Below are 57,671 nucleotides of genomic sequence, written 5' to 3'. Positions count from 1 at the left end.
CCGCTCGAGGTCGTAGACCTCCCGCAGCCGGTCGTGGAGCCGCTCGCGGGTCCGGACCGCGCTCGTGAGTTCCTCGACGGCGTCGAGACGCGCCTCGATCCGATCGGGTTCGAGCAGCGGTCGCCGGAGCCAGTCTCTGAGTTTGCGGCCGCCGAGCGCGCTGGCGGTCTCGTCTAGGACGCCGACCAGCGTGGCGTCGTCCCGGCCATGGACCGCGCGGGGTTCGAACAGCTCGAGGCTGCGCAGCGCCACCGCATCGAGCAGCAGGTACTCGCGGGGATCGTATCGCGTGAGGTGTGTGAGGTACTCGAGGCGGTTGTCGCCGTCCGGAGCGCCGGAATCGTCGGCGGTCTCGTCTCCGGTGCCGTCTGGGTTCGCGTCGTTGTCGTCCGTCTCGCCGCGCTCGCCCTCGTGTGCGCCGCCGCGGACGTACTCGGCGTAAGAAAGGAGCGCGCCGCAGGCCCGGATTTCGGCGTCGCCCGCGAGCAGGGCGTCGGGGTTGCGGAAGTACGCCGAGAGCGTTTCTGCCGCCCGATCGCGGTCGAACGCCGCCCCGTCGTAGGGCGTGACCATGCAGTCGTCGGGGAACAGATCGACGGGCGCATCGGGACCGACGACGGCCTCGGCGGGAGCGAACCGGCTCACCTCGTCGGCGATCGACTCTCGCGACGTGGAACTCGTCGCAAGAAAGTCGCCGGTCGAGACGTCGAGCAGGGCGAGCGCGACCTCGCGGTCGTCGTGGCCTGAGCCGGAGTCACAGGCGACCGCGGCGACGAAATTGTTGTCGTCGCCGGCGAGCAGTTCGTCCTCGGTGAGCGTCCCTGGGGTGATGACACGGGTTACTGCGCGCTCGACGACGCCCGAGGTTTCGCCGGGTTCTTCGACCTGATCGGCGACGGCGACCCGGTAGCCGGCCTCGAGTAACTCCTCGATGTACGATTCGGCGTTGTCGATCGGAATGCCGGCCATCGGGTACTCGCCGGTGGAATCCTCCCGGCTGGTCAGGGCGATCTCGAGCAGGCGGGCGGTGCGTTCGGCCGCACCACAGAACGTCTCGTAGAAGTCCCCCACCTGAAAGAGGACGATCGCGTCGTCGTAGCGCGCACAGAGGTCGTGGTACTGCGCCATCATCGGCGTCAGCTCGTCGCGTTTCTCGGCCATCGCCTCGGGCGGGCCAAGCGCCGGATCCATACCCGAAATCGGCCGCCCGACGCGGAAATACCTTGCTGGATCGCCCCCTGTCGCGGTGCCACCGATCCGATTTCTTGACTGTCACGAAACGGAAAACACGTATTACGCTCGATCACACATGGCCGGACGAGCAGTATGGAATCGATCTCGTCGAGCGCGGCGCGAACGCTCGCCCTGGTCCTCGTCGTCGCGCTGCTGAGCGGCGGCGTCGCGGGGATCGCTGCGGGGACCTCGAGCGGCGCCTCGGCGCTTTCGGATTCGACCGCCCGCACGATCGACGGCACTCTCACTACCAACGAGACGACGAGTTCCATCGAAAACGGCTCCGACGGGACGACGGGCACCGTCGAAAACACCTCCGACGGGACGACCGACGCGCTCGAGAACACCACCGACGAGGTGGTCGGATCGAACGGATCGGTCGGAACGGCCGTCGACGAGACGACCACTGCCGTCGACGGCACCGTCTCGACCACGACCGATACCATCGACGCGACGGTCGGCGAGACGATGGGCACCGTCAACGAGACGGCGATCAACGCCTCGGTAGGGGCCGACATCGGAGCCGACGGGCGAAACGCGAGCGGGGGCAGCGATGGCTCGAGCGGCGGCGAGCCGGCGACGGGTCGCGACGGAAGCGACGGCGGCGGGGACGCGGCCCCGTCCGAGACGCCAAGTCCGACGGAGACAGCCGCCGACGCCGCGCTCGTCGGGGCGCTGGGCGCGATCACTGCCTCCGGCGCGGCGGCTGGCGCTACCGGCGGTTCGGGGGCGGCCGGCGGCGCGAGTACCGCAACGGCGAGTTGGCTGAGCCAGTCCCGTCCCGTCCGCGCGCTCCAGCGGGCCGGCTCGAGTCTCCCGTGGAAGATCCTCCCGCTGTTTCGATACAGCAAGTACGATGACTCGGACCCGCTCGAGCACGACCGCCGCCGGGCGGTCTACGAGGTCATCGAGCGCGAGCCGGGCTGTTACCTCTCTCGGGTCAGCGACCGGGCCGACATCCCCCTCTCGACGGTCCGCCATCACGTCCGAATTCTGGAGGACGAGGGCCTGGTGACAGGGATCAAGGTCAACGGCAAGCGCCGGTACTTCCGCGACGCGGACGACGCCGAACTGCGGGCCGCCCTCGCGGAGCCGGCAAAGCGGGCGGTCCTCGAGACGCTCGCCGACCTCGGTCGCGTCCCAAACGGTCGGCTCGCGGACGAACTCGAGCGCGATCCGAGCACGGTCTCTCACCACCTCTCGGCGCTCGCCGAGGACGACCTGGTGGTCCGGGAGAAGGACGGCCGCTCGGTCGTCAACGAACTCCCGCCGCGGGTCGAGGCGACGCTGGTCGACGACCCCGCGTCGGATACCGGCTCGCGTCCGGCGCCGGCCGACGACTGACGCCGGCGCTCGCGCTCCGGGCGAATTCGGTGGTTACGAGTCGGCCTCCGTCTCGAAGTACAGCTCCGCGTGGTTCGCACAGCCGGGATTGAAGGCGGCGTCACAGGCCGGACAGCGGTAGTCGCCCTCGAGATAGTCGGGGACGGTGAGTTCGGTCCCGCAGACGCCACACAGTACCGAGGATTCGTCGAAGCGATCGCGGGGCCACGGGACGGCCTCGTGATCGGAACGCTCCCCGTGGCACCGAAAACACGGATAATACCGCTCGCAGCAGGCGAATTTGAACGCAACTACGTCGCGGTCGGTGTGATAGTGAGCGCACCGCGTCTCGGGATCGACGTCGACGCCGTAGACTGGTCGGTCGGTCATTGGAACGTGCTCGCTCGAGTCGACGGCCGATGTCGACTTCGGCGTTGCGGTCGCCGTGACGGTGAGCGAGAAGGCGACGCCGTCACGCCAGTATCAGTGGCCTACCACACTAAATACGGCGGTACTGGCCGGCCGGCTGCTTAAGTGTTTCATAGCATTCGATTATGTTGCGATAGGCACTCCGAAGGCGTTAGAACGCGTCCGGACGGCCTTTCGTTATTTCAACAGTATGAGCATCTCTGATGGGTTCGACAACCTGCGAAGCTGGGTTCCAGTTCCGAGCAGGAAACGCGGCGTCAGACTTAGCCGATGGCTGCTTTTGGAAGGGAATCGATACGCCGTCACCGGCGCACTGCTGACGATGACGTTCGCCACGTTTCTCCTGATCGGGACGCTCTGGACGTTCGAGATGCAGCGGCTACTCACCGAGACGCAGGCCGTCCAGACGGTGTTGAATACGTTTCTGAGCGGCATCATTCTGCTGGTCTCGATCGTCGTCTCGATCAACTCGACGGTCCTTTCCTACGACATCACTCACATCAGCGCTCAAAAGGACCGGATCGAGGGAATGCGGCAGTTTCGTCGCGAACTGAATCGGATCGTCGCGACGGAACAGAATCCGACGAACCCGAATATGTTCATCCAGGTCATGGCCGAGACGATCAAACAACGGGCCGACACCCTGGAAGACGTCGCCCAAAAGGGCGATGAGGAGTTCGCCAAGGATGTCAAGGAGTACGTCGATTCGATCTCGAATACCGCAGATCACCTCGAGAACTCGCTCAAAGAGGCCGGCGGTGCCGAGTTCGGCGTGCTCTGGCTCGGCCTCGAGACCGACTATGGGCCGATGATGGACCAGACGCGCGAGTTCACCCTCCGGTTCGAAGACGACGAGTCCGAGGTGACCGACGATCCGTTCGAGGAACTGCTGGAGGCCCTGGAACTGTTCGCGACCGGCCGGGAGTATTTCAAGACGCTCTACTACAGCCGGGAAATCTCCGAACTCTCGCGGACGCTCCTCGTCTCCTCGTTCCCCTCGATTATCGTGACCGTCCTGACGATACTCGCGATCGACGCGCAGCTCCTGCCGGGTGTGTGGGTGTTCGGCCTTCCGCCGCTGTTGACGTTCGTCTCCGTCTCGTTCACTATCGCGCTGGCACCGTTTATCGTGCTGACGGCCTTCACGCTCCGAATCGCGACCGTTGCCCGGCGAACCGCGGGCGCAGGGCCGTTCGTCCTCCAGCAGTAACGGACAGCCGAAGACCGGGGAAAGCGAAAAGCAAAGCGAGGCGGGGACGACGGGAGACCGACGCAGTTCGGCTCGAGACCGAGTTAGAACTCGGCCGATCGCGCCCCCTGACGGGGGCCGACGGTCAGGCGTATTTCGGGCGTTCGGTGGTGTGCTCGACCTCGCCGGTGACGCTCTCCTCGTCGGAGTCGTCGTCGTAGATGTACTTGCCGGTCGCTCCACAGAGCGTGCACTCGTAGGTCTCGGAGATCTCGTTGATCATCTCCCCGTCTTCGAAGTAGACACGGCTCTGCGTGATCTGCAGGAACTGGGCGGTCTCGCAGTTGGTGCAGGTGATCATATCGGTTCGATAGCCAGCACCGACCGTAGTTATCCGGCTTGTAACCGAAAGGGATGAGAGACTATGCGACTCTTACCCGGCGGGCGGTCGTCGGGGGAGACGCGCGATTCGTTCCCCGTCGTTCCCGGCCGTTCGAACGGTGTAGCACGTGAGTAATTCCCTTGTAATCCGGGGAAGGCGTCGGTTTCGGCTGCGGCCGCTCGCAGCCCGTGACGAACGGCGAAAACACGTCTTTTCCGACAGCGTAAACCGAGAAACGTGACGATTATCGCCTCCAGCCACCGGGAACGAAACCGCGTGACCGGTGCTCGAGCGCCACCGATGCGTCGGTGGCCGTTCGCGATCAACCGGCGTCGAGTCACGTCTCGACCGCGATTCGATCGCCCGTTCGCGCCGCCTCGTAGGCTGCTTCAGTCAGCGCCGTTACCCGCAGCGCGTCCGCGACCGTCGCCGGCGGCTCCGTTCCTTCGAGGACACTCTCGAGGAAGGCGTCGGCGCGCGACTGCTCGCGTCGCGGGTCGATGTACGGCGCGTACTCCCCGGCCTCGGAGTCGATCTCGACCACGTCGCGGGAGCCCCACTGGGTGCCCTCCAGGTAGATCGCCCCCTCGTCGTCCCACAGGTGGAGGTGTTCGCGGACCGACGGTGCGTCGCCGTGAAAGGAGAACGTCCCGGTCGCGCCGTTCTCGAACTGTACGTCGAGGTGGGCGCGACGGTCGATCCGCCTCGCCTCGTCGTAAAAGTCCATGCTCGCTGCGACAGAGACCGGCTCGAGGCCGGTCGTCCAGCAGACGCCGTCGAGGACGTGGCTACCCGTATCGTACAGGAACCCGCCGCCAGACAGTTCGGGATCGAGCCGCCACGTCCCGCGCGAGTCGTCGATCCAGTCCTGGGTCATCGTGGCGGTCAGCCAGGTCGCCTCCCGGCCGGCGAACCGCTCGCGAGCCGTCCGAAACGCGGTCTGGAGGTGACGCTGGTAGCCGACCATCACGGTCCGGTCGCTTCGCCGGGCTCGCGTCGCGAGATCCCGCGCCCGCTCTAAGTCGGTCGTCAGCGGTTTGTCACAGTAGACGTCGCAGTCCCGGTCGAGAGCGGCGAGGACCTGCTCGTAGTGGAGCGTGTGGGGCGTGCCGACGAGGACCGCGTCGATGGCCGAATCCTCGAGCATCGTCGCGTAGTCGGCGTACTGTCGGTCTAGGGGAACGTCGAAGTCACGGCCCACGGCCTCGCGCCGATCGGCATCGAGATCGCAGATCGCGCGAACGGTCGCGTCAGGATGGCGGTGGAACTCCCCGCCGACGGTGGTGCCGATGTATCCCAGGCCGACGATACCGATCCGAGTCGGGCGTGACGGAGCGTCGTCGCTCATACCCGCTCCAACGGGCGCCAGCCTCATCCCTCTGGACGTGTCGGGAGCAAGCATCGCCGACGGCCGTTCCGGTTCGCTATCGTCCGATGCCCATAGCGCTTTCAGCCTGCGTCGGTAACTATGGGCATGGCAACTGAACCCACAGTGTACGTACTCGAGGGCTGTCCGTACTGCGAGACCGTCACCGATCGGCTCGACGCCGAAGGAATCGACTACGAGCGCGAGGAGGTCCCGGCACTGCACTCGGGCCGCGACCAGGTCAAGCGCGTCTCGGGCCAGCGGGCGGTCCCGGTCCTCGTCGACGACGACCACGGCGTGACGATGGCGGAGTCCGAAAACATCCTCGAGTACGTCGACCGCACGCTCGCCTGAGCGCGGTGAGCGCCGTGCACCGTCGGTAGCGGGTGTCTACCCGCGCGTTATACGCCGCCTGCGATCGGTTCGGGGTCGCTACCGGCGACCAAGCTGCTGCATAACAATAGGCAGCTCTTGCATTAGCCGACCTGCGGGGAGGAAACACCCCGCCGGGTACGCGCTTGGCCCAACCCATACGCCGATTGCGTGCGTTCGTGCCCGGATCGCTCGGACGTGGACTCGCCCCCGCTTCGAGTACGCTCATGTCTCTCACGCCCAGGGCGGTTCCCGCCCGCCCGGGTTTCCGACGCGACACCGAACAGCCGTGCGCCGGCTCCGTCTTCATCGGTGAGCTCGTCCGACCGTTCCGTTCTCCGTAGCGCGCCGGCTCGAAGCCGACGCGCCGCTCGCTCGTGTGTCACAGCGAGCCCGTGATGGACAACTCGCGTACCACGGCCCCACCGACTGCTCGAGCGTCGGATTCGGATCGAAACGCGACGGAAGACGAGTCGTCGTCCGGGCCGTGGGGGCAGCCCTGTCGGAGGCACGGTCGCCGGTATCCGAACTGGATACAATATACGATAGCTTATTAGGATGGAAAATCGTCTGTACTCCATATGTCTGAACAGAAGCCTAATTCGGCCGTCGGGCGCGCGTCGAACGCGTCCGTCGAATCGGCGTACGACGATCACGTGATGGGGATCTGGAAGTCACTCGACGTGCCGGTACGGCGAGCGTCGGGCTGTACGCTCGAGGATTTCGACGGTACCGAGTACCTCGATCTGTTCTCCGGAATCTCGGTGACGAACGTGGGCCACGGGAACGCGGCCGTCGTCGACGCCGCGAAGGAGCAACTCGACGAGTTCGTCCACGGCTGCTCGTACGTCCATCCGAACGAGCCGGTCGCCGACCTCGCCGAACGGATCGCCGACGTGACCCCGGGAGACCTCCGGAAGAGCTTCTTCTGTAACTCCGGCACCGAGGCGGTCGAGGGCGCCGTCAAACTCGCGCGGAAGTACACCGGCTCGAAGGAGGTCATCGCCCTCGAGATGGGGTTTCACGGCCGCACCCTCGGTAGTCTCGCCCTGACGGGGAACAAGTCCTACAAGCAGGGAATGGCACCCACCCTCAACGACGTGGCCCACACCGCCCCGCCGTATGGCTACCGCTGTCCGCGCTGTGACGGCGATCAGTGCGACGCCGGTTGCGCCGACGACCTCGAGCGCGTCATCGGCTCGCACACGAGCGGCGACCTCGCCGCGGTCGTCGTCGAACCGGTCATGGGCGAAGCCGGAATCGTCGTTCCGCCAGCGGGCTGGCTCGAGCGCGTTCAGGAGATCGCCCACGACCACGACGCGCTGCTCATCGCCGACGAGGTCCAGACCGGCTACGGCCGCACCGGCGAACTGTTCGCGAGCGAGCACTTCGACGTCGAACCCGACATCCTGACGCAGGCCAAGGGGATCGCGAACGGGCTGCCGCTTGGCGCGTTTACCGCACCCGCGGAGATCGCGGACGCATTCGACTCGGGCGATCACCTCTCGACGTTCGGCGGCAACCCCGTCGCCTGCGCCGCCGCGCTGGCGACCATCGACGAACTGCAGGACGGCATCGTCGACAACGCCCGCGAGCAGGGCGAGTGGCTCGAGGGCGAACTCGCCGCGCTCGAGGACGAGTACGATGTCGTCGGCCAGACGCGCGGCCTCGGCCTGATGTGGGGCGTCGAACTCGTCGACCCGGACGCGACGGGACCGCAGAACGTCGCGCCGCGACCAGACAGCGAGCTCGCGGCAGCCGTCAGCGACCACCTCCGCGAGGAGTCGAACGTCGTGTTGGGCGTCGGCGGCTACTACAAGAACGTCATGCGCGTCCAGCCGCCGCTTTCGATCTCGCGCGAGCAACTCGAGACCGGCCTCGACGGGCTCCGTTCCGCACTCGAGGACGTGGCGTAACCGGCGGGGTAGCGGCTCCTTCTCCGATTCGCACAATCTGCGAGAATACGCTTCCTCCTCAGTCTCGAGCAATCGAAATTTCGACGTGACCGGTCGTCAGATGGCGGTCACCGTCTTGAGAATGGGGCCGAGATCACCGCGTTCCCGAGATCACCGCTCGAGCGACGATTCGACGTCCGCGAGCGTCGCGTGCATCCGGTCGACGACCTCGTCGGCGAGGGACTCGTCGATGGTCAGTGGCGGCGTGATCAGTGTGTAGTCGCCGTTCTCTCCGCCGACGTGGCCACCACCCGGATAGGTGATGATCCCGTTGTCTAGCCCCGCCTCGAACAGGAGCGACTGGAACTCCGCGCCGGTTTCGGGCAGCGGCTCCTTCGTCTCCCGGTCGCCGACGAACTCCACGCCGATCATCAGTCCCTTCCCGCGGACGTCGCCGACGAACTCGTACTCGTAGAACTCCTCGCAGCGTTCTCGGAGGTGTGCGCCGACCTCGCGGGCGTTGTCCACGAGGTCGTGGTCATCCATGTACTCGAGGACGGCCGTGCCGATCGCGGCCGAGGCCGGGTTGAAACAGAAGGTGTGGCCGTGCTGGAACCCGTCTTCGACGTCCTCGAAGACCGCCGCAACGCGGCGGTGGGGCATCGTGCCGCCGATCGGGGAGTAGCCGCCGCTCATCCCCTTTGCGCCGGTGATGATGTCGGGCGTGACGTCCCAGTGTTCGATCGCGAAGTTCTCGCCGGTCCGTCCGAATCCGGCCATAACCTCGTCGACGATGAACAGCACGTCGTACTCGTCGCAGATCTCGCGGACCCGCTCGAAGTAGCCGTCGTGGGGAGACGCGCCGGCGTTCGCGGCACCCGTGACCGGCTCCGTGATGAACGCCGACACCGTCTCCGGCCCCTCGTCCTGAATGAGCCGCTCGAGGTCGTTCGCACACTCGACGCCGCAGGCGTGCCCGCCGTCACCGTCGCAGCGCTCACAGCGGTACGGCGTGGCGCTCGGCGCTTTCGGGAAATTCGCGAACAGCGGCTCCATCTTCGTCTTTCGGGCCGGAAAGCCGGAGACCGCCATCGCCCCGGCGGTGTTGCCGTGGTAGCTCCGGCGGCGCGAGATTACCTTGTACTTGCCCTCGTTGCCCCGCTCGTAGTGGTACTGGCGGGCCATCTTGATCGCGCTCTCGTTCGCTTCCGAGCCGCTCGAGACGAGCCACGTCTTCTCGAAGCCCTCGGGCGTGAACTCCGCGATCTTCTCGGTGTACTCCATCGCGGGCTCGTTCGTAAACAGCATGCTCGAGACGTACTCGAGGCGGTCGATCTGTTCGCGCGCGGCCTCGGCTACCTCCTCGCGGCCGTGGCCGATGTTGACGTTCTGGTTCCCCGAGATGGCATCGAGGTAGCGGTTGCCGTCCGCGTCCCAGACCCACGGCCCGTCGCCGCGGACGATGGTGACGTACTCGTCGGCGAACGCGCGGGGGAACATCCCGCCGAGGTCGGTGCCGGCTCTCGTCTGTCGGTGTGGTTTCTCGTGTGTCGTCATCGTGAATCGTCAGTGTCGTTCTGAACCGTTCGCAGTTGCTCCCAGTGCTCGAGGACGGTGTCGCTCCACTCCTCGAAGCCGACTTCGTAGACGTAGTCGGTGCCGCGTAGGACGACGTCGGCGGGGTCGATGGCGCGCAACATTGCGACTTCGCCCCGCGTCGGCTCCGGCGTCGTCTCGACGTCGTCGGCGACGCGGAGGTCCCACTGGACTTCGTCGCGAACGTCGTCGACGCTGACGCCGGGATGGGTCGTCTCGAGGACCATCTCGCCGTCGTCGTCGAAGCCGAACACCGCCATGTCGGTGACGACGGCGGCCGGGCCGCCGCCGACGAAGCCGAGTTCCTCGCGCCGGTCGGAGTGCTCTAAGTGGCCCGGCGCGGTCACGTAGTCGACCTCGGTGGTGAACGCGCGGCGCTGTTGGCGCATCATGACGACGGTCCGGCCACAGGAGGTCATGATGTCGTTGCTCCCGCCGGAGCCGGGCAGGCGCACTTTCGGTCGGTCGTACGTCGCGTCGCCGATCACGGCCGTCGAGTTCGTGTTGCCGCGGCTGTCGATCTGGCCCGCGCCGATGATGCCGACGTCGAAGGCCCCGCGCTGGTTGTCGACGAAGATCTCGCACTGGTCGGTCGCGACGAGCGCGTCGACCCCGAGGATGGTGTCGGAGATCGACTGGACCACGCCCGGCGGGACGGAGCCGATGTACCCCGACTCGGTCACGAGCTGGCAGTCCGGCGCGTGCGTGTACTTCGCGAGGATGCCCGACATCAGCGACATGCCGACGCCGATGAACGCGGTCTCGCCGTCGTCGATCTGGCGCGCGGCGGCGACGGCCAGCAGTTCGGTCGTCGTGTAATCGTCGGCCGTCTCCGCCGGCCGATCGACGCGGATCGGGGTCGTCGGCTCCGCGGGCAAGTCAGCGGTCTCGCCCGCCGTCGATCGGTCACTCATCGGTCTCCTCCGCGGGCAAGTCAGCGGTCTCGCCCGCCGTCGATCGGTCACTCATCGGTCTCCCCCGCGGAGTCGGCACCGTTGATCGTTTGCTCCATGTGCTCGAGCGTCGCCAACCGATCGGCGCCCACTTTCTCGAGGTATTCCTCGTGTGGACAGATCCACTCGTCGAGCCACTCGAGGAACTCCTCGCGGTCTCGCGACCGGAGGCCGTACTCCCGGTAGAAGGGCAGGTCGGCGTAGTACTTCCCGTAGCAGTGCCACGGGTGCGAGCCGAAGGGGACCTCGACGACCGCGTCGACCGTGTAGAACGGGATGCGGGTGAGTTCGGGCCGTCGTCTGATCTCCTCGGTCGGGACGAGTTCCTCACAGGTGACGATCGTGTGTTCGGCGGCCCGCGCCTTGAGGTGATCGTTGACGACGTTGCCCAGTATCTGTGCGTTGCCCATCGGATCGCACCGCTGGACGTGGATGATCGCCACGTCGGGTCGCGCCGGAGGAACGAGCACGAGCGGATCGCCCGACCCGAGCGGATCCTCGATCACCGCGAGGTCGTCGTTGTGCGTCGGGATGTCCGTATCGAGCATCGACCGCGTCGGTACGAACGGGAGGTCCATCGCCCCCGCGAGAAACATCAGCGAGGAGCCGAAGTTCGAGACGTCGCGCATCTCGAGGTGGTGGGGAACGTCGTTCTCGACGGCGCTTCGAACGTTGTGGCCCTGGGAGATGAGGCTCGTTCCGACCCAGGAGCCGACGTACTCGTCGACGCAACCGGCGCCGACCATGATGTCGAACAGGGTCGTTCTGGCGTCGTCGAGGACGGTCAGTCCCGTCGTTCCCTGGCGGACGATCTCGCGGGCCGCCGCCTCCGGGTCGCGGCCGCCCATCCCGCCGAAAGCGATGCTCGAGCCGTCAGTGACGTACTCCTCGATCGCGGAGACGAGGTCCGTGACTTTCTCGTGGTCGGCCGCATCGTCGCCGACTTCGGCCAGTCGAGTGGCTGTATCTGTGGCGTCTATGGCGTGTGTCATCGTGGTCTGAAAGCGTCGTATTCGCGGTTGGATACGGTCCGTGCGTGGTGGTCGTCGATCGACCGGATCGGGTACTCGGCGAACTCCTCGAGCACGGAGCCGAGGCCGTCGATCGCGGCCTCGAGGAGGAGTTCGCCGGTCTCGGCGCTGGCGACCGTCGCGTCGCCGAGGATGCCGGTCTCCGAAATCGTCGACCACCATCCCAGCATCGTCACCGGCGTCGAGTCCTCCGGACGGGTCTGACCCGCGAGATCGAGATTGTTGAAGTGCCGGCTCTCGGGGTAGTCGGCGTCGCGGGCGGCGGCCTCCATGTCGACGCGCTCGGGGAACAGGTGCATGTAGATCGATGTCTCCATCTCGCCCGCGTGGGCCGACCCCTGCGGGCCGGCTTCGCGAACCGCGCTCGCGGTGTCGCGGACCTCGTCGATCTCCCACCACGAGAGCATCGCGCAGTGGACGTCGGGGTACTGCAGCATCACCTGCCGGCTGGCCAGCTCGAGGAGGTGGTGGTTGGAGCCGTGGCCGTTCACGAGCAGGATCCGCTCGAATCCGTGGTGGGCGAGCGAGACGCAGACGTCGACGACGTAGTCGACGAACGTGCGCCAGCCGATCGTGATCCCGCCCGGAAAGTCCATGTGGTGGGGGAGATAGCCGTGATCGATCGTCGGAAACAGGAGCGCGTCGTCCCTCGCGGCGACGGCCGGTTCGCAGACCGCCTCGACGATCCGACGGTCGACGTCGAGCGGGAGGTGCGGGCCGTGGTCTTCGGTCGCGCCGACGGGGACGACGACCGTTGCGCCCTCCTCGGCTGCCTCGTCGATCTCGGGCCACGTGAGTTCGTCGTAGCGGCGAGGTTCCGAGCCGCCGTCACTGCTCATCCGGCGTCACCCTATAGCCACACCACGACATGGCGGTCAACGCGAGCGCGAGCGTGATTTCCTCGAGTTCCGCTACGGGGAGGTACTCGTCGGTGCCGTGGATGTTGTACGCGCCCGGCCCGAAGCAGACCGCAGGCGTCCCGGTTTCGTTGACGAAGAACCGGGAGTCGATCCCGCCGGGGAACCCTTTGGCGTGACTCTCCCGGTCCAGCGCCGTTTCGGCGACGGCTTCGACGGTCTGAACGATCGGTTCGTCGGGGTCGATCTTCGCGGACCGGCCGCGCCAGCCGAACCACTCGATCTCGGGCGGGTGCTCCGCGAGCCACGAGTCTCCGTCGGCGGCCCGTTCGACCGTTCGTTCGACCGTCTCGCGGAGCTCCTCGCGCGTCTCCTCGGGGGCGTGGGAGATCCGCGCCTCGAGCACTGCCTCGTCGGGGACGCTCGAGACCCAGTCGCCGCCGCGCAGCGTGCCGAGGTTCAGCGAAACCGTGTGCTCGTGCCACTCCTCGAAGAGCTCGTCGTGGACCGTCGTCTTGCGCTCGTCGTGGAGATCCTCGAGTGCGTGATAGATCGGCAACAGCTTCGAGATCGCGTTCACGCCGGCGTCGGTCTCCGCCGCGTGAGCGCTCTTTCCGTCGACGGTCACGCGGAAGTAGGAGACGCCGTCGTTCGCGATCCACGAGTCGAAGCCCGTCGGTTCCGGAATCACGACGGCGTCCGCGTCGGCGTCGACGCCCGCGAGGACGCTCGCGAGTGTCCCGCCCGAGCCGCCGTACTCCTCCTCGATGACGGTGTTGAACGACAGATCGCCAAGCAGTTCGATCCCCGCGCGATCGAGCGCCTCGAGCGCGTAAATCATCGCGGCGACGCCGCCTTTCATGTCCGACGCGCCCCGGCCGAGGAGTCGGCCGTCCTCGACGGTTCCGGCGAACGGGTCGAACGACCACGCGTCGCGGTCGCCCTCGGGGACGACGTCGACGTGACCGTTGAAGAGCAGCGACGACCCGTCGCCGGCTCCCTCGCGGGTCGCAAAGAGGTTCGGGCGCCCCTCGTAGGACGCGTCGCGTTCGACGTACTCGTCGTGGTCTTCGATGTCGGGGACCTCGTCGGCGCGGATCGCTTCGACCTCGAGGTCGAGCGCCTCGAGGCGCTCTCGGACGAGGTCCTGGGCGGGCGCTTCTTCGGTGAGAACGCTTCGAACCCGGACGAGCTCGGCGGCGAAATCGACGAGGTCGTCGCTGAGTTCGTCGACGGCGGCCTCGACGCGCTCGCCCGCGGCGTCCTCGACGCGTTCACGCGGTTCCATGTTCAACCTCCAGTGATTGACGTTCTGGTAAATCGTACGGTGCCATTGCCCACCAATTGGCCCAAATGTTGTTAAGCCTTGCGCCCTATTTCTCGAATCCTGATTTAGAAAGTGGCACTCAGGTACATCGTCATTTCCATATATCTGGCGAACAGGTAGCAAGTTTTATTATGTGGTTGTTCCATGCTAGTCCCGTACAATGAGGAAATCCTACACTGATTCGACTTCCAACGTCGGCAGTCGTGCAGAGAGCAATCGAAGCCGCCGGCGGGTGTTACAATCGATCGGCGGCGTCAGTGCTGCCGGCATCGCCGGACTGGCGGGGTGTCTCGGCGGCGGCTCGAGCGATCCGTTCGTCGTGCAGGTCACCGGCGGAAACTACATCGACTCGTACGAGAGCGAGGTGTTCTCGGCGTTCGAAGAGGAACAGGGTGTCGACGTCGCAGTCAACCAGATCAGCGACCAGTTCGACGGATACAATCAGATCCAGTCCGGGCAGTCCGACGCCCACGTGACGATCACCTCCGCGAACACGCTGTATATGGGCGCGAGCGAGGGCGTCTGGGAGCCGATCAATACGGACGACCTCGACAACTACGATAGCCTCGCCGAGACGTTCAAGAATCCGGTGTACGACGCCGGTGACGACGTCCACGGTATTCCGACGGTGTACGGGACCATCGGGATGGCGTACAACCGCGACGAGATGGGTGAACTCGACTCGTGGGAAGCGTGCTGGGACCAGGCGAACGCCGGCAACGTCACCATGCAGGGGACCGACTTCGTGCGCGTCTTCACGACCGCGCTGCACCTCGGCATGGACCCGAACGATATCGGCGCCGAGAGCTCGTACGAGGACGGTATTCAGCAGATCTGGGATTCGGTTCGCGAGCAGAAAGAACTGATCTCGAGTTACTGGTCGACGGGCGACGAACACGTCCGAATGTACGCCCAAAACGAGGCGTACGTCGGCGAAGCGTGGGGCGGCCGGATCAAGGCCGCCGTCGACGATGGCCACGATCACCTCGACTACGTCATTCCGAAGGAGGGCGCGTACGGCTGGTCCGACAACTGGGCGATGGTGTCCGGAATCGACGACGACAAGCGCAGCACCGCGATGGACTTCTTCGACTTCCTCCTCACCGAAGACGTGTTGGTGCCGCTCGCTGAGGCGCTCGGTTACCCGCCGGCGACCGGCGCGACCTCCGACGTGATCGAAAACCTCGGCGACTACGATCCGACGGGCGGTGAGCGGCTCACCTTCATGGATCCCGGCTACCAGGAGGATCACTCCGACGAGTGGTCCCAGGAGTGGGAGCGCATCCAATCGTCGTAGTTATCTCGCTGACTAACGACATACATACAACTATCACATGGCATTTCTCGATATTGACAACTTGCGGAAGGAGTTCGGCGAGACCGTCGCCGTCGACGGCATCTCGTTTTCCGTCGAGGAAGGAGAGTTCGTCACGGTCGTCGGTCCGAGCGGCTGTGGGAAGACGACGACGCTCCTCAACGTCGCCGGTCTCCAGACGCCGACGTCCGGCTCGATCCGACTGCAGGGGGCCGATCTCACGGACCTCCCGCCGTACGAACGCGATATCGGCGTCGTCTTCCAAGACTACGCGCTCTTTCCCCACAAGACCGTCGCGGAGAACATCGCCTTCGGACTGAAGATGCGCGGCGCCGACGAACGCGAGCGCGAGGCGAAAGTCTCCGAGATGCTCTCGATGATCAACCTCGAGGGCTACGAGGACGAGTATCCACACGAGTGCAGCGGGGGACAGCAACAGCGAGTCGCCGTCGCTCGAGCGCTCGCGTTCGATCCCGACCTCGTGTTGATGGACGAGCCGCTGTCCAACCTCGACAAGAAGCTCCGGGGGGAGATGCGAACCGAACTCAAGCGCATCCAGCGCGAGACCGGCATCACGACCATCTACGTCACCCACAACCAGACGGAGGCGCTCTCGATGGGCGATCGGATCGCGGTGCTCAACGACGGCACCCTAGAGCAGTACGACGATCCGAAGACGGCGTACGAACGGCCGACGTCGCCGTTCGTCGCGGACTTCCTCGGCACCTCGAGCAGGATCGACGGTACCCTCCGGCTGGAGTCGGACCCCGTAGTTCGGTTCGGCGACTCGACGATGACCGTCGAGGCCCGCGACGGGATCGACGACGGCGACGACGTGGCGGTCTTCGTTCGGACCGAACTCGCGTCGCTCAGTACGGATCGCCCCGCGGGCGAGAACGCCTTCCGGGGAACTATCGAGAGCGTGGATTACCAGGGACAGGGAGCCGTCTACTTCGTGTCCGTCCCCGCGTTCGGGACGACGGTACAGGTGAACCACCACGCGAACGCCAGCATGCTCGAGCCCGGCAACGAGGTTTGGGTAAGCATCGATCCGTCGGATGTCATCTACACCACGTCGCAGTCCTCGGCCGACGGCTCGGAGCAACCGGCGATTTCCGCGGAGGGTCGATGACCGGCACACGGTGCCAGCACGGCGATACGGCCCACCTGGACTACGAGCGCCAGGAACTGTTTCGTGTCCTCGAGCCGGTCGCGCGAGAGAATCTCGAACTTGTACAGGAGCGGATGGCCGATGCGGACGTCGACGCTCTGCTCGTCAACCGATCCGACAACCTCCGATATCTCACCGGCTACGGCCCCTACGACAGCTTTTCGCTATCGGCCGAACACGGTGCGGTCGTGACGCGGACGGGCGAGCCGACGATCGTCGCCGCTCCCCGACTGGCCGCGGACTTAGACGACCGCCACTGGCTCGCGGACGTCGTCCCGTTCTCGACGACTGACGACGAGGCCGCGTCGACGTTCGCGTCGGTGCTCGAGGAGCGCGGCGTCGCGGACGGTGTCGTCGCTCTCGATCCGCACATGGAGTACCGGTTCGCCCGGAAACTCGAGGGGGCGCTGCCGCGTTGTGACCTGCGTGACGCGGGCGAGTTGCTCTTCGAGGCGCGGGCGATCAAGACGGACGCGGAGATCGCGCTCATCGAGGAGGGGCTCTCGGTCGCCGAACTCGCGATCGAGGCCGGCATCGAGGCGGTCGACGTCGGCGTCCGCGAGTGCGAGGTCTCCGGCGCGATCATGGACGCCATGCTCTCGGCCGGCGCGGCCGGCGCCTACGCCCTCCCGGCGATCGTCAGCTCCGGCGTCCGCTGGTCGCGCTGTCAGGAGTATCCCTCCAGAAAGCGCATCCGGCGGGGCGAGTTCGTCCAACTCGACGAGGGCCCGATGTGGAAGGGCTACTACAGCGAACTGGCCCGAATGGCGTTCCCCGGTACGCCCTCCGACGAACAGCGATCGATGTACCAGGCGACGTTCGCGGCCCACGAGGCGGCGATCGACGCCATCGAACCCGGCGCAACCGGCCGCGAAGTGTACGATGCCGCACGCGACGTCTTCGTCGAGTTCGGCTACGAGGAGTGGCTGACCGATGGCATCATCGGCCACGGCATCGGCGTCGTCGCCCACGAACCCCCATACGTGGGCCCGACCGGCGATGTCACGCTCGAGGAGAACATGATCGTCATGATCGAGCCGGGCCTGTTCCGACGCGGCGTGGCCGGTGTCCGTTTCGAAGACATGGTACTCGTAACCGAACGCGGCAGCGAAGTGCTCTCGCGAACCCCCCATCCCGATCATGAGAAGTTCATCTGAGGTGACCAAATGAGCAGCGAAACCGCATCGACGACGACAGAGACACCCAACCGAATCGAATCGATCCGACAGCGGCTGATGGAGAGCGAGCGGGTCGGCTACGTGCTCTCGCCGGGATCTGGCCTGCTGTGGGTACTACTGTTTCTGTTTCTCCCGCTGACGGTCATCGTCGCGTTCAGTTTCTTCCGCTCCGGCGAGTTCGGTACCATCATCTACGAACCGACGCTCGAGAACTACCGACGGTTCGTCAACGGCTCCGTCTACCACCAGGTGATCGTTCGATCGCTGGTGGTCGGCGTCGTGACGACGCTGATCGTCTTACCCTTCGGCTACACGCTCGGGTACTTCCTGGGACGGTCGAAGAGCCGCTGGACGCCGGTCCTGCTGGGACTGGTCGTCGTCCAGTTTTGGGTCCCGCTCGTGATCCGCACGTACGCGTGGATCCCGATCCTGGGCCGGCAGGGAATCGTCAACGACTTCCTGCTGTGGGTCGGCATCATCGGGCAACCGGTCGAGATACTCTACTCGACCCGCGGGATGATGCTCGGACTGTCCGTGAGCATCATGCCGTTCATGGTGTTGCCCGTGTACTCGATCGTCAGCACGATCGACGAGGAGATCATCCAGGCGGCGAAGACGCTGGGTGCGAGCGACGCCCGGGCGTTCTGGGAGGTGACGCTCCCCCTCTCCTGGCCCGGCGTCGTCTCCGGAATCCTGTTCACGTTCATCCTCTCGGCGGGGTCCTTCCTGGCACCGCAACTGCTCGGCGGGACCAGCGACCGACTGATCGCTCCCGTCATCGAGACCGTGTTCAGCCAGGACTTCAACTGGCCGTTCGCGGCGACACTCTCGCTCGTCTACGTGGCGCTGATCGTCGCGATACTCTACCTGTTCAGTCGAAAGGCAGACATCGAAGAAGCGCTCGAGGGGACCCAGATATGAGCGTTCGAGACTACGCAGCCGACGTCAGGACGAACTGGAACTGGCACGGAATCAGGCTCGTCTCCGCGCTGGTCTACCTGAGCATGATCCTGCCGCTCGTCGTGGTCGTCGTCAACTCCTTTAGCGCACAGCGGATCGCGACCTTCCCGCCGAGCGGACTGACCCTCGACTGGTACGTCGCGTTCTTCAGCGACGAGATGTTCCTCAGCGCCGTCTGGGTGAGCACGCAAGTCGGTATCGCCGCCGCGATACTCGCCGGCGCTATCGGGACGCTCACCGCCATGGGATTCGTGCGAAAGCCGTTTCCCGCGAAGAAGGCGCTCTCGATCGCGCTCCTGACACCGATGATCGTCCCGCCGGTGATCGTCGGCGTCGCGGCGACGAGCTTCTTCACCGAGATCGGTCTGGACCGGAACATCTGGTGGCTGATCGTCATGCACACCCTGCTCGCGTTGCCCTACGCGTTCCTGATCGTCCGCAGTCGCCTCTACCTCTTCGACGAAACGCTCGAGGACGCGGCGATGACCCTCGGCGCCGATCGAGTGGTGACCTTCCGGGAGATCACGCTGCCACAGATCGCGCCGGCGATCGTGACAGCGATGGTGCTCTCGTTTGTCATCTCCTTCGGAGAGTTCACCGCCTCACAGTTCTGGGTACAGCGGGAGACGACCACGGTTCCGGTCGTCATCTACTCGATGGTGCGGACGACGATCACGCCGAAGGTGAACGTGCTCGCGACGCTCGTGCTCGTGATCACGATGGTCGTCCCGGTTGTCGGCTTCGCGATCCAGCGGTGGCTGGCCGGCGACACCAACTGAGGGGCTTACGGCTCGTCGAGTAGCTCGAAAATTTCCGGGTCGGTTCTGAATTTCAACATGTTATGGGCGACGTGGTTGCGAACGTTCAGGACGACGTCGCCGTACTCCCGATAGAAGTCGTGAATCCACTTCGATTCCGCCTCGCGCGTCCGAAACATCATAATCGTCTTCCACTGGTACTCCCCGTTCGAGATGAAGTACATCATGGTGTGTTCGTCCTCGATGATGTACTCCATCGCCTCCTTCCAGTTGTCGCTGAATCCCCACGGGAAGAATTTGAACTCGAACAGCGCGAAGTTGTAGAACTCCTCGTTGGGAAGGATGGCCTCGTGGAAGATTCGCGACTCACGCATCTTGCGGATCGTTTCGCTCACCGTGACGTTCGAGATGTCGATGTCGTATTTCTCATCGAGGAGGTCCGCCAGATCCCGGCTCGAGATCTGTGGATTGGCTGCAAGTTCACGAAGGATCTTGATATCACGCTCCTTGAACTCCCAGTCGATATCGTCCGGCGTCGGCTCCTTGGCCATAGATAGCAGTTAGCGAGGAAATCATATTTACGTTCCGTGTTCGGCCGGACGCCGTGAAGCGATGACCGAGCGTTTCGGTTACGTTGATCGGTGTGACAGGTACTGGACTCTCTGGTGAAAGCAGTGGACGCGCTGTGAGATACTACCGACCGAGTGACACGTTCGAGCCAACGATCCGGAACGAAAACGCAGATTTGTGGAAGATTCGCTCGATCGTCCGCGTTCAGAACTCGGTGATGACGGGGATGCCGACCGTCTCGTAGTCGTCCATGGAGGCCAGCATCTCGGGTGCCTCCTCGAGCGAGAGCGTCTCGCCGATGATCTTATCGGGCTCTAAGGTGCCCTGTGCGATCAGGTTGAACAGTTCCTCGTAGCGGACCAGCGGCATGCCAAAGGAGCCGTGGAAGTCGATCTCCTGCATCGTCATGATGTCGACGGGGAGTTCGATCTGGCCCTCTTCCTCGCCGGTCGTCAGGCCGACCTGCACGTGGCTGCCCCGCGTACCCAGGCTGTTGACCGAGTTCTTACAGGTGTCGGCGACACCCAGCGCGTCGATGGAGACGTCGGCACCGCCGTCGGTGATGGCCTGGACCGCTTGAGCCGAGCTGTCGACCTCGGTCACGTTGACCGTTTCGCGGGCGCCGAGTTCCTTCGCGCGCTCGAGTTTGTCGTCGACGAGGTCGATCGCGATCGGGTGGGCGCCCAGCGCATCCGCGATGTGGATCGCCGAGAGGCCGACGCCGCCACAGCCGTGGACGGCGACCCAGTCGCCGGGTCGGAGATTGGCGCGGTCGGCTAACGCGTGATACGCCGTCATGAACCGGCAGCCCAGACCGGCCATCTCGGTGAACCCGACATCGTCGGGCAGCTTGACGCAGTTGAAGTCCGCTTCGCGAACGGGGAACGCCTCGGCGAACGCACCCTGCGCGAACTCGGAGAGGCCCAGCGGGAGCACCGTCTCGCAGTTGTTCGCCCGCCCCTCACGGCAGTGGGGACAGGTGCCGTCGCCGAGGTGGAAGGGGACCGCGACGCGGTCGCCCTCCTCGAGCGTCTCGACGTCGCTTCCCACCGCCGAGACGATGCCGGCAGGCTCGTGACCGAGGATCTGGCCCTCGGGAACGCCCGCGCCGATCCAGCTCCAGTCGCCCTGCCAGGCGTGCCAGTCGCTGCGACAGATGCCACACGCTTCGGTCTCGACGATGACCTGATCGGCACCCGGTTCCGGATAGTCGACGTCTTTGACCGCCAGCGGTTCCCCATGTTCTTCGACTACGGCTGCTCGCATATTCCCACGGTAGGGTCAGCGAGTATAAAAGTGTAGGCGGTCCGCTCACGACGTATCAGAAACTATCTGTGAGTTGTATCGTGTTGTGTTCGTCTCGAATTCCGTACTGTGGCCCCTGCCTCCTTCTCGCTCGGAATACGCGATCGGAGCCGGAAACGGACGGACGATGTATCGAGTCGGCAGAACATCAGCTACCGTGAACGACTGGACGACGCGAGTCGGTCCTCGATCGACGCTCGGTTCTCGGGATCGGAATGTATGACCACCAGATATGTCGAATTTCACCACTAGTAGTGAAATATATCGGCGGCCGGAGACGATAGCGATCGAGGATCGGAGAACTGTTTCCCAATACGATCTGGGTCAAGGGCTGAAATCACCGCTAAGACGCGCGGTAGTCGTGAGAAGCAGCGGATCTCTCCCGATCACGTTCGTCGCTAGTTCGAATGCCGTGCCGAGACCGACGCCAACGAACGAGGCACGTAGAACGTATTTGAGGGCCGATCTGTGCCGGACAGCCGCTGCTCTGGTCGTCGTCGGATTACCGGCCGAGCCGGCTGCGAACGTGTCTCATCACATACCAGATATCGTAGTGTATCTCGAAGTGCTCAGAAGTATTATAACCGACCGGGGGTCAGACGTTGTCGCCGTTGTCGACCCGTTCGTAGACTCGCACGTCGTCCACGAGGTCCGAGCGATCGCGCCCTCGTTTCTCGAGGTGGGCGAGCGAGCCGACGATTTCGGGGAGCACTCGCGCCCGCTCGTACGGGTCGTCGGTCTCTGCGTCCGCAACATCGACGGGGGTGCTCCCGGTCGGCTCGAGCGCCTCGAAACTGCGTCGAATCCGCTCTTCGAGGTCGGCGAGCGATCGCTCGACGGCTGCGTCGAATCGATCGTGGACCGGGCCGTGACCGGGATAGACACGGTCGAACGAGTACTCCTGCAGGCGCTCGAGGGCGTCGCGGAAGGCGTCGATGCTCTCGGTGACGCCGTCGTCGAAGTTCACGTGGATCGCCGCCGCGCGGAACGGATCGATCGCCACGTCGCCCGAGAGGAGGACACGCTCGTCGGCGACGGTCGTCCCGTAGCAGAAGTGGGTGACGTGGTGGCCGGGCGCGTATATCGGTTCGATCTCGAAGTCGCCGATCGCGAGCCGGTCTCCTCGTTCGATCCAGACATCGACCGCCTCGAGCGGCAGTGCCTCCCGAACGGAGCGATGGGCCTCGACGAGGCGGTCGACCGACGGCTCGAGCCGGTCAGGTGCGACGCCGGCCTCGCGCAGGTTCGCCCGCGTCGCGTCGCGGACCGCCTCGAGGCTGCGATCCCAGCGCTGCTTGATCAGCTCCGGCGCGTAGACCGTGACGTCGCCGGCTTCGCGGATTGTCCGCACCTGCCCGACGTGGTCCGAGTGGGCGTGGGTCACCAGCAGGTGGTCGATATCGCTCGGCTCGCAGTCGACGGCCGCCAGGTCGTTGCGAAGTTCGCGTTCGGCCTCGTCGCCGATCGCACCCGCGTCGACGAGCACGCGCTCGTCGCCGGGCAGGAGATACGACGCGGCGTGGCCGGGCGGCCAGTCGACCGAACACTCGAGGCGATGGATCGGTGGCTGGGAGCCGTCTCCGGCCGCCGCCGATCGGTTCGTCCGTGACACGGTCTCGAGTCGAACACCGCGGGTGATAAAGGTTGACGTACCGACCGATCGCGGTCAGTCGGCTTCGACGGCGGTCGTCGAGACGGCTGGGTTTCGGAGCAAGGGGAGCGAGACGGCCGCCAGACAGCTCGCGACGAGGGCGGCACAGCCGACGTAGGTCCACTGGTAGCCGAGGCCGCTGTCGACGGCCGGAATCGCGACCAGCGGGCCGAGACTGAGTCCGATGTCGCCCATTACGTTGTAGACGCCGCCCATTCGACCGAGCTCGTCGCCGGGCGTGAGATCGCCCAGAATCGCCATCAGCGCGGGCGCGGCGACGCCCACGCCGCCGCCGGCGAGCGCGATCGCGACGAGCAACGCTTCGATCGTCGGTACGGTTGCGATGAGGAAGAAGCCCGCCCCTATCGCCAGAAACGCGGGCACCGTCAGCAGCGTCCGGTCGTCCATCCGATCCGAGATTCGACTGGTCGCGAGCGTCGTCGCGCCCGACATGAGCACGCCCAGTGCCATGACGACGCCGCTGACGCCCGCCGCGCCGAGAAGCGCGAGCTCGAGGCCGTGGTCGCTCGCGTAGCGGGCGAGCGTCGAGAGGAGGATGCCGCCCCAGAGAAACTGGACGGTAAAGTTTCCGAAGCCGATCACGAGGACGGTGGGGCGACCCGCGAGCAGCGACGGCAGTTGGCGGACGCTCGCCGATCGGGTTTCGGCACCGCCGTGGACGTCCGGGAGGACGAGCGTCGCGATCGTCCCGGCGATCAACGCGAGCGCGCCGGCGACGAGAAAGGCGGTCTGCATATCGGCGAGATCGGTCAGGAGACCGCCGAGAACGAGTCCGGTCGGGAAGCCGAGCGACTGGCCGCCGCGCATGTAGCCGATCCACCGGCCCCGATTGGCAGCGGTGGTGACGGAGGTGATCGTCGCGAACGCGCCGATGAAGACGAACGCGCTACCGACGCCCCAGAACAGTCGCGAGCAGACGAAGACGATCCCCGGCAGCGACACCTCGCCGAAGACGGGGAACGAACCGAGGATGGTCGGCGGCGCGTTCAGCCCGAGGACGTAACCGAACGGAGCAAGCGCCTGCGTGAACAGCCCGAAGATCATCGGTTTGCGCGCACCGACGCGGTCGATGATCGTCCCCGCGGGCGTATTCATCACTAACCGAGCGATCCGATTCGCCGAGAGGATCACGCTCAGCATCAATGCGCTGATCACCAGCCGCTCGTCTAACAGCGGGAGCGTCGGAAAGGCGACGCCCGTCGCGACGCCGCCGAAGAAAATCCCAGAGATGATCGCGAGCGCGATCGTTCGGATCTCGCCGGACGTGTACGACCGAGCGTCCGTCGTTGCCGGTCCGCTCATCGTTCCCGCCGGCCGCGCCGTTCGTCCATACTGCGTCCCGGTTTTTCCCATGCGGACTTCAACTCACCGTTCGCGTTCTCGAGTGCGTTCCCTCCCCATGGTTCACAGACCGTGATGACCGTAGCCGGCTTCGGCTGGCACATATGAAACAAAAAGGACTGCTTTTGAATAGTGACAACATATGAATATATGATGCAGGGGGTAGGGATCATTGTCTCGCACTACAGACTAACTGAAAATAGTTTCAGTTACTGGTGTATTGTATAGGGAATGCACTAAATGACCACTATAGCGAGGTAAGTGTATAACTCTACCCTCGATTATATCACTACGTTCGGGCAACGGGATTTGCTTTGGCTCGAGCCTCGACTATCGTATCTAAAATAATTATATGACAAGTATATGTTTGTACCATCGTAGTGCAATTCACCTTCGTCCGCGTTCGGGTCTACTGCTCAAGCTTGGAGTTACCGGCTCGTCCGAGCGCCAGCACGCAAATCGGCGCGTGTCTCTCGGTCTCACGACTCCATGGTTGACAGACATATGCTTGTAATTCTGGTTGCGTGCGGCCTCCGTACTTGTCGTCGCGTTCCGATCGGTCACCCATCATTACCGAGTGAACGACGGCTGTATGGCCCCGGGACGAGCCGGCAGCGGACACTCGCCCGTTCGACGGACCGACTGTTATGTAATGGCGAACGCATCGAATTCGGTCGCCATCGCGGTGATCGCCTGAGCGCGCCTCGAGACGGCCGATTCGAGCGATTGCGATATCGACGGTACCGCTGGAGACGCGTATCGCTCGTGATGAGGGCAATGTCGCCGGCAATTACCGTGAGAGTGGTGAGCAATCACGATAGCGAATGTGGGTTCGGCATTGGTGAACGGAGTGGCGACTCGAACTTGGTGCTTGACAACGAATCACGCACCGATTCGCCGGATAGCAGTCGCCGATCGACGATCACCGACCCGAACGCGCTATCCACATATCGACCGAACCGTTCGTGATTGGTGAACACACAGATATTTATACTAAACACTGACTAGGCAGTGTATGGGCAAACGAGCGAACAATCCCGTCAAATCGGTCGTCACGACGTTCGACATTCTCCAGACGTTGCGTCGGCTCGACGGAGCGGGCGTCACGGAGTTGTCGAACGAACTCGAGTTGCCGAAAAGCAGCGTCTACAACTATCTCAGTACGCTCGAGCAGGAGGAGTACGTCGTCAAGGAAGACGGGACGTACTATCTCGGACTCCGGTTTCTCGATCTCGGTCGATACGTGAGACAGCGCAACGATCTCTACGAGACGGCGCGTCCCGAAATGGAGTCGATCGCGGACGAAACCGGCGAACTGGTGAATCTACTGGTCGAAGAACACGGCCAGGGGGTTTACGTCTGCCGAGTACGGGGCGATCAAGCCGTCAACGTCGCGGCGAGCACCGGGCACCGCGTGTCGCTTCACAACACCGGACTCGGAAAGGCGATTCTGGCGCATTTACCGGAAGACCGCGTCGACGAGATCATCGACGAGCACGGGATGGCGGCCGACACGGAGCACTCGATCACCGATCGCGACGACCTCAAAGCCGAGTTCGAGACGATTCGGGACCGCGGCGTGGCGTTCGATCGCGAGGAACGCATCGGCGGGCTCTGCTGTGTCGCCGTTCCGATCCTGGATCGCGACGGTCGACCGATCGGTGCGCTCAGCGTCGCCGGGCCGACGAGTCGCATGAAGGGCGACCGGTTCGAGTCCGAACTCCCCGAACTGCTCGAGAGCGCCGCGAACGTGATCGAGTTGAACATGACCTATTCCTGACCGCCAGGTGGGGGCACCTCGCTAGCTGACCTCACGAATCTTCGTTCAGCAATGACGAACGACCGTCTCACGACCGACGCCACGCGACGACGCCGTCCGCCGTCGTTCGCTCGAGGGTCCCGTGCTCGACGTGGGCGTCGAAGTGGCCGGAGAGCGAGTACGCGAGGTCGACGTCGAGTCCGTAGCTGCCGCGTCGCTCGACGACGGCATCGATGGCCTCCCGCAGCGTGATCGGCCCACGCTTGTCGACGAGCTCGAGCGCCAGCGCGTCGAGTTCGGACGCGAACGCCAGCGATTCGTCGAGGAAGTCCTCGACGCCGTCGCCCTCGAAGACCTCGTAGTGGGTCAGCGACAGCGCGTCGGGCTCGAGGGTTCGGAGCAGTTCGATCGTGTCCTCGTACTCGGGATACCGGTAGTACGGCGGCGGCTGAATGTAGTCGCCGTCGACGGTGAACACGCCGCGACCGAAGACCCCATCCCCGCCGATCACGACGTCGTGAGTCGGGTCGTACAGCGCCAGGTGACCGCGCGTGTGTCCGGGCGTGTGGAAGAGCCGGAGTTCCCGATCCGCGAGCGCCAGTCGCTCTCCGCCTCGAAGCCGGAGGTCGATCCGTTCGCCGGGTCCCATCATCCCTTCGAGCCAGTCGGTCGTGTCGTCGTCGTACGTGATACCGTGCTCGTCGGCGAACATCGCGTAGCGCTCGTCCATAATCCGATCGGTGCGCTCCATCAGGTCCGCGTCGGCGTCGTGGGCCGCCAACGTGACCGACGGGGCGTGCTCGCGAAGTTCGTGGTTGCCGCCGTGGTGGTCGGCATCCGCGTGGGTGATGACGGCGAGCGAAACGTCCGCAAGCGACCAGCCGCGCTCCTCGAGAAACGGCCGATAGACCGTCGTCGGCGCGTCGACGACGCCGGGGTCGACGACGATCGGGCCGTCGGCCCCCTCGAGGACGTGGTAGCCGTGCAGTTTGTCGTCGATGACGGTCTCAATCCGGTGGATTCCGGGCGCTAACGTCCGTGTCGCTATCTCTCGCATGGGTCAACTCGAACGTCGGCGCGGCGGCTACAAAAACGTTGGTCCGGTCAGAACGCGCTGTCCGCGAAGCCGCCGTCGACCGTGACGATCTCGCCGGTGACGAATGAGGCGGCGTCGCTGCCGAGGTAGATCGCCGCGCCGACGATCTCCTCGCGCTCGGCGACGCGGCCGAGCGGGGTGCGATCGTCGATGCGCGTTCGCTTCTCCGTTCCCTCGGCGTAGGTCTCGGCGTTCTGCGGCGTGATGACGAATCCGGGTGCGATCGCGTTGACCCGGACATCGGGAGCAAGTTCCTTCGCGGACGCACGCGTGAACGCTTCGACGCCGCCTTTGGCCGCGGTGTACGCCGGTAGGTTCGCCATCGAGAGCCGAGCCGACAGCGAGGAGATGTTGACGATCGAACCGCCCTCGTCCATCGCGGGGGCGAACGTCTGGGTGACGCGACGGACGCCGTCGAGCGCAACGTCGGTGACGAAGTCCCACTCCTCGTCGGCGATGTCCTGCACCGTCGCTCGAGAGATCGCCCCCTGAGATGCGACGACGATATCGATACCGCCGAACTCGTCGACGGCCGTCTCGCGAACGCGCTCGAGCGATTCGGGGTCGGTCACGTCGCAGGTGACCCGCGCCGTCTCGACGCCCCGCTCCTCGATCGCGGCCGCGGTCTCGTCGACTTTCGTTTCGTCTCTACTCGTCGCGATAACGTCTGCTCCCTCTTCGGCGAAGCCGAGGGCGATCGCCTGTCCGATACCGCTGGTGCCGCCGACGACGACGGCCCGCTTGTCGCTGACGGTCACTGGACTGTGTTCGTAGTCGACCATACGGCTACCGTAACTGTCCGTCCCTATTACGTTTACCGTCCCGAGGCGTCCCGGACTCGGAAACCCCACAGAATTATAACTGCCCGCGAACGACCCGGAAGCATGCGCGGACTAGCCAAGACCAGTCGAAGCCACGGAGCCATGGAACTCGTCGACCTCGAGCGCCCCGAACCCGGACCGGACGAGGCGCTGATCGAAGTCGACTACGCGGGGCTATGCGGGAGCGACGCGGGGATCTACGAATTCGAGTCGGCGTTCGAGCGGATGGAGTTACCGACCGTCATCGGCCACGAGTACACCGGTCGCATCGTCGAGACCGGCGACGACGTATCGAAGTTCTCGGTCGGCGATCGGGTCGTCGAGCGTCCCATTCGGGGCTGTGGTGACTGCTACCAGTGCGAGATGGGCCAGGAGAACGTCTGCCAGAACGCCGTGATCACCGGCGTCGACCACGACGGCGCGTACGAGGGGTACGTCGCCGTCCCAGAGACAGCGCTTCACCCCGTCCCCGAGGGCATGGATCCGAAACACGCCGCGCTCGTCGAACCGACGAGCATCGGCGCTCGAGCGGTCATCCAGAACTCGCGCGTGAAACCCGGCGACCGCGTCATGGTCGCCGGCCCCGGTCCCATCGGCCAGCTGACGGCCCAGATCGCGCGAGCACAGGGCGGCGAGGTCGTCGTCGCCGGCGTCGGCCAAGACGCCGACTACCGGCTGCCGCTCGCCGAGGAGCTCGGCTTCCCGACGATCAACGTCGCGGGCGACGACCTCGAGGCGCGTCGCGACGAACTGACCGACGGCGTGGGCTACGACGTGGTCTTCGATACGACCGGCCATCCCTCCGGGCTGACGATGGCGGTCGACGAAGTTCGGAAGGGGGGCCAGATCGTCCTCGTCGGCCAGACCGGCGAGACGACGATGCCCTACTCGCCGCTCGTGCGCGCGGAGATCGACCTCCAGTGTTCGTACGCCTCGATGTACGAGGACTTCGAGCGCTCGCTGCGGTTGATCGACTCGGGCGACGTGGATCACGCGACCTTCCTCGACGACCGGTTCAGTCTGCTCGAGGCCGACGACGCGTTCGAGACCTTCCTCGCTGGCGGGACCTGCAAGCCGGTGTTCGACGTGTCGGTCCTTCGGGAGTAGGTCGTTCGACCGGATTCGTGACGCGGGACCGTTTCAGACGGAAGTTTTAGTAGCACTTGCGGTAATTCACCACCGTCGATGGACTACAGACAGCTGTCCGACCCGAACGCAGAGTATACGATGCGCGACCTCTCCGCGGAGACGATGGGCGTCTCCGCCGACCGCGGCCCGCGCGACGTCGAGATCACGGACGTTCAGACGACCATCGTCGACGGCAACTACCCGTGGACGCTGGTACGCGTCTACACCGACGCGGGGCTCGTCGGCAACGGCGAGTCCTACTGGGGCGCAGGCGAACAGGAGATCATCGAGCGGATGGCCCCCTTCATCGAGGGCGAGAATCCGCTCGACATCGATCGGCTCTACGAACACCTCGTCCAGAAGCTCTCGGGTGAAGGCTCGATCTCCGGGAAAGCCATCTCGGCGATCTCCGGCATCGAACTCGCCTTGCACGACGTCGCCGGGAAGATTCTCGAGGTGCCGGCCTACCAGCTCATCGGGGGCAAGTACCGCGACGAGATGCGGGTCTACTGTGACTGCCACACCGAGGAGGAAGCCGACCCTGACGCCTGCGCGGACGAGGCCGAGCGCGTCGTCGAGGACCTGGGCTACGACGCCCTCAAATTCGACCTCGACGTTCCCAGCGGCCACGAGAAAGACCGCGCGAACCGTCATCTCCGAAACCCCGAGATCGAACACAAAGCAGAGATCGTCGAGAAAGTCACCGAGCGCGTCGGCGACCGCGCTGACGTAGCCTTCGACTGCCACTGGTCGTTCAGCGCCGGCAGCGCACACCGACTCGCGAAGCGACTCGAGGAGTACGATGTCTGGTGGCTCGAGGACCCGATCCCGCCGGAGAACCACGACGTGCAGGCGGAGGTCACCAAGCGGACGGCGACGCCGATCACCGTCGGCGAGAACGTCTACCGCAACCACGGCAACCGGCGACTGCTCGAGGAGCAGGCCCTCGACATCGTCGCGCCGGACGTGCCACGCGTCGGCGGGATGCGCCAGACGCGGAAGATCGCGGATCTGGCGGATCTGTACTACGTGCCGGTCGCGATGCACAACGTCTCCTCGCCGATTGGAACGATGGCGAGCATTCAGGTCGGCGCGGCGATTCCGAACGCACTGGCCGTCGAGTACCACTCCTACGAACTCGGCTGGTGGTCGGACCTGGTCGAGGAGGACATCATCCACGAGGGGTACGCCGAGGTGCCGGAGAAGCCGGGCCTGGGCGTGACGCTGGACCTCGACGCGGTCGAGGACCACTTGGCTGACGGTGCGGAGATGTTCGATGAAGCATAGCCCGACCGCGAGCGCGAAACGCGTCTGTTCGCATCGCTAGTCTCGAGCACTGATTCTCGGGGAGTTTGTCCCACCATCCCCTTGTCGAGCGCCGGTGAAGCACTCGAAGTATCGACCGGCGATGGCCAAACGGTTCGGAATCGATCGAGATCGACCAGCTAGACCGTCGAATCGATCGTCAGTCTCTACATCGGGGTCGCCGAAGTGGTGTGCCATCGGTAGCTTTATAAATATGTGGGGATATTTGCCAATCCGTATGGTTGACAATGACAAACCGGAGAAGGGTATAGACAGACGAACGTATCTCGGTGGCGTCGCGGCTGGCGCTGCACTCGGGATCGCAGGCTGTGTCGGCGGTAGCAGCAGCGAATCGGGTGAACTCGAGGTACTGCACGGCTGGACGGGCGGCGACGGCGCGGCCGCCGTCGACGCGCTGACGAGCGCGTTCGAGGAGACGCACTCGGACGTGCCGGCGGACTTTCAGGCGGTTGGCGGTGACGGGAACGTCGAGTTGAACACCACCGTACTCCGTCGGTTGTCCAACTCGAACCCGATGAGCTCCTTCGCGAACTGGCCGGGGAAGAACCTGAACCGGTACGACGGCGCGCTGATGGACCTCGAGGAGGACGTCTGGGAGGCCGAGGGATACAAAGACAGCATGCAGGACCGAGTCGTCGACATCTGTACGTACAACGACAAGATGCCGGCGGTGCCGATCGGGTCCCACCGGATGAACAACCTGTTCTACAACACGGCGGCCTTCGACGCGGCGGGCATCGACGCCGAGAGCCTCGGGAGCGTCCCCGACCTCCTCGACGCGCTCGAGACGATCGATCAGAACACCGAGTACACACCGTTCGCACACGGGATGCGGGCGCCGTTCCTCGGACTCCAGACGTGGGCCCAGATCCTCACGAGTCAGAGCGGCGTCGACGCCTACATGAACTTCATCGAGGGCAACGGCGACCGCGGGAAGATCATCGACGCGCTCGAGACGCTCCGCGAGATCCAGCAAAACTACATCACCGAGGACGCCTCGTCGATCGGCTACACGGAGGCCGCTCAGAAGCTGATCGGTGACAAGGCCGCCTGTATTCACGGCGGGAACTGGCTCTACGGGATGTTCCGGGCGGACGACGATTTCAACTTTGGCGAGGAGTGGGACTGGGTCCCGTTCCCGGGCACCGAAGGGCTGTACTTCTACCACGTCGACGCGTTCGTCACGCCGTCGAACAACCCGAGCCGCGAGGAGACGGTCACGTGGCAGAAGTTCGTCGGGACGAAAGAGGCCCAGATCGCGTTCAACAACCTCAAGGGCTCGGTCCCGCTCCGGACCGACATCGATCCGAGCGAGTTGACGGACTTCCTGGCGCTGACCTACGAGGACCTCACCGACTCCGAGGCGTATCCGCCGACGATCGCTCACGGCCTCGCCCTCGACCCCGAATCGATGAACGCCTGCAAGAGCGCTATTGGGAACAACTTCTCGAACCCGTACGACGCCGAAGCAACCGCGGACGGCTTGCTCGAGGCGGCCTCCCAGTAGTCCGGTCACGCGGTCGCTCGGCGGACGACGAACCACGTCGTAACATAACTCAATTTTTATTACGGTGGCGAGTATTGGCTAGTTCGATGGCAACAGGAGACACGACCGAATCGACTTCAGTACCGACAGAGGAGGTGGTCGGTTGGGAGACGAAGCTCAGGTACTTCCTGAACAGCGACTTCGTCCGGTCGTCACCGTATTGGGGGATTCCGTTTGTTCTGATGGGAATCGCCGTCTACGGTGGCATCGGCTACAACGTCGTGATTTCGCTCACCGACTACGCCGGCCTCGGCCGGCCGTCGTTTTCGAACCTCGACCTCGAGATGTACACGACCGCCCTCTCGAACGACGCGTTCCGAGAGGCTGCGATAAACAACCTCGTCTTGCTCGTCGCCTTTACGACGATTTCGCTCGCCTTGGGGCTCTTCCTCGCGATCCTCCTGGATCACGGGATCCGATACAAGGACAAGATCCAGACGATCTATCTCCTCCCGATGGCGCTGTCGTTCGTCGTGACCGCCCAGCTCTGGTTGTGGATGTACAACCAGGAGAGCGGGGTACTGACGGTCATCATGGAGACGTTCGGATTCGAACCGATCAACTGGCTCGGAAACCCAGAGATCGCGCTCGCCTCGGTCATCTTCGCACTGGTCTGGCAGTTCAGCGGGTACGCGATGGTCGTCTATCTGGCGGGGCTCCAATCGATCCCGACCGACCAGTTCGAGGCGGCGAAAGTCGACGGGGCGAGCACGATCAGGACGTATCTGCGGATCATCATCCCGCAGCTAAAGGAGTCGTCGGTCAGCGCCGCCGTCGTCCTGATGGTGTTCGCCCTCAAGGCGTTTACCTTCCTCTATGCCCTCGTCGGCCAGTACCGGCCGCCCAACGGCACTGACATCCTCGCCACGCTGATGGTCCGCCAAGCGTTCAAGTTCGGGAAGTGGGCCTACGCGGCCTCGATCGCGACGATGTTGCTCTTGCTGGCCCTGGGGGTCATCGCACCGTATCTCGCCTATCAGCACCGACAGGGGAGTCTCTAATCATGTCACGATCGACTACAGATTCGAATTTCGATGTCGCATCGCTCGTCGAAGACATTAATCTCAGACGCGTCGGCCAATACACGTTGGTCGTCATCTTCTTGGGGTTCTTCCTCGTCCCGCTCGAGACGGGGATCATGACGGCACTGAAGACGAACGAGGCCGTCGCCCGCTCGCTGCCGTTCGCGCCGCCGATCGGGGACGGATTCACGCTCGAGAACCTCCAGTACGCGTTTAGCCAGCTCTCGCGGTCGTTCGTGAACTCGCTGCTCATGGCGATTCCGGCGACGATCCTCAACGTGTTGCTGGCGAGCATGGCCGCCTACGGCCTCACGATGGTCAACTGGCGCGGCCAGTTGGCGGTCCTCTCGCTGTTCCTGGTTGGGGTCTTCGTGCCCTATCAGGCCGTGCTGGTGCCGCTGGCACGGTTCTGGAACAACCTCTTCCCGCTCGCGCGGATGCTCGAGCCGCTGTTCGCGGCCGCGCCGCTCTTCCAGAGCCACCACTCGGAGCTCGTCCCGCTGATCATCACCCACGTCGCGTACGGGATTCCGATCTGTACGATCCTGTTTCGGTCGTACTACAAGAGCCTCCCCAACTCGCTGGTGGAGGCGGCCAAGATCGACGGGGCGAGCATCACGAAGATCTACCGCCGCATCGTGTTACCGATCTCGAAGCCGATGTTCGCCGTGGTGTTCATCTACCAGTTCACCCAGATCTACAACGAGTTCCTGTTCTCCTTTACCCTCATCACGGGGGCGAATCACCCGGCGGCACCGGTGACGTTGATCCTGCCGGCGATCGGCGCGTCGACCTCCGGCGTCGACTTCGGCATCCGGATGTCGGCCGCGTTCCTCGCCGCCCTGCCGACGATCATCCTGTACGTCGCGTTCGCCGAACAGTTCGCGGAAGGACTGCGCACGGAGAGTGGATAACCGATGGGACGAATTCAACTCGATCACCTGACGAAGCGGTTCGGAGACACGGTCGCCGTCGAGGACGTCACTCTCGACATCGAGGACAGCGAGTTCCTCGTGTTAGTCGGCCCCTCGGGCTGTGGCAAATCGACGACGCTGCGCATGATCGCCGGTCTCGAGACGCCCAGCGACGGGAATCTCTACATCGACGGCGACCACATGAACTACCGCGTGCCACAGAACCGGGACATCGCGATGGTGTTTCAGGACTATGCCCTCTATCCGCACATGACCGTTCGCGAGAACGTTCGGTTCGGGCTGGAAGAAGAATCGGGGTACACCGCCGCCGAGATGGACGAGCGGGTCGAGGAGGTCGCCGCCGACCTCGGCATCGAGGACCTGTTGGATCGCAAGCCGGGTGAACTCTCCGGCGGGCAGCAACAGCGGGTCGCGCTGGGCCGGGCGATCGTTCGCGATCCCGAGGCGTTCCTGATGGACGAGCCCCTCGCGAACCTCGACGCGAAGCTCCGGTCGCAGATGCGGGCGGAACTCCAGAACCTGCAGGCCGACCTCGACGTGACGACAGTGTACGTCACCCACAATCAGACCGAAGCGATGACGATGGGCGATCGGATCGCCGTGCTCAACGACGGGCAGCTGCAGCAAGTCGGCGAACCGCTCGAGCTCTATCACGAGCCCGCAAACCAGTTCGTCGCGGGCTTCATCGGCGAGCCGATGATGAACTTCCTCCGCGGGCGACGCTCCGAGACCGGCTTCGTGGGCGAGTTTCTCGAGTATCCGTTCGACGACCGACTCTCCGACGCCGTCGGCGACGCCGAGGAACTCGTCATCGGGATCCGTCCCGAAGCCGTCGACGTTCGGCGGGCCGAGGACGTGTCGACGCCGCTCGGCGACCACGAGTTCCGGATGACGGTGACGGTCACGGAGACCCACGGCGACCAGAACGTGGTCCATCTCACGCACGCCGACGCGGGTGACGATCACGACGTCATCCAGGCGGTGACCGACGGGATGCACGTCGTGGAAGCGGGCGAATCGGTCGTGGTGACGCTCGATCCCGAGCGGCTCCACGTCTTCGATGGAACCAGCGGCGACGCGCTCTGTAATCGTCGTCTCGAAACCGAACGCGAACTCACGCAGGTGTAACATGGCGGGCTTAGAACTCGACGACGTAACCAAGGTGTACGGTGACGGAAACGCCGGTGTCGTTGCGGTCAACGATGTCTCGGTCGAGGTTCCCGACGGTGACTTCCTCGTGCTGGTCGGTCCCTCGGGCTGTGGCAAATCGACGACGCTGCGCATGATCGCCGGCCTCGAGGAAGTGACGGACGGCGAGATCAGACTCGGCGAGCGGACGATCAACGACGTCTCCGCCCAGGATCGCGACATCGCCATGGTCTTCCAGTCGTACGCGCTGTACCCTCACAAGACCGTCCGCGCGAACATATCGTTCGGGCTCGAGGAGTCGACGGACCGCTCGGACGCCCAGATCGACGAGACGGTAGAAGAGACGGCGGCGCTGATGGGGATCGACGACCTGCTGGACCGCAAGCCCGGCGAGCTTTCCGGCGGGCAGCAACAGCGAGTCGCGCTGGGCCGGGCGATCGTCCGCGATCCGGACGTGTTCCTGATGGACGAGCCGCTCTCGAACCTCGACGCGAAGCTGCGAGCGGAGATGCGGACGGAGCTCCAGCACCTGCAGGAACGGCTGGGCGTGACGACGGTCTACGTCACCCACGATCAGACCGAGGCGATGACGATGGGCGATCGGATCGCCGTGTTGAACGAGGGGGAACTCCAACAGGTCGGCACGCCGCTTGAGTGTTACCACGAGCCGAACAACCTGTTCGTCGCGGGCTTCATCGGCGAGCCGTCGATGAACGTCTTCGACGGCCACTTCGACGGGGAGCGGATCGAGACCGACGCGTTCGACTATCCGCTCGGCTCGGAGGCGAGCGCCGACCTCGAGGACGGGCAGTCGATCGTGCTCGGAATCCGTCCTGAAGATGTCCGGATCGGCGAGCGCGGGACGGACGACAGCGGGCTCGAGGCGGTGGTGTCCGTCGTCGAGCCGATGGGTAACGAGAACATCGTCCACCTACGGTTCGACGACGCGACCGACGGCGAGGAGTTCGTCGCGACGACCGAGGGCGTGCCCACCGTCAGCGACGGCGATCGCGTGCGCGTCTCGTTCCCCGAACGGGCGATCCACCTCTTCGACGGCGAGACGGGCGAGGCGGTGACGAACCGTCAGCTGGCGTTTACCGGCGCCGACGACGGAACGCTGCCGTAGACCGTCGCGTCGCGCTGTTTTTCGCGGTACGCTCCGTTCCGACGAGACGATCGGCAGCGAACGTCGCTCGAGTGACTCTAGAAAGGGATTCAGTTCGCCGCTGCGGGCTCAGACTTCGACGACCGGATTCGCGAGTTCGCCGATCTCGTCGATCGCGATGCGGACCTCGTCGTCGGGACGGAGGGTGAAGCCGTCGTCCGGGACCAGCGAAGTGCCGGTGAGCAGGACACCGAGTTCGGGGACGACGTCGTGGTCTCGCCAGTACTCGACCAGTTCGTCACAGGTGCGAGCCATGTTGCCGATCGATGTCTCGCCGTCGTATAGGGTCTCGCCGTCTCGCGTGATCTCCATCGACATCGTCAGTTCGTGTGGGTCGCCGACCTCGGCGGCGGAGGCGATACAGGGGCCGATCGAGCAACACCGCTCGTACATCTTCGCCTGGGGCAGATACAGCGGGTTCTCGCCCTCGATCTCGCGGCTGCTCATGTCGTTGCCGATCGTGTAGCCGACGACCGAGCCGTCGTAGAGGACGATGCCGAGTTCCGGTTCGGGAACGTCCCACGAGGAATCGGCTCGGATCCCGACCGCCTCGCCGGGACCGACCGTCCGGCTCGGCGTCGCTTTGAAGAATATCTCCGGCCGCTCGGCCTCGTAGGCGTGGAGGTACATTTCCGGCATCCCGCTTTCGGCCTCGCGGGCCTCTTCGCTGATCTCGTAGGTGACTCCCGCCGCCCAGACTTCCTCCGGCACGACCGGCAGCGTTCCGTCGGTGAGCGAATCCCGCGGGATCGTCGGTGCCTCGGCCGTGAGTTCGCTCGCCACGTCGTCGATCCCGACCCCCGCGAGGTCCGCCGCTGCGGCGAGTTCTCCGAACTCGTCCAGTCGTGGTTTGACGGCCGTCAGGTCGTACGCTGTGTCGTCATCGACAGCGATCAGTCTATACTGGTCGCCAGTGGATAGGCGCTGATACCGCATGCACCCATCAACTACCCGATTCATTATAAATGTCTCGTCCCCGGACGGTCCACTGGCGGGAAGCGTCGGAACGGCAAGAATTATGAGCGAACGGAACGACCTCCGTACGTATGCCAGACCAGCGGCTGAACTACGTTAGCGGCGAGTGGCGCGAATCGCATACCGGCGACACCTTCGAGACGACCGACCCCGCGAACCCCGCGGAGGTCGTTGCGACCTATCCCCAGTCCGACGCGGACGACGCCGAGCGGGCGATCGAGGCGGCCCGCGACGCGAGCGACGAGTGGGGGGCGACGCCGGGTCCCGAGCGCGGTCGGATCCTCACGACCGCGGGCTCGCTGTTAGACCAGCGAAAGGACGACCTGACCGAACTGCTCGTCCGCGAGGAGGGGAAGACCCGAAGCGAGGCCGGCGGCGAAGTACAGCGCGCGATCGACATCTTCCACTACTACGGTGCGAAGGCCAGCGACCTCGGCGGCACGGTCAAGAGCTCGAGCGCACGCGATACGAACCTCTACACGAAAAACGAGCCCCTCGGCGTCGCGGGCCTGATCACGCCGTGGAACTACCCCATCGCCATCCCGGCCTGGAAGATTGCCCCCGCGCTCGCGGCGGGCAACGCCGTCGTCATCAAGCCCGCCTCGCTCGCGCCCGGCGTCGTCCACGAGATGGCCGCAGCGCTCGCTGAAGCCGGCCTCCCCGACGGCGTGCTCAACGTCGTCACCGGGCCCGGCAATGCGGTCGGCAGCACGATCGCGAGCCACGAGGCCGTCGACGCCGTCTCCTTTACCGGTAGCACCAAGGTCGGTAACACCGTCTACGACACCGCGACCGAGGACGGCAAGCGCGTGCAACTCGAGATGGGCGGCAAGAACCCGACGGTCGTCAGCGACAGCGCGGATGTCGAGGAAGCGGCGGAGATCGTCGCCGGCGGCGCGTTCGGCGTGACCGGCCAGGCGTGTACCGCGGCCTCGCGTGCGATCGTCCACGAGGACGTCTACGACGAGTTCGTCGACGCCGTCGTCGACCGCGCCGCGGCGATCGACCACGGTCACGGCCTCGATGATCCCGGTATGGGCCCTCACGTCAGCGAATCCGAACTCGCGAGTACGCTCGGGTACATCGACATCGCGCAGGAGGAGGGGGCGACCCTCGCGTACGGCGGGTCGACGCTCGACCGCGAGGGCTACTTCGTCGAGCCCGCAGTCTTCTCGGACGTCGACGCCGAGATGCGCATCGCCCAGGAGGAGGTCTTCGGCCCGGTGCTCGCGGTCATTCCGGTGAGCGACTTCGACGAGGCGCTGGCCGTCGCCAACGACGTCGACTTCGGGCTCTCCGCGAGCGTCGTCACCGACGACCACACTGAGGCCAACCGCTTCGTCGACGAGATCGAGGCCGGCGTCGTCAAGGTCAACGAGAAGACCACCGGCCTCGAGCTCCACGTCCCCTTCGGCGGGATGAAAGACTCCTCGAGCGAGACCTACCGCGAGCAGGGCGACGCCGGACTGGACTTCTACACGATCAGCAAGACGGTCTACGACAACTACTGAAGCCCGAACCGGAACGGCTCGAGCCGTCTTCGAAAGCGACGCTTTTCTCGCGGACCCCGTCCGATCGACCGCCGACGTGATACGGCGGAGTCGCAACTCTCTCCGCCCCCACGCGACGGCGGATAGCGGTGCTGCGAGATGTGCCGGTACCGACAGCCCAGCGCGCCGCGTCTTCTTCGGAATTAGCTTCGTCCTACAATGGCGAACAATACTGCCCTCGGTCCCACGCTGCCGAAGGTGCATTACGGGCATATGGTTGTAAAGTAGTTCAGAGGCGAAAAGAGTCCGTCTATTCTGGCATGCCGACCGCTCGGCGGCCGGTTCGCGGTTTCGACCGACTCATTTGCGGACGCCGACATGATCACTCGAGTGATCCAGACGTTCGGCAATCACGGACGGAGTCGTCACCGTCGGTCTCGGGACGCAAACAGCCCTTCGAGGGGTATCGGACGCTCTCTCGAGGCCCCCACAGTCGAACGGGACGAACGACCGCTAATCGAGCGCGAACCCTCGTTCGGCATTGACGAACGGTGTACTCGCCCGATTCGATCGGCGGGTAGTCCGATCGATCGTGCCACGACCGCGAAGTGGACGATCGTCACACGTTGACATCGGTCGTTTTTTACCAGATCGGGATGTAGAACCGGATATGCGCGACTGGATCGACAGCTACGAGGATCGAACGTGGCAGACGACGGAGAGCGGGACCGTAAGATACGCCCTGATCGGGCTGGGCTGGTGGACGATCGACGTCGCCCTCCCGGCGATCGAATCGTCGGAACTGGGCGAGGTGACGACCCTCGTCAGTAGCTCGACCGAGAAGGCGACCCGGCTCGCCGACGAGAACGGCGTTCCGAACGGCATCAGCTACGACGAGTTCCACGACGGTGCGGCCGCCGACGAGTACGACGCCGTCTACGTCGGCACGCCCAACGCCTACCACCTCGAGTATGCCGAGACCGCGGCCGAACTTGACAAGGCGGTCCTCTGCGAGAAGCCGATGGAAGCGACCGTCGAGCGGGCTGAGGAAATGGTCGAAACCTGCGACGCCGCGGGCGTCCCGCTGATGATCGCCTACCGGATGCAGACCGATCCGGCGGTACGACGAGCCCGCGAACTGATCGCCGACGGCTTCCTCGGGGAGCCCGTGTCGGTTTACGGCCACAACACCCAGCCGCTGCTCGAGATGATCCCCGATCCCGACCAGTGGCGCCTCGACGCCGACCTGAGCGGCTACGGCACCTCGGTGATGGATCTGGGCATCTACTCGATCAACACGACGCGGTTCCTGCTCCGGCGCGACCCCGTCAGCGTTCAGGCCGAGATGGTCTCGAATCACGAGGCGTTCGCCGACGTTCCCGACGAACGATCTTCGTCGCTGCTGATCTTCGAAGACGACGTACAGATGCTCTCGACCTCGAGTCAGCACGCTCACGAGGACACCCACCTCAAGCTCACGGGAACCGAGGGACAGATCGAACTCCGGCCGGCGTTCCACGGGGAGTGTTCGCTGCACCTCTCGCGCGGGGACGTGTCGGTTACCGTCGAACACGGGAGTTTCGACGCCGAGCGCGAGATGAAAGAGGAGTTCGACTACTTCGCGGATCGGCTCCTCGGCGACGGCGATCTCTACCCGGACGGGCGACACGGCCTGCAAGATATGCGGATCATCGAAGCCCTCCACGACTCCGCGGAGCGAGGTGACACGGTCGCGCTCGAGTAACTCGCGACGGTGGCGGAGAACGCGCCCATCGACGCGAGAGTCTGTATCGACCGTGACGCACTCTTTTTCCGTTTCAGAGGGAGATATGGTTGCTGTTAACACTCGGCAAAAGATATAAGTTCGACACCGATGGCTTACCATTCGCCATGCCGAATGGTCACAAGGATGATTTCGATCGACGAACAGTGCTGCAAACGATCGGTATCGGCGCGCTCACGACGGCCGGCGCGGCGGGAATGAGCGGCTCCGTTGGCGCCGACGAGAGTGCGACACATTACCACAATCCCCTGTACGAGCCCCACTTCCCCGACCCGACGATCCACCGGGCGCCCGACGGCACCTACTACGCCTACGGCACCAACATGAACCGGGACGACGGGTCAAACGACTCCGAGGAGTTGCTGATCCCGGTCCTCTCGTCGACGAACCTTGTCGACTGGACCTACGAGGGAGAGGCGTTCGATTCCCGGCCGGGGTGGACCTACGGCTCGATCTGGGCGCCCGACATCCACTACTACGACGGCGAGTGGAAGCTGTTCTACTCGCTGTCGCCCCGGCCGTGGGAGAGCGGCGAGTTCGGCATCGGCCTGGCCACCTCGAGTTCGCCGACCGGACCGTTCACCGACCACGGGCAAATCATCGGCGACAACGAGACGGGCGGCGGCACCATCGACGCGTACTTCGCCGAACACGACGGCACGTCGTACCTGTTCTGGGGCAGCTTTCAGGGTATCTACGTCGGCGAATTGAGTTCTGACTTACAGAGCTACGATATGTCGACGCAGACGCAGGTGGCAGGCGACGCCTACGAGGGGACGACGCACGTCGAGGCGAACGGCTACCACTACCTCATCGTCTCGACGGGCAGTTGCTGCGACGGGCTCTCGAGCACCTACGAGTACGAAGTCGGCCGATCGACATCGTTCTTCGGTCCCTACTACAACCAGAACGGGACGAACCTACTCGATCGTGACGTCAACAACAAGGGGGTGCCGATCCTGACTGGGAATCGGCGCTTCCCCGGGCCGGGTCATGGCGACGTCATCACCTACGACGACGGATCGCTGTGGACCATCTACCACGCGTACGACCGACAGGACGGCGGCTTCGTCGACGGCGTCCCGCGGCGCGTCCTCATGATGGACCGAATCACGTGGGAAGACGACTGGCCGGTCGTCGGGTGTACCAACACGCCGAGCACGACGGCCGGGCGGCCCGGCAACGCGAGCGACTGCAGCGGACCGGTGTCCGGCCCCCTCGCCGAGGGTACCTACCGAATCGCGAACGTCAACAGCGGGAAGTTGCTCGAGGTCGCCAACGCTGGCACAGCGAACGGCGACGATGTCCGCCAGTACGCGGACACCGGCTGTACCTGCCAGCAGTGGACCCTCTCCCAGAACCGAGACGGCACCTACGACATCACGAACGTCAACAGCGGCCTGTACCTCGAGGTCGCCGGCGCCGACTACGGAAACGGGGCGACCGTCCAGCAGTGGGAACGCTCCGGCCACCCGTGTCAGCGTTGGAACGTCGTCGACAACGGCGACGGCACGTACCGACTGGTGGCCGAGCACAGCGGTCGGGTCGCCGACGTCGAGGACTCCTCGACGTCCGACGGCGCCACCGTGATCCAGTACGACTGGTGGGGCGGTGACAACCAGAAATGGACGTTCGATCCGGTGTAGCGATGTGCCCTCTCACTCGCTGATCACGGACGGCGTGATTCGACCGGCGCCGACCGGTACCGCGAGCCGGCGCTCGACGGTCGTCTTCGGCAGAGCGTTCGTCGCGACGGATCGACTCGAGTAACCGGCGATCGTCGTCCAGTAGAAGAACCTCGAGCGCGACGATATCGGCGGAGCCGCTCTCGGAATTCATCGAATGTATTCTCCCTCGTAGATATAAGACCAAATTAAATAATCATAACATTTATTGTACGATCTATTGACTAGCAGTACGCATGCTATTCGATAGCAATGGTCGTAGCAGACGCGACGTTCTCAAAACGATCGGTACCGGTTCGATCGCCGTCGCCGCCGCAGTCGGCTCGACCGGGACCGCCGCGGCCGACGAGAGCGGGACGCATTACCACAACTCGACCTATCCGGATCGCGTCTTTCCCGATCCGACCGTCATCCGAACCGGCGACGGGACGTACTACGCGTACGCCTCCAACATGGAGAAGGATTCGGAGTCCGAAGAAGAGATGGTGCCGATCCTCCGCTCGAGCGATCTCGTCGACTGGACCTACGTCGGCGAGGCCTTCGAGAGCTATCCCGACTGGCGCAGCGACGACGCGTCGCTGTGGGCCCCCGACATCAACTACTACAACGGACAGTACTACCTGTACTACTCGTACTCCGTCTGGGGCAGCAACAACGATCCCGGTATCGGGCTGGCGACGGCCGACTCCCCGGAGGGACCGTTCACGGATCAGGGGCCGGTCTTCCGCGAGAGCGATCTCGGGATGACCAACGCCATCGACTCGGAGTTCCGCGTCGTCGACGGCACGCCGTACATCGTGTGGGGGAGCTGGTACGGGCTCTACGGCGTCGAACTGACGGCCGACGGAACCGACTACGTCCCCGGAACGACGTTCCAGCTCGCGGGCGACCATCGGGAGGCCCCGTTCCTCCTCGAGCGTGACGGCTACTACTACCTGTTCTACTCCACGGGGTACTGCTGTGAGGGGTACGACAGCACGTATTCGGTCGAAGTCGGCCGCTCGACGTCGTTCACCGGTCCGTACTACAACCAGAACGGGACGGATCTTCGCGATCTCAACGAACACAACAGCGGCGTCGCGGTCCTCTCGGGCAACGGGCGGTTCACGGCTCCCGGCCACAACACCGCGATTCGGGACGACGCCGGCGACTGGTGGATGCTCTACCACGCCTACGACGATCAGGAGCCGGAGTTCGTCGACGGCACGTGGAACCGCATCCTCATGACCGACCGCATCGAGTGGGAGAACGGCTGGCCGGTCGTCGCCGGCGACGGCACGCCCAGTTACCAGAGCCGCATGCCCCACAGCGGCGATACCGGCCCCGTTTCTGACGGCGTCTACCGAATCGAGAACGCGGCCTCGGGGAAGGTCCTTGAGGTCTACGAGGCCGCGACGAGCGACGGCGCGAACGTCACTCAGTGGTCGTGGAACGGCGGCGCGCACCAGCAGTGGTGGGTCGAGTACCTCGGGAGCGGCCAGTACCGGCTCATCAACGAGAACAGCGGGGCGGCCGTCGACGTCCCCGATGGCTCGACCGCGGACGGCCAGAGTGTCCACCAATGGAGCTGGTGGGGCGGCGCGATGCAGCGCTGGACCCTCGAGGACAACGGTGACGGCACGTTCACGATCGCGAACGTCAACAGCGGGCTCGTCCTCGACGCGCAGGGAACGGCCGACGGCGCCGATGTCGTTCAGGCGAACGCCGAACGGCCCCGCGAGTCAGCGGTGGACCCTCGAGCGGCTGTGATCGGCCGGTTCCGCCGCGAACGACGACGGACGACGGCGGTCGATCCGCCGATCAGGATCCGTCGTCCTGCGCGTCGACCGTCGCGACGGCCGCGAGGTTGACGATATCTTTGACCTCGTCGCCGCGCTGGAGGACGTGAACCGGCTCGTCCATGCCGACCAGCATCGGGCCGATCGCCTCGGCACCGCCGAGCCGTTGCAGCAACTTGTAGCCGATGTTACCGGCCTCGAGGTTCGGGAAGACCAGCACGTTCGCCGGCTTCTCGAGGGTCGAAAACTCGTACGAGCCGGTCAGCATCTCCTCGAGGACGGCGGTGTCGGCCTGCATCTCGCCGTCGACGGGGAAGTCGACAGTGGGATCCTCGCGGAGGCGACGGGCCGCTTCCCGCGGTTTGCGCGTCCCCTCGTTGTCGACGCTGCCGAAGTCCGAGTACGAGAGTAAGGCGGCTCGAGGCTCGACGTCGAACCGGCGGGCCAGGTCCGCGGTGTGACGGGTGACCTCCTCGAGGACGTCTGCGTCGGGGGCCTGGTTGACCGTCGCGTCGGCGACGAAGACGACGCGGTTCTTGAAGGTGAGCATGTAGACGCCCGCCGCGTACTCCGCGTCGTCGGCCGTCCCGATCACCTGCAGCGGGGGTCGCAGGGCCGACGGGTAGTGGTTCGTCAGCCCCGTCAGCATCGCGTCGGCGTCGCCGCGATCGACCATGACGCTGCCGAAGTAGTCCGCGTCGTCGCGGATCATCGATGCAGCCTCGCGGCGGGTGACGCCGTTGCGATTCCGGCGCTCGTAGAGGTGTTCGGCGTACGCCCCGTACTCGCCGCGCTCGGGGTCGACGACGTCGGGATCGAACTCGAGGCCGAGGTTCGCGACCGTCGTCAGGATGTCGTCCTCGTCGCCGATCAGGACCGGCTCCGCGATCCCGCGGTCCGACATCTGGGCCGCCGCCCGCACGATGGTCTCGTCGGTCCCTTCGGCCAGGGCGATGCGCTTCGGATCGGACTTGGCCTTGTTGATCACGACGCGCATCATCTCGCGGGACTTGCCCAGGCGGGCCTCGAGGCGCTCGACGTACTCGTCGACGTCGAGTTCGACCCGGGCCGCGCCCGACTCGATCGCCGCCCGCGCGACGGCAGGTGCGACCTCGAAGAGGACGCGCGCGTCAAGCGGTTTGGGGATGATGTAGTCGGGGCCGAACTGCAGCGGCTCGTCGCCGTAGGCTTTGACCACGGCGTCGGGAACGTCCTGCTTGGCGAGGTCCGCGAGCGCCGACGCCGCCGCGACCTTCATCTCCTCGTTGATCTCGGTAGCGCGGACGTCGAGCGCGCCGCGGAAGATGAACGGGAACCCGAGGACGTTGTTGACCTGGTTCGGGAAGTCCGAGCGTCCCGTCGCCATGATGACCGTGTCGTCGCGGGCGGCTTTGGCCGCCTCGTAATCGATCTCGGGGTCGGGGTTGGCCATCGCAAAGATGATCGGATCCGCCGCCATGGATCGAACCATCTCCTGACTGACGATGCCGCCGGCCGAGAGCCCGACGAACACGTCTGCACCCGCCATCGCGTCCGCGAGGTCGCCGTCGGGACGGTCCTGTGCGAACTCGCGGTTGTATTCGTTCAGCTCCCCGGATTCCGCTCGGCTCGTCGTCAGAATCCCGTCGATATCGCACATCGTGATGTTCTCTCGGGGGACGCCCAGCGAGACGTAGAACTTCGCGGTCGCGACCGCGGCCGCGCCCGCACCTGCGAAGGTGACCTCGAGTTCCGCTACGTCCTTGCCGGAGATTTCGACTGCGTTCAACAGCGCCGCGCCGCTGATGATGGCGGTACCGTGCTGATCGTCGTGGAAGACGGGGATCGACAGGCGCTCGCGGAGCCGTTCCTCGATCTCGAAACAGTGCGGCGCCGCGATATCCTCGAGGTTGATCCCGCCGAAGGTCGACTCCATCGCGGCGACCGACTCGACGAACGCGTCCGGGTCATCGTGGTCGAGTTCGATATCGAAGACGTCGATGTCGGCGAAGCGCTTGAACAGGACGCCCTTTCCCTCCATGACGGGCTTGGAGGCCTGCGCGCCGATATCGCCCAGCCCGAGGACGGCCGAGCCGTTCGAGATCACGCCGACGAGGTTCCCCTTCGCCGTGTACCTGTAGGCCGCGGTCTCGTCCGCGTCGATCTCGAGACACGGGGCGGCGACGCCCGGCGAGTACGCCAGCGAGAGGTCCCGCTGCGTGTTCGTCGGCTTCGTCGTCGATATCTCGATTTTCCCCGGCGGATCGGTCCTGTGATACTCGAGCGCGTCTTCGTCCATTGTTGTGTTCGTGTGTCTTCTCTAGACCGATAAAAGTGTACGGTCGTGATTGATACCTCGGCAAGCACCAACACACGTCGCGGTATCGAAAGGAATTAGTCTGCCCCGTGGAACGGAACATGGCCACAGTCGGCACACTGCCACGACTGTCCCTCGAACGTGAGGGTCCCCTCGCAGTCCGGACATCGATACGATTGGCTAGTTAGCGGCTGAGCTGCCATTATCCTCGATTAAACGGCACTAGTCTTAAACGTTCTCCCCGATGACGGAACCGGCCGAAGTCGGCATCACCGAACGGCATGCGACGAGGCTGACTCGGCCCCGTCACGACGTGTGGCCGGAGTCGAGATCGGTCTCTCCTGCGGTTTCGGGGTCGACACGGCCGGAATCCGGTCGTCAATCGGCGCGACGCGTAGTGCGAGGGCGTTTCCTAATGCAAAACGGAGACGGAGGGAAGGTCGACTACCGACACAGCATTTCGATCGAAAACCGACGGGAATCGATCGAACACGGCGAATCAACCGCTCGAGCGGTCCGATCGATCGAACTGCGCCCGAAACGGAGTCGACGGGTGGTTCAGGGATGAAGAACGGAGCGGTTCCGATGGTTCTGCGGGCCGCGATATTGGTACCGAACACCAAACCCGCACGCGGCCGAATTGTTCGGTCTCACCCACTCGATTCGCTCGCTATCCGTCACTGAACCGACCGCCGTCGAACGATCGGGGCCGGCGAGTTTACAGGCATAGTCGTGTAAGTGATGGCTTGTTTTCGAGAGGCCAGCCACCGCTTTCTGTCCCGTCGGGCCAGTAGCCGAGATTCGTCAACTCGACCATCGTTTTGGACCGACCGAAAGTAGCTAGCAAAAGACAAATGCTGCTTCCTCTTCGATAAATACTTGGTTTCTGATAATTATGATATTGGCTATTGGACCTATTTCGTCGCCTAATCTGCGATCTGAAGATATAGTCTATTTTATCATCAGTTGGATAATTAATTGGCAAATATATGGGGTGTACAGTGCTTGCGTGCGCAGGTGGATGACAGCGACTATCGAATTCGACCGGCATCAGCGTACGGTTTGACCGAATTCGACCGGAACATTTGTACCGTCGGCATCAGAGACATCCGATATGACAGCCGACTCGAGCGGCGGGCGACGAACCAAGGTTGAGCGCGTAATCGACGAGTACGGGCTCGAGGAGTGGGGCGACCGCCTGGAAGCCGAGTGGACCGGCGACGGGACGGAACGAACGAGCCTTCGCGACCTCGCGACCGCGTTCAATCAGGCGGTACTCCGAGCTGCGGTCCGTGACGCGGGAGCGTCCGTGCTCGATACCGATATCGAGTCGCTCTACCGAACCCTGACGGACGACGACGACGTATCACGCTCCGATGCGGTCCGAAAACGTCGCGAACTCGAGCGATCAGGCGTCGATATCGAGGACGTTCGGTCCGACTTCGTGACACACCAGACGATTTACACCTACCTCACGAACGTTCGCGACGCCTCCCTCCCGGAGGAGGATACCGAGGACAGGGTCGACCGAAAGAAAGAGACGGTCCAGCGCCTCGCCGGTCGAACGCAGGTCATCACCGAGTCGACGCTCGCAGAGTTGAGTAACGCGGGCGAACTAACGGACCGAGAGTACGAGGTGTTCGTCGACGTCCGGACGATCTGTGGCAACTGCGGGGCCGACTATCCCATCGCCGACCTGCTCGATCGAGGCGGCTGTGACTGCGACGTGGACACCGCGTGAGGACGACGGCAGAAAAACGGTCGAACCAAATAATTTTATAGTCAGCGGCGAGAAGTAACCATCGTGTCATCTCCAGAGTCAGTCACCTCGGCGATCACCGTCCTCGCGGAGAATATCGGCGGCATCGACAGCACCGAGGTAACGCTCTCTCCCGGTGTGAACGTCCTGACTGGCCGGAACGCGACGAACCGGACCTCGTTTCTGCAGACGATCATGGCGGCACTCGGCAGCCGGCAATCGTCGTTGAAAGGCGACGCGGACGCCGGTCACGTCGAACTCGCGTTCGACGACGAGCGGTACACGCGGTACCTCGAGCGCCGAAACGGCGAGATCGTCTTCGAAGGCGACCCTTATCTCGAGGACCCCGAACTTGCGGACCTCTTCGCGTTCCTGCTCGAGTCCAACGAGGCCCGCCGGGCCGTCAGGCGCGGCGACGACCTCCGGGAACTCATCATGCAGCCGATCGACACCGACGAGATCGAGGCCGAAATCAGCGCGCTCGAGGCCGAGAAGCGCGACCTCGACGATCGGCTCGAGCACCTCTCGCAGCTCGGGAACGAGCTGCCCGACCTCGAGGCCCAACGAACCGCCCTCGACGACGAGATCGAGACCACGAGCGAGCGGGTCGCCGACCTCGAGGCCGACCTCGAGGAGTTCGACCTCGGCGTCGAGGCGAGCCGCGCTAGGAAAGAGGAGATCGAGTCAGCGTTCGCCGACCTCCAGGAGGCGCGGACGGATCTCGAGTCCATCGAGTACGACCTCGAGACCGAGCGGGAGAGCTACGCCGAACTCGAGGCCGAGCGCGACGACCTCGAGGCGGAACGCGACGCGCTCGACGACGACCTCGAGTCGCCCGACCGACTCGAAGGCCGCGTCCAGGAACTTCGCGCCCGGAAGCGCTCGCTCGATACGACGGTGAGCGAACTCCAGAGCGTGATCCGCTTCAACGAGGAGCGCCTCGCCGACGACGGCTTCGACCTCGACCTCGACGATTCGATCGACGAGGACCGTGACGGCGACACCGACGGCGATATCACCGACCAGTTGCTCGCCGACTCGGCCGATGTCGTCTGCTGGACGTGTGGCTCGCAGGTCGACCGCGAGCGGATCGAAACGACGCTCGACCGACTGCGGTCGCTCCGCCAGTCGAAACTCGAGGAACGAAGCGATCTGCAAGCGCAGATCGACGACCTCTCGACCCGGCAGAAGGAACTCCGCGAGCAGCGCGAACAGCGCGAGCGAATCGAAACGCGACTCGAGGCGATCCACGACGAACTCAAGCGGCGCTCCCAGCGCATCGAAGAGTTGGAAGCAGAGCTCGAAGCCCAGCAGGCCCGTGTCGACAACCTCGAGGACGACGCCGGCACCGTCGAGAACGCCGCCTACGACGAGGTCATCGAGACCCACCGGGAACTGAACCGTCTCGAACTCGAACTCGAGGATCTCGAAGCCGAACGCGACGATGTCGACACCCGGATCGAGGAGATCGAAGCAAAACTCGACGAGCGAAGCGACCTCGAGGACCGCCGCGAGAGCGTCGAGGCGGAGCTGACCGATCTCCGAACGCGCGTCGACCGGATCGAGGAAAACGCCGTCGACGCGTTCAACGACCACATGGACTCGATCCTGTCGATCCTCGAGTATCGAAACATCGACCGGATCTGGATCGAGCGCCGTGAGCGGACGGTCCGGGAGGGCCGACGGAAGGTGACCCGCCCCGCGTTCGACCTCCACATCGTCCGGACGACCGAGGACGGCGCCACCTACGAGGACACGGTCGATCACCTCTCGGAGAGCGAACGCGAGGTCACGGGACTGGTCTTCGCGCTCGCCGGCTACTTGGTCCACGACGTCCACGAGACGGTTCCGTTCATGCTTCTGGACTCGCTCGAGGCGATCGATTCGAGCCGGATCGCCGAACTCGTCGACTACTTCGAGGAGTACGTCGACTGCCTCGTCGTCGCGTTGCTGCGCGAAGACGCCGAGGCGCTCTCCGCCGGCCACACCTACGTTCGCGAGATATAGGCCGGTCGGTTCGACCGGTCGCTCGTTCGGGCTCGAGCCGAGACGGGGCTTCGAAAGCGACCTGCGCGTAGTCGCGGTCGTGACACACCGCTCTAAGACGAATCAAAAATGTGTCTCGTTACCCATCCCATATTGAATTGGGTAGTTTCACCCTCAAAATGTATTGCAGAGGGTCCGCAGTAGTGGCCACTTTTCAGTAGTCAGAAGTATTTATCCGGCAATAAATAATGCAAATATGGTTAAAATAGCTATAGTAGCAGATACTGCTACAACACATTGTTGAAATCATCTGACCTTCTATGTGTATTTTACGGAAATAGGTCAGTTTGCTGTCGGTCGCGGCACCGAAGAGGTCCGATCGATACCGTTGCGCCCGAAAAGCCATACCTTTGAGGCGGCCGGCGTGGAAACTCGAGGTGATGACTCGAGACGATCGCTACAAGCTGTTCGGGGTCTACGTCTCGGCGGACGTCTTCGATTCGCTCGCCGAGGTCCTCTACGCGGAGGCCGGCGTCGTCGACTACGAGGCGTACTTCGATGCGTCCGCGTCGACGGTCCCGGCGGGCGATCCCGGTGCCGACGCGACCGCCGAACTCGTCTCGGAGCTGGTCGCGACGTTCGCGGACTGTTACGACGCGGCCGATTTCGAGGCCGCGCGGCGGGTCGACCCCGACGCGTTCGTCCTCGCACAGCTCGCCGCCGACCCGCGACTCGTGGCGGACGCGCGCGAACGCTTTCAGGCGGCCGCGACGATTCGAGACGCCGACCTTCGCACGGTGCAGACGGCGATCGTGGCGGCGTTTCTCTCGCGCACCGCGACGTTCGAAGAGGAGTAGCGGCACTCGGAACGCCCCAGAGCGTTTTCTAGAGCGATTCGCAGGCGATACCGTCGTCGTCGGTGTCGAGGCGATGCGGATCGCTCGGATCCCGCTCGAGGACGGCCTGTGCCTGCGCGCGACTGTCGAAGTGGCTACAGTCGTAGTCACCGTCCGGCGGTAACGGTGGGAGCGAGACGCCCCGTTCTTCCGCTGTTGCTGACTGCTCGGACGCGCCCGTCCCCGCTCCCGTAAAATTCCAGAGTCCGGTGGCGTTCGCTCGAGCGGTCGTTTCCGCGGTTTCGAACGCCTCCCGTTTCGAGAACGTACTCTCGTACAGCCGGGCGTACCCCTCGCTGAGCAGTCCCTCGTTGAAGTTCTCACCGTCGTGGTAGACGTAGACGAGCAGGCGGCCGAACGTCCCGCGGCGGTCGGCCGCCGAGTCGACCGCGATGCGGACGGTCTCGCCGTAAAGTGTTTCGTTTGTGTAGTTCGTCGCGTTCAGCCCCCACGCGTACAGGTGGTCTCTCCCCGCAGTTGTGTTCGGAATCCCCTCGAACTCCGTCGGGTCGACCCTGCTCAGCGTCGTTTCCGGCGTATCGACACCCAACAGGCGGAGCGTATCGACCTGTCCGTTCGGGAACCGAACCTCGAGCGTGTCGCCGTCGATCACGCGCGTGACGGTTACGTTCCACGCCTCTCCCTCGAGTTCGCCGTCCGACTGGAGCGCCGGATCGGCCGCCGTTCCGTCACTGGCCGCTCCTGTGGCTCCGGTCTCGGTCGTGCCGCCGTGCTCGAGCGCGGTACATCCTGCGAGGAGGACGAGCGCGATCACCAGTACCGTAGCGAGACGACTCGAGGGCGACATCGCCAGTGAGCTTTGCGGCGGAGCGTCAATAACCTCTCCACCGATCAGTTCAGAAGAGAGTGCTGTCGCAACCGGGCGAAGCGACGGCAGTGATCGGTCGACAGTGACTCGACGGGTATTACTCGTGAACGATTTAACGACGCGGATTATGCTCGCTGGAGCGAATCATCGCGTATGTCCCTCCTCCTCCTCGGAGCAGTTCTGCTTCTCTGCTTCCTTCCGGCGCTCCTCTTCCTCGGCTTCTGGCACGGGCTCGTCGCCATGCAACGACGGTTCCTCGCCACTCACTCGAGGACACCCAGCGGAGACACTGACCTCGTGGTTACGTGGAACGATGTCATCGACGCGTATGCCGATCCGCGAAAAGATCTGCTCGCGTCCTCGTCCGCGGCCGGCTCAGTGTCCGCCGATGACGATCAGTGTTCCGCCTGTGCGGCGAAAAACGACCCCGTAGCGTCGTTCTGTCATCGCTGTCTTCGGACTCTCGAGTGAGTCGTCTCACGTACCAATCGCTGACGAACGCGAGAAACGAATTCTCGGGCGCGGTACACGAACGTCGAGGCAGTGCGCGCTGGCCGATTGTCACAGCGGTTCTAGACGAAACCGTTCGCAACTGGGGCGCTCAACGGTCCCTTGCCGTCCCGAGCGGGGAGCCCATTCAGTCGATCGACGAGAGAGTCTCAGGCGACAGCGCAAACAGCTATGCTGTGCTAGATAGTACCATACATATGGAGACGAAGTGTACGCTGTGTCGGCACACGATTCCGGATCGATCCCTTCAGCGGTGGTGTGCATGTGGGTGGTGTATGGACCCCAACTGCGACCGCAACCATCGCTCGTTTTGCCCCGTCCACGGGAGCGAGCGCTGGATCGGGGCCGTCGAACTCTAACGGCGTCGCCTGGGGTGAACTACCCACGCCCACCCCCACCCCCTGTTACGTGGCGCGTCGACCGTGATCGCTCGAGTCGGTTCATCGCTCGGTGCCGGAACGGGTTCGTCACCCGAGAGTCGCCGAGTCGCTTCGTCCGTGCTTGCGCCCCACTGCCAGTGCCAAAGACGAAGAAGCAGATCATACCGTTGCCCTAATGAGCCTGTTGGCCCCGTTAGACTTCCGTTTTCATCGCTTCAGCGTGTTCCGATTTCCCTTGTGAAGATAGCACAGTGCGCCGATGGATCCGTTCCGGCCCGGTTCACGAGGGAGATGACGAGCGAATCGATCGCATATCTTGGCGATTGTCACCAGCGCCGCAGTCGCCGCCCGATTCCCGACCAGTACACTTCCAAGAGACCGGCCGTCCCCGCTGTGGCAACGAACACGCCAGCGACCGCCAGATCCCCGATCGTCACCCACGTCGGTGCCACGTGGAGTAGGCCGTTGACGACCGGACCAGTGACGAAGGCGACGAGCCACGAGAGGCCGGTCTTCGAGCTTCGATCCGTGCCGGCGGCAGTCGCCTCGGTTCCGTTCGCGAGTGCAGCCGTGCTCGCCCCGGTTGCGCTCTCGTCTCCGGTCCCGAGGCGTTCGGCTTCGTAGGGGGTCGAGATATCCACGCTCCACACGATTTCGTCGGTCTCGGAGAGTTCGAGCACGCGATTCCCTTGGGAGTCAGTGACAAGCGTATGGCCACCGGGAAGTCGGTCAGCGTCTCGTGGCCACCGGAGTCGCGCGTCTCGCCACTCCCAGGTTCGAACCCACGTGTCGTTTTCGCGCTGATACTCAACGACGCGGTTGTTCTCCGAGTCGGAAACGACGACCGCCGGACCGCCGCGAGCGGGCGGGATATAGTCCGGGTTGTGCTGCTCGTAGAGGATCCCGTACGCGTCCTCGGCACCGAGCGTCCAGTCGCGCTGGAGCCCCTCACCCGGCTCGAGAAAGACGACCCGGTCCTGGTTTCGGAGGCTCACCAGCACGCGGCCGTCCTCGAGAAGTTCGACGTCGTTGACGTGCGTCCAATCGCCGGGGTTCCCACCGCTGTCGGGGTCGAGATCTTCCCGAGCGCGCCATTCCCACGTCACCTCGCCGGTGGTGGTATTCAGCGTGAACACGCGATCCCGAGCGATATCGGCCACGAGCAGTCGGTGGTCGTCGATTCTGTCGACATCGTGCCAGATATCCCACTCCGTGACGGCGGTATGAAGCCGTTCGTGTGCGCCCGTCGTGAGGTTGACGCGCTCGATCACGACCTCCGCACAGCGGTCGTCAACGGCGGCGTCCGTCCGCGCTCGGAGGTCGTCGGGGCACGGGTTGTATCGGCTTCCCGCGACGTAGAGAACGGTCCTCGAGCCCGGTGGATCGGGATCCACGTCGAAGTAATTCCCGTACGTGTCGTTGTGGTAGAGCGGCCGCCCAGTCGCATCGAAGGCGACGATAGCCCCGAGGCCGTCGCTCCCGCCCGGCGGGTCGGTCGTGATAACGGTCGCCCCATCACGGTTCTCGACGACGGGAGTCCGATCTGCGAGGGGGTCGTCAGTCTGCTTTTCCGCGGCGGTGATCGCATCCGTCGGTGCGCCGAGCCACGCGACCGTGAGGTTACCGGCAGAAACGACCAAAACGACCAGAAGCACGGCCCGAAGAATATTGCGTCGTTGCATTGTTTTCAGATACACTTTCTATGCGGGCCTCACCGCCCGTACTCAAGAATGTGGCTACGGCTCTCCACCAGAGTCCGAACTGGCCATACGACGAAGTGGGACATCGGTTCATCCACCCCGTGAACGGGTGGGCTTTCGTCTCGCGACCGCTGAAAATCCGGTCGACAGTCGCCTCAGGCACGCAAAGCCCGTCCCTCACGTCGGGGGGCTCCCTCGTGACGGAACCGCGGAGAGAACTCTTCGGGTAGCCGCCCAGCATTACTATAGAAATGGCCACTTCAGGGGAGCCGCTGACGAGTTTTCTTCGCCACCAGTTTATTTACGTCTGTGCAGTTTTCATCGGGCCCGGGTGTAAGATTGGCCCCAATCCAGAGGTTGACTACCACTATCGGCATAGGGGTGTGTATGATCGATACTCCGTTGCACACCGGCGCACAGCATCCCGATCTCCTCTGGGCACTCATCCCGAGTGTCCTCTCGTTCGGTGCGGGGATCGTACTGGGGTCGTTCTCCGACCGTCTGCGTAACTGGATCCAGCACAGCTGGACTGTTTCGAACGACTAGCCGACAGCTGGTTGGCCCTCGGCTTCCGACACACGGATATCTCGTTACTCGTACCGAACTCTCACTTCGGCTGTGACAACAGCATAATGCAACTCGACTGCGCCGACTCCGTTCTCTGCGACACCTCGAAAAACCGAGAGACGAGCCCACCGATGCGTCGGCGCTAGACTGCCAGCTGCTCCGTCACGGCGTCGCGAGAGGGGAGTCGATCGGGGCCGAGTTCGCCGCCCGGCTCGTCTCCAACGTCGAAAAGTACGAATTACCCAGCGGATCTTTACACGTTCGGCTTCTTTCACCCAAGAGATGGGTATCTGAACGATCCTCAAACAGCATTCTAGAACGGATACTCTCTCTCGCCCGTTATCGACAAATAAACACTATAATTGGCTATCGCTTCGCAAATATTGTTGTACGCGGGTGGATTTACCTCATCTGTGTCCCTATTCGTCTGTGTGATGGAAATACGCTTACCGAATCGTTCTGGCGATGCTACCGGAGTGGTCGGGAGATGAGCGGCTTCGTTCCGGGGGAACTGCTCCCGGCCGACGATCCAGTGACGATCAATACGGGGCGACCGACGGCGACGGTCACGGTCGAGAACACCGGCGACCGCCCCGTTCAGGTCGGCTCGCACTTCCACTTCTTCGAGGTCAACCCAGGCCTCGCGTTCGACCGCGAAACCGCCTACGGGATGCGATTGGATATCCCCGCGGGGACGGCCATCCGATTCGAACCGGGCCGCGAGCGCGACGTGGCCCTCGTCGCGATCGGCGGCGACCGGATCGTTCACGGAATGGCCGGGCTGGTCGACGGCAAACTCGACGACGAGGACGTGAAAGCACGGGCGCTCGAGCGCGCTCGAGAACGGGGATACGTCGCGGAGGGCGGTGAATGAGCCGCAAGCTGTCCCGGGAGGAGTACACGGACTTGTTCGGACCGACCGAAGGCGACCGGCTCCGCTTGGGCGATACGAACCTGCTGGCGAAGATCGAGACTGATCACGCCGTCCCCGGCGAGGAGGCGGTCTTCGGCGGTGGCAAGACGATGCGCGACGGGATGGGGATGCAGTCGGGGACGACCCAGGCCGAGGGCGCGCTCGACTGGGCGTTTACGAACGTCGTGATTATCGATCCCGTGCTGGGCGTCCGGAAGGGCGATATCGGCGTCCGAAACGGTGAGATCGTCGGCGTCGGCAAAGCTGGCAATCCCGACACGATGGACGGCGTCGATATGGTCATCGGCCCGAGCACGGACACCATTCCGGCGGACGGGCTGATCGCGACGCCCGGCGCGCTCGACATTCACGTTCACTTCAACAGTCCGCAGCTCGTCGAGCACGCGGTCGCCTCTGGCGTGACCACGATGCTCGGCGGCGGTTTCGGCGGCGGCGCGACGACCTGTACGCCCGGTCCGCAGAACGTCAAGCGGTTCCTGCAGGCTGCCGAGGACTGGCCGGTCAACGTCGGCTTCTACGGCAAGGGCAACAGCAGCAAGCCGGACGCGTTGCGCGAACAGGTCGAGGCAGGCGTCTGCGGCCTCAAACTCCACGAGGACTGGGGTTCGACCCCCGCCGCGATCGACACCTGTCTCGAGGTGGCCGACGACGAGGACGTGCAGGTCTGCATCCACACGGACACCTTGAACGAGTCGGGCTTCGTCGAGCACACCTTCGACGCGATCGACGGCCGCACGATCCACACCTTCCACATCGAGGGCGCTGGCGGGGGCCACGCGCCGGACGTGCTCGAGTTGATCGGCCACGAGCACATGCTGCCGTCGTCGACGAATCCGTCGATGCCCTACACCGACAACACGTTCGACGAGCACCTGGACATGGTGATGGTCTGTCACCACCTCAATCCGGACGTGCCCGAAGACGTGGCCTTCGCCGAGTCACGCATTCGCGCCGAGACCATCGGCGCGGAGGACGTCCTCCACGACACCGGCGCGATTTCGATGATGACGACGGATTCGCAGGCGATGGGGCGAATGGCCGAACTCGTCTGTCGGACGTGGCAGACTGCCCACAAGATGAAGGACCAGCGCGGCCCGCTCGAGGCCGACGAGGGGACCGACGCCGACAATGCTCGCATCGCCCGCTACGTCGCCAAGTACACGATCAATCCCGCGATCACCGCGGGGATCGACGACTACGTGGGATCGCTCGAGCCCGGCAAGCTCGCGGACATCGCGCTCTGGGAGCCCGGCTTCTTCGGGATCAAGCCCAAGGCAGTGGTCAAGGGCGGCTTCCCGGTCTGGTCACAGATGGGCGAGGCCAACGGCTCGCTGATGACCTGCGAGCCGGTTATCGGTCGCGAACGCGCCGGCGCACAGGGTCGGGCGAAACACGGTCTCTCGGTGACGTTCGTCAGCGAGGCCGCCGCCGAGAACGGGGTCGGCGACGCCTACGATCTCAAAACGCCGGTTCGACCGGTCGAGGGAACGCGGTCGGTCCGCAAGTCCGATATGCTCCACAACGACCACTGCCCGGACGATATCGAGATCGACGCGCAGACGTTCGAGGTCCAGGTCGACGGCGAACACGTCACCTGCGACCCGGCCGACGAAATTCCGCTCGCACAGCGGTACTTGCTCTGAACCATGAATCGCGGAGACACGACAACGATAGTCACGACGGCAATCACGGTGGTATCGACGACGCAAATAGTAAACTCGAGCCGACGAGGCCGGCCGACCGCCCGTTCGGAGGTGGGCCGATGAACCTCTCGCCGAAGGAGATGGAGCGGCTGACGGTCTTCATGGCCGCCGAACTCGCCCGCCGTCGGAAGGACCGCGGCGTGAAGTTAAACCATCCCGAGACGGTCGCCTATATCTCGGACTGGGCCTGCGAGGCCGCTCGAGAAGGGAAATCGGTCTCACAGATCCGC

Annotated in this window: 49 protein-coding genes (2 of these 49 only partly in view); 30 read left to right on the top strand and 19 right to left on the bottom strand. The window is 64.3% G+C overall.

Annotated features, from left to right (window positions below; translation table 11 throughout):
• Nucleotides 1–1,191 carry the 5' end (the start) of a DNA mismatch repair protein MutS gene (gene mutS / locus NKH51_RS07160; protein ID WP_254764558.1) on the bottom strand. The gene continues 1,611 nt to the left of window position 1, outside the view, so the window shows 1,191 of its 2,802 coding nt (coding positions 1–1,191); its start codon is at nt 1,189–1,191; its stop codon lies off the left edge, out of view.
• Between the two features lie 135 nt (nt 1,192–1,326).
• Between mutS and NKH51_RS07155 the strand changes: the two genes are divergently transcribed.
• Nucleotides 1,327–2,577, top strand: coding sequence for a winged helix-turn-helix transcriptional regulator (locus tag NKH51_RS07155; protein WP_254764557.1), 1,251 nt, complete (start codon nt 1,327–1,329; stop codon nt 2,575–2,577).
• Nucleotides 2,578–2,610: 33 nt separating this feature from the next.
• On the opposite strand, the gene NKH51_RS07150 is transcribed toward NKH51_RS07155, so the two are convergent.
• Nucleotides 2,611–2,946, bottom strand: coding sequence for a CHY zinc finger protein (locus NKH51_RS07150; protein ID WP_254764556.1), 336 nt, complete (start codon nt 2,944–2,946; stop codon nt 2,611–2,613).
• 229 nt (nt 2,947–3,175) lie between these two features.
• Between NKH51_RS07150 and NKH51_RS07145 the strand changes: the two genes are divergently transcribed.
• A complete protein-coding gene (locus tag NKH51_RS07145) occupies nt 3,176–4,195 on the top strand; it encodes a DUF7972 family membrane protein (protein ID WP_486633708.1) in 1,020 nt (339 codons plus the stop codon).
• 124 nt (nt 4,196–4,319) lie between these two features.
• Here the strand turns inward: NKH51_RS07145 and NKH51_RS07140 are convergent, their stop codons facing one another.
• The gene (locus NKH51_RS07140) at nt 4,320–4,535 is read right to left on the bottom strand and encodes a hypothetical protein (RefSeq protein WP_254764554.1); all 216 of its coding nucleotides are present in this window, start codon (nt 4,533–4,535) and stop codon (nt 4,320–4,322) included.
• A gap of 358 nt (nt 4,536–4,893) precedes the next feature.
• Nucleotides 4,894–5,904 carry a Gfo/Idh/MocA family protein gene (locus NKH51_RS07135; protein WP_254764553.1) on the bottom strand — a complete coding sequence of 337 codons (1,011 nt, stop codon included), beginning with the start codon at nt 5,902–5,904 and terminating at the stop codon, nt 4,894–4,896.
• Nucleotides 5,905–6,030: 126 nt separating this feature from the next.
• Between NKH51_RS07135 and NKH51_RS07130 the strand changes: the two genes are divergently transcribed.
• Nucleotides 6,031–6,276: a glutaredoxin family protein gene (locus NKH51_RS07130; RefSeq protein ID WP_254764552.1), complete on the top strand. Its 246-nt coding sequence runs from the start codon at nt 6,031–6,033 to the stop codon at nt 6,274–6,276.
• A 599-nt stretch (nt 6,277–6,875) separates the two neighbouring features.
• Nucleotides 6,876–8,210: an aspartate aminotransferase family protein gene (locus NKH51_RS07125; protein WP_254764551.1), complete on the top strand. Its 1,335-nt coding sequence runs from the start codon at nt 6,876–6,878 to the stop codon at nt 8,208–8,210.
• Between the two features lie 150 nt (nt 8,211–8,360).
• On the opposite strand, the gene NKH51_RS07120 is transcribed toward NKH51_RS07125, so the two are convergent.
• Genes NKH51_RS07120 through NKH51_RS07100 form a run of 5 tightly spaced genes read right to left on the bottom strand, consistent with a single transcriptional unit; the run spans nt 8,361 to nt 13,914 of the window.
• Entirely contained in the window at nt 8,361–9,746 is a 1,386-nt protein-coding gene (locus tag NKH51_RS07120) for an aminotransferase family protein (RefSeq protein WP_254764550.1), read from the bottom strand.
• Nucleotides 9,743–10,699, bottom strand: a complete 957-nt coding sequence (locus tag NKH51_RS07115) for a CoA-transferase subunit beta (protein ID WP_254764549.1) — start codon at nt 10,697–10,699, stop codon at nt 9,743–9,745. The genes NKH51_RS07120 and NKH51_RS07115 overlap by 4 nt, the downstream gene beginning before the upstream one ends.
• 47 nt (nt 10,700–10,746) lie before the next feature.
• The gene (locus tag NKH51_RS07110; RefSeq protein ID WP_254764548.1) at nt 10,747–11,730 is read right to left on the bottom strand and encodes a CoA transferase subunit A; all 984 of its coding nucleotides are present in this window, start codon (nt 11,728–11,730) and stop codon (nt 10,747–10,749) included.
• Nucleotides 11,727–12,608, bottom strand: coding sequence for a creatininase family protein (locus NKH51_RS07105; RefSeq protein WP_254764547.1), 882 nt, complete (start codon nt 12,606–12,608; stop codon nt 11,727–11,729). Before NKH51_RS07105 ends, NKH51_RS07110 begins: the two co-directional genes overlap by 4 nt.
• Complete coding sequence (locus NKH51_RS07100; RefSeq protein WP_254764546.1) at nt 12,598–13,914, bottom strand: ArgE/DapE family deacylase; 1,317 nt, start codon at nt 13,912–13,914, stop codon at nt 12,598–12,600. The genes NKH51_RS07105 and NKH51_RS07100 overlap by 11 nt, the downstream gene beginning before the upstream one ends.
• 199 nt (nt 13,915–14,113) lie before the next feature.
• Here NKH51_RS07100 and NKH51_RS07095 point away from each other — a divergent pair, with 199 nt between their 5' ends.
• From NKH51_RS07095 to NKH51_RS07075, 5 genes are read left to right on the top strand one after another with little or no spacing between them, the layout of a single operon-like run.
• Complete coding sequence (locus NKH51_RS07095; protein ID WP_254764545.1) at nt 14,114–15,250, top strand: ABC transporter substrate-binding protein; 1,137 nt, start codon at nt 14,114–14,116, stop codon at nt 15,248–15,250.
• Between the two features lie 37 nt (nt 15,251–15,287).
• Nucleotides 15,288–16,400, top strand: coding sequence for an ABC transporter ATP-binding protein (locus NKH51_RS07090; RefSeq protein ID WP_254764544.1), 1,113 nt, complete (start codon nt 15,288–15,290; stop codon nt 16,398–16,400).
• Nucleotides 16,397–17,596, top strand: a complete 1,200-nt coding sequence (locus tag NKH51_RS07085; RefSeq protein WP_254764543.1) for a M24 family metallopeptidase — start codon at nt 16,397–16,399, stop codon at nt 17,594–17,596. Before NKH51_RS07090 ends, NKH51_RS07085 begins: the two co-directional genes overlap by 4 nt.
• Nucleotides 17,597–17,605: 9 nt before the next feature.
• Entirely contained in the window at nt 17,606–18,538 is a 933-nt protein-coding gene (locus tag NKH51_RS07080; RefSeq protein ID WP_254764542.1) for an ABC transporter permease, read from the top strand.
• A complete protein-coding gene (locus tag NKH51_RS07075) occupies nt 18,535–19,356 on the top strand; it encodes an ABC transporter permease (protein ID WP_254764541.1) in 822 nt (273 codons plus the stop codon). Before NKH51_RS07080 ends, NKH51_RS07075 begins: the two co-directional genes overlap by 4 nt.
• A 5-nt stretch (nt 19,357–19,361) precedes the next feature.
• Here NKH51_RS07075 and NKH51_RS07070 read toward each other — a convergent pair whose 3' ends face one another.
• The 4 genes from NKH51_RS07070 to NKH51_RS07055 form a co-directional block, all read right to left on the bottom strand.
• Nucleotides 19,362–19,886, bottom strand: a complete 525-nt coding sequence (locus NKH51_RS07070; RefSeq protein ID WP_254764540.1) for a winged helix-turn-helix domain-containing protein — start codon at nt 19,884–19,886, stop codon at nt 19,362–19,364.
• 223 nt (nt 19,887–20,109) lie between these two features.
• Nucleotides 20,110–21,171: a zinc-dependent alcohol dehydrogenase family protein gene (locus NKH51_RS07065; RefSeq protein ID WP_254764539.1), complete on the bottom strand. Its 1,062-nt coding sequence runs from the start codon at nt 21,169–21,171 to the stop codon at nt 20,110–20,112.
• Nucleotides 21,172–21,805: 634 nt separating this feature from the next.
• Nucleotides 21,806–22,822: an MBL fold metallo-hydrolase gene (locus tag NKH51_RS07060; protein ID WP_254764538.1), complete on the bottom strand. Its 1,017-nt coding sequence runs from the start codon at nt 22,820–22,822 to the stop codon at nt 21,806–21,808.
• 54 nt (nt 22,823–22,876) lie between these two features.
• Entirely contained in the window at nt 22,877–24,184 is a 1,308-nt protein-coding gene (locus NKH51_RS07055; protein WP_254764537.1) for an MFS transporter, read from the bottom strand.
• Nucleotides 24,185–25,238: 1,054 nt separating this feature from the next.
• On the opposite strand from NKH51_RS07055, the gene NKH51_RS07050 reads away from it, so the two are divergent.
• Nucleotides 25,239–26,003 (top strand): IclR family transcriptional regulator, encoded by a 765-nt coding sequence (locus tag NKH51_RS07050; RefSeq protein ID WP_254764536.1) that lies wholly within the window; start codon nt 25,239–25,241, stop codon nt 26,001–26,003.
• A gap of 67 nt (nt 26,004–26,070) precedes the next feature.
• On the opposite strand, the gene NKH51_RS07045 is transcribed toward NKH51_RS07050, so the two are convergent.
• Together NKH51_RS07045 and NKH51_RS07040 are read right to left on the bottom strand one after the other, a co-directional pair.
• Nucleotides 26,071–27,039 carry an MBL fold metallo-hydrolase gene (locus NKH51_RS07045; RefSeq protein WP_254764535.1) on the bottom strand — a complete coding sequence of 323 codons (969 nt, stop codon included), beginning with the start codon at nt 27,037–27,039 and terminating at the stop codon, nt 26,071–26,073.
• A gap of 47 nt (nt 27,040–27,086) precedes the next feature.
• On the bottom strand, nt 27,087–27,860 hold the full coding sequence (locus NKH51_RS07040; RefSeq protein ID WP_254764534.1) for an SDR family NAD(P)-dependent oxidoreductase: 774 nt from the start codon (nt 27,858–27,860) through the stop codon (nt 27,087–27,089).
• Nucleotides 27,861–27,962: 102 nt separating this feature from the next.
• Here NKH51_RS07040 and NKH51_RS07035 point away from each other — a divergent pair, with 102 nt between their 5' ends.
• The 7 genes from NKH51_RS07035 (at nt 27,963) to NKH51_RS07005 (ending at nt 36,131) form a co-directional block, all read left to right on the top strand.
• On the top strand, nt 27,963–29,006 hold the full coding sequence (locus tag NKH51_RS07035; RefSeq protein WP_254764533.1) for a zinc-dependent alcohol dehydrogenase: 1,044 nt from the start codon (nt 27,963–27,965) through the stop codon (nt 29,004–29,006).
• Nucleotides 29,007–29,084: 78 nt separating this feature from the next.
• Nucleotides 29,085–30,314: a mandelate racemase/muconate lactonizing enzyme family protein gene (locus tag NKH51_RS07030; RefSeq protein WP_254764532.1), complete on the top strand. Its 1,230-nt coding sequence runs from the start codon at nt 29,085–29,087 to the stop codon at nt 30,312–30,314.
• 286 nt (nt 30,315–30,600) lie between these two features.
• Nucleotides 30,601–31,860 carry an ABC transporter substrate-binding protein gene (locus NKH51_RS07025; protein ID WP_345779980.1) on the top strand — a complete coding sequence of 420 codons (1,260 nt, stop codon included), beginning with the start codon at nt 30,601–30,603 and terminating at the stop codon, nt 31,858–31,860.
• Nucleotides 31,861–31,946: 86 nt separating this feature from the next.
• Nucleotides 31,947–32,900 carry a carbohydrate ABC transporter permease gene (locus tag NKH51_RS07020; RefSeq protein WP_254764530.1) on the top strand — a complete coding sequence of 318 codons (954 nt, stop codon included), beginning with the start codon at nt 31,947–31,949 and terminating at the stop codon, nt 32,898–32,900.
• Nucleotides 32,901–32,902: 2 nt separating this feature from the next.
• Nucleotides 32,903–33,835: a carbohydrate ABC transporter permease gene (locus NKH51_RS07015; RefSeq protein ID WP_254764529.1), complete on the top strand. Its 933-nt coding sequence runs from the start codon at nt 32,903–32,905 to the stop codon at nt 33,833–33,835.
• Between the two features lie 3 nt (nt 33,836–33,838).
• Nucleotides 33,839–34,984, top strand: coding sequence for an ABC transporter ATP-binding protein (locus tag NKH51_RS07010; protein ID WP_254764528.1), 1,146 nt, complete (start codon nt 33,839–33,841; stop codon nt 34,982–34,984).
• Between the two features lies 1 nt (nt 34,985).
• The gene (locus NKH51_RS07005; RefSeq protein WP_254764527.1) at nt 34,986–36,131 is read left to right on the top strand and encodes an ABC transporter ATP-binding protein; all 1,146 of its coding nucleotides are present in this window, start codon (nt 34,986–34,988) and stop codon (nt 36,129–36,131) included.
• A 108-nt stretch (nt 36,132–36,239) separates the two neighbouring features.
• On the opposite strand, the gene NKH51_RS07000 is transcribed toward NKH51_RS07005, so the two are convergent.
• A complete protein-coding gene (locus NKH51_RS07000) occupies nt 36,240–37,106 on the bottom strand; it encodes a fumarylacetoacetate hydrolase family protein (RefSeq protein ID WP_254764526.1) in 867 nt (288 codons plus the stop codon).
• Nucleotides 37,107–37,216: 110 nt separating this feature from the next.
• On the opposite strand from NKH51_RS07000, the gene xacF reads away from it, so the two are divergent.
• From xacF to NKH51_RS06980, 4 genes are all read left to right on the top strand, one after another.
• A complete protein-coding gene (xacF, locus tag NKH51_RS06995) occupies nt 37,217–38,656 on the top strand; it encodes a 2,5-dioxovalerate dehydrogenase (RefSeq protein WP_254764525.1) in 1,440 nt (479 codons plus the stop codon).
• Between the two features lie 649 nt (nt 38,657–39,305).
• A complete protein-coding gene (gene gfo6 / locus NKH51_RS06990; protein ID WP_254764524.1) occupies nt 39,306–40,379 on the top strand; it encodes a D-xylose 1-dehydrogenase Gfo6 in 1,074 nt (357 codons plus the stop codon).
• Between the two features lie 185 nt (nt 40,380–40,564).
• Nucleotides 40,565–42,064 (top strand): family 43 glycosylhydrolase, encoded by a 1,500-nt coding sequence (locus NKH51_RS06985; RefSeq protein ID WP_340674303.1) that lies wholly within the window; start codon nt 40,565–40,567, stop codon nt 42,062–42,064.
• A gap of 275 nt (nt 42,065–42,339) precedes the next feature.
• Nucleotides 42,340–43,953: a family 43 glycosylhydrolase gene (locus NKH51_RS06980; RefSeq protein ID WP_254764522.1), complete on the top strand. Its 1,614-nt coding sequence runs from the start codon at nt 42,340–42,342 to the stop codon at nt 43,951–43,953.
• Here NKH51_RS06980 and NKH51_RS06975 read toward each other — a convergent pair.
• Nucleotides 43,904–46,159, bottom strand: coding sequence for an NADP-dependent malic enzyme (locus NKH51_RS06975; protein ID WP_254764521.1), 2,256 nt, complete (start codon nt 46,157–46,159; stop codon nt 43,904–43,906). The genes NKH51_RS06980 and NKH51_RS06975 overlap by 50 nt on opposite strands.
• 1,132 nt (nt 46,160–47,291) lie before the next feature.
• Here NKH51_RS06975 and rdfA point away from each other — a divergent pair.
• From rdfA to NKH51_RS06960, 3 genes are all read left to right on the top strand, one after another.
• Nucleotides 47,292–47,918: a rod-determining factor RdfA gene (gene rdfA / locus NKH51_RS06970; RefSeq protein WP_254764520.1), complete on the top strand. Its 627-nt coding sequence runs from the start codon at nt 47,292–47,294 to the stop codon at nt 47,916–47,918.
• 63 nt (nt 47,919–47,981) lie between these two features.
• Nucleotides 47,982–49,943, top strand: a complete 1,962-nt coding sequence (locus NKH51_RS06965; protein WP_254764519.1) for an archaea-specific SMC-related protein — start codon at nt 47,982–47,984, stop codon at nt 49,941–49,943.
• Nucleotides 49,944–50,362: 419 nt separating this feature from the next.
• Nucleotides 50,363–50,779, top strand: coding sequence for a hypothetical protein (locus NKH51_RS06960; RefSeq protein ID WP_254764518.1), 417 nt, complete (start codon nt 50,363–50,365; stop codon nt 50,777–50,779).
• Nucleotides 50,780–50,807: 28 nt separating this feature from the next.
• Here NKH51_RS06960 and NKH51_RS06955 read toward each other — a convergent pair whose 3' ends face one another.
• Nucleotides 50,808–51,626, bottom strand: a complete 819-nt coding sequence (locus tag NKH51_RS06955; protein WP_254764517.1) for a thermonuclease family protein — start codon at nt 51,624–51,626, stop codon at nt 50,808–50,810.
• 174 nt (nt 51,627–51,800) lie between these two features.
• Between NKH51_RS06955 and NKH51_RS06950 the strand changes: the two genes are divergently transcribed.
• Nucleotides 51,801–52,118: a zinc ribbon domain-containing protein gene (locus NKH51_RS06950; protein WP_254764516.1), complete on the top strand. Its 318-nt coding sequence runs from the start codon at nt 51,801–51,803 to the stop codon at nt 52,116–52,118.
• Between the two features lie 236 nt (nt 52,119–52,354).
• Nucleotides 52,355–52,516, top strand: coding sequence for a hypothetical protein (locus NKH51_RS06945; RefSeq protein WP_254764515.1), 162 nt, complete (start codon nt 52,355–52,357; stop codon nt 52,514–52,516).
• Between the two features lie 347 nt (nt 52,517–52,863).
• Here the strand turns inward: NKH51_RS06945 and NKH51_RS06940 are convergent, their stop codons facing one another.
• On the bottom strand, nt 52,864–54,219 hold the full coding sequence (locus NKH51_RS06940) for an aryl-sulfate sulfotransferase (RefSeq protein WP_254764514.1): 1,356 nt from the start codon (nt 54,217–54,219) through the stop codon (nt 52,864–52,866).
• 405 nt (nt 54,220–54,624) lie between these two features.
• Between NKH51_RS06940 and NKH51_RS06935 the strand changes: the two genes are divergently transcribed.
• The 4 genes from NKH51_RS06935 to NKH51_RS06920 all read left to right on the top strand — a co-directional run.
• A complete protein-coding gene (locus tag NKH51_RS06935; protein ID WP_254764513.1) occupies nt 54,625–54,783 on the top strand; it encodes a hypothetical protein in 159 nt (52 codons plus the stop codon).
• A gap of 508 nt (nt 54,784–55,291) precedes the next feature.
• A complete protein-coding gene (locus NKH51_RS06930) occupies nt 55,292–55,678 on the top strand; it encodes an urease subunit beta (RefSeq protein ID WP_254764512.1) in 387 nt (128 codons plus the stop codon).
• Nucleotides 55,675–57,381 carry an urease subunit alpha gene (ureC, locus tag NKH51_RS06925; RefSeq protein ID WP_254764511.1) on the top strand — a complete coding sequence of 569 codons (1,707 nt, stop codon included), beginning with the start codon at nt 55,675–55,677 and terminating at the stop codon, nt 57,379–57,381. Before NKH51_RS06930 ends, ureC begins: the two co-directional genes overlap by 4 nt.
• Before the next feature lie 119 nt (nt 57,382–57,500).
• Nucleotides 57,501–57,671: the beginning of an urease subunit gamma gene (locus tag NKH51_RS06920; protein ID WP_254764510.1), read on the top strand. It continues 258 nt past the right edge of the window; 171 of the gene's 429 nt are visible here — the first part of the coding sequence; it begins with the start codon at nt 57,501–57,503; its stop codon lies beyond the right edge, outside the window.

This window comes from Natrinema marinum, assembly GCF_024296685.1.
In the GTDB taxonomy this organism is placed as follows: Archaea; Halobacteriota; Halobacteria; order Halobacteriales; family Natrialbaceae; genus Natrinema; species Natrinema marinum.
Note: the sequence above shows the minus strand (reverse complement) of the source record. Positions and strands in the feature narration are given on the sequence as shown.

Bases quoted from the DNA above. Each gene is read 5' to 3' on its own strand.
- NKH51_RS07155 (WP_254764557.1), top strand. From the start codon at position 1,327: ATGGAATCGATCTCGTCGAGCGCGGCGCGAACGCTCGCCCTGGTCCTC.
- NKH51_RS07150 (WP_254764556.1), bottom strand. From the start codon at position 2,946: ATGACCGACCGACCAGTCTACGGCGTCGACGTCGATCCCGAGACGCGG.
- NKH51_RS07145 (WP_486633708.1), top strand. From the start codon at position 3,176: ATGAGCATCTCTGATGGGTTCGACAACCTGCGAAGCTGGGTTCCAGTT.
- NKH51_RS07140 (WP_254764554.1), bottom strand. From the start codon at position 4,535: ATGATCACCTGCACCAACTGCGAGACCGCCCAGTTCCTGCAGATCACG.
- NKH51_RS07135 (WP_254764553.1), bottom strand. From the start codon at position 5,904: ATGAGCGACGACGCTCCGTCACGCCCGACTCGGATCGGTATCGTCGGC.
- NKH51_RS07130 (WP_254764552.1), top strand. From the start codon at position 6,031: ATGGCAACTGAACCCACAGTGTACGTACTCGAGGGCTGTCCGTACTGC.
- NKH51_RS07125 (WP_254764551.1), top strand. From the start codon at position 6,876: ATGTCTGAACAGAAGCCTAATTCGGCCGTCGGGCGCGCGTCGAACGCG.
- NKH51_RS07120 (WP_254764550.1), bottom strand. From the start codon at position 9,746: ATGACGACACACGAGAAACCACACCGACAGACGAGAGCCGGCACCGAC.
- NKH51_RS07115 (WP_254764549.1), bottom strand. From the start codon at position 10,699: ATGAGTGACCGATCGACGGCGGGCGAGACCGCTGACTTGCCCGCGGAG.
- NKH51_RS07110 (WP_254764548.1), bottom strand. From the start codon at position 11,730: ATGACACACGCCATAGACGCCACAGATACAGCCACTCGACTGGCCGAA.
- NKH51_RS07105 (WP_254764547.1), bottom strand. From the start codon at position 12,608: ATGAGCAGTGACGGCGGCTCGGAACCTCGCCGCTACGACGAACTCACG.
- NKH51_RS07100 (WP_254764546.1), bottom strand. From the start codon at position 13,914: ATGGAACCGCGTGAACGCGTCGAGGACGCCGCGGGCGAGCGCGTCGAG.
- NKH51_RS07095 (WP_254764545.1), top strand. From the start codon at position 14,114: ATGAGGAAATCCTACACTGATTCGACTTCCAACGTCGGCAGTCGTGCA.
- NKH51_RS07090 (WP_254764544.1), top strand. From the start codon at position 15,288: ATGGCATTTCTCGATATTGACAACTTGCGGAAGGAGTTCGGCGAGACC.
- NKH51_RS07085 (WP_254764543.1), top strand. From the start codon at position 16,397: ATGACCGGCACACGGTGCCAGCACGGCGATACGGCCCACCTGGACTAC.
- NKH51_RS07080 (WP_254764542.1), top strand. From the start codon at position 17,606: ATGAGCAGCGAAACCGCATCGACGACGACAGAGACACCCAACCGAATC.
- NKH51_RS07075 (WP_254764541.1), top strand. From the start codon at position 18,535: ATGAGCGTTCGAGACTACGCAGCCGACGTCAGGACGAACTGGAACTGG.
- NKH51_RS07070 (WP_254764540.1), bottom strand. From the start codon at position 19,886: ATGGCCAAGGAGCCGACGCCGGACGATATCGACTGGGAGTTCAAGGAG.
- NKH51_RS07065 (WP_254764539.1), bottom strand. From the start codon at position 21,171: ATGCGAGCAGCCGTAGTCGAAGAACATGGGGAACCGCTGGCGGTCAAA.
- NKH51_RS07055 (WP_254764537.1), bottom strand. From the start codon at position 24,184: ATGAGCGGACCGGCAACGACGGACGCTCGGTCGTACACGTCCGGCGAG.
- NKH51_RS07050 (WP_254764536.1), top strand. From the start codon at position 25,239: ATGGGCAAACGAGCGAACAATCCCGTCAAATCGGTCGTCACGACGTTC.
- NKH51_RS07045 (WP_254764535.1), bottom strand. From the start codon at position 27,039: ATGCGAGAGATAGCGACACGGACGTTAGCGCCCGGAATCCACCGGATT.
- NKH51_RS07040 (WP_254764534.1), bottom strand. From the start codon at position 27,860: ATGGTCGACTACGAACACAGTCCAGTGACCGTCAGCGACAAGCGGGCC.
- NKH51_RS07035 (WP_254764533.1), top strand. From the start codon at position 27,963: ATGCGCGGACTAGCCAAGACCAGTCGAAGCCACGGAGCCATGGAACTC.
- NKH51_RS07030 (WP_254764532.1), top strand. From the start codon at position 29,085: ATGGACTACAGACAGCTGTCCGACCCGAACGCAGAGTATACGATGCGC.
- NKH51_RS07020 (WP_254764530.1), top strand. From the start codon at position 31,947: ATGGCAACAGGAGACACGACCGAATCGACTTCAGTACCGACAGAGGAG.
- NKH51_RS07015 (WP_254764529.1), top strand. From the start codon at position 32,903: ATGTCACGATCGACTACAGATTCGAATTTCGATGTCGCATCGCTCGTC.
- NKH51_RS07010 (WP_254764528.1), top strand. From the start codon at position 33,839: ATGGGACGAATTCAACTCGATCACCTGACGAAGCGGTTCGGAGACACG.
- NKH51_RS07005 (WP_254764527.1), top strand. From the start codon at position 34,986: ATGGCGGGCTTAGAACTCGACGACGTAACCAAGGTGTACGGTGACGGA.
- NKH51_RS07000 (WP_254764526.1), bottom strand. From the start codon at position 37,106: ATGCGGTATCAGCGCCTATCCACTGGCGACCAGTATAGACTGATCGCT.
- xacF (WP_254764525.1), top strand. From the start codon at position 37,217: ATGCCAGACCAGCGGCTGAACTACGTTAGCGGCGAGTGGCGCGAATCG.
- gfo6 (WP_254764524.1), top strand. From the start codon at position 39,306: ATGCGCGACTGGATCGACAGCTACGAGGATCGAACGTGGCAGACGACG.
- NKH51_RS06980 (WP_254764522.1), top strand. From the start codon at position 42,340: ATGCTATTCGATAGCAATGGTCGTAGCAGACGCGACGTTCTCAAAACG.
- NKH51_RS06975 (WP_254764521.1), bottom strand. From the start codon at position 46,159: ATGGACGAAGACGCGCTCGAGTATCACAGGACCGATCCGCCGGGGAAA.
- rdfA (WP_254764520.1), top strand. From the start codon at position 47,292: ATGACAGCCGACTCGAGCGGCGGGCGACGAACCAAGGTTGAGCGCGTA.
- NKH51_RS06960 (WP_254764518.1), top strand. From the start codon at position 50,363: ATGACTCGAGACGATCGCTACAAGCTGTTCGGGGTCTACGTCTCGGCG.
- NKH51_RS06955 (WP_254764517.1), bottom strand. From the start codon at position 51,626: ATGTCGCCCTCGAGTCGTCTCGCTACGGTACTGGTGATCGCGCTCGTC.
- NKH51_RS06950 (WP_254764516.1), top strand. From the start codon at position 51,801: ATGTCCCTCCTCCTCCTCGGAGCAGTTCTGCTTCTCTGCTTCCTTCCG.
- NKH51_RS06945 (WP_254764515.1), top strand. From the start codon at position 52,355: ATGGAGACGAAGTGTACGCTGTGTCGGCACACGATTCCGGATCGATCC.
- NKH51_RS06940 (WP_254764514.1), bottom strand. From the start codon at position 54,219: ATGCAACGACGCAATATTCTTCGGGCCGTGCTTCTGGTCGTTTTGGTC.
- NKH51_RS06935 (WP_254764513.1), top strand. From the start codon at position 54,625: ATGATCGATACTCCGTTGCACACCGGCGCACAGCATCCCGATCTCCTC.
- NKH51_RS06930 (WP_254764512.1), top strand. From the start codon at position 55,292: ATGAGCGGCTTCGTTCCGGGGGAACTGCTCCCGGCCGACGATCCAGTG.
- ureC (WP_254764511.1), top strand. From the start codon at position 55,675: ATGAGCCGCAAGCTGTCCCGGGAGGAGTACACGGACTTGTTCGGACCG.